At 65.7% G+C, this 50,737-nt stretch carries 37 protein-coding genes and 1 pseudogene; 13 read left to right on the top strand and 25 right to left on the bottom strand.

What is annotated here, in order from left to right:
* A pseudogene (locus QM685_RS34260) lies at positions 1-176 on the top strand (LysR family transcriptional regulator); the annotation flags it as partial.
* A 91-nt stretch (positions 177-267) separates the two neighbouring features.
* Here QM685_RS34260 and QM685_RS34255 read toward each other — a convergent pair.
* A complete protein-coding gene (locus QM685_RS34255; RefSeq protein WP_415123689.1) occupies positions 268-957 on the bottom strand; it encodes a hypothetical protein in 690 nt (229 codons plus the stop codon).
* Positions 958-1,146: 189 nt separating this feature from the next.
* On the opposite strand from QM685_RS34255, the gene QM685_RS34250 reads away from it, so the two are divergent.
* Together QM685_RS34250 and QM685_RS34245 are read left to right on the top strand one after the other, a co-directional pair.
* Positions 1,147-1,509, top strand: a complete 363-nt coding sequence (locus QM685_RS34250; protein ID WP_415123690.1) for an MbcA/ParS/Xre antitoxin family protein — start codon at positions 1,147-1,149, stop codon at positions 1,507-1,509.
* Positions 1,506-2,207, top strand: coding sequence for an RES family NAD+ phosphorylase (locus QM685_RS34245; RefSeq protein WP_415123688.1), 702 nt, complete (start codon positions 1,506-1,508; stop codon positions 2,205-2,207). Before QM685_RS34250 ends, QM685_RS34245 begins: the two co-directional genes overlap by 4 nt.
* Before the next feature lie 93 nt (positions 2,208-2,300).
* Here the strand turns inward: QM685_RS34245 and QM685_RS34240 are convergent, their stop codons facing one another.
* From QM685_RS34240 to QM685_RS34225, 4 genes are all read right to left on the bottom strand, one after another.
* On the bottom strand, positions 2,301-3,038 hold the full coding sequence (locus QM685_RS34240; RefSeq protein WP_415123687.1) for a metallophosphoesterase: 738 nt from the start codon (positions 3,036-3,038) through the stop codon (positions 2,301-2,303).
* Between the two features lie 230 nt (positions 3,039-3,268).
* Complete coding sequence (locus QM685_RS34235) at positions 3,269-4,690, bottom strand: cytochrome c (RefSeq protein WP_415123686.1); 1,422 nt, start codon at positions 4,688-4,690, stop codon at positions 3,269-3,271.
* Positions 4,691-4,710: 20 nt separating this feature from the next.
* Positions 4,711-6,312: a GMC family oxidoreductase gene (locus QM685_RS34230; RefSeq protein WP_415123685.1), complete on the bottom strand. Its 1,602-nt coding sequence runs from the start codon at positions 6,310-6,312 to the stop codon at positions 4,711-4,713.
* Positions 6,313-6,364: 52 nt separating this feature from the next.
* A complete protein-coding gene (locus QM685_RS34225) occupies positions 6,365-6,997 on the bottom strand; it encodes a sugar dehydrogenase complex small subunit (protein WP_415123684.1) in 633 nt (210 codons plus the stop codon).
* A 426-nt stretch (positions 6,998-7,423) separates the two neighbouring features.
* Between QM685_RS34225 and QM685_RS34220 the strand changes: the two genes are divergently transcribed.
* From QM685_RS34220 to treY, 8 genes are all read left to right on the top strand, one after another.
* Complete coding sequence (locus QM685_RS34220; RefSeq protein WP_415123683.1) at positions 7,424-8,086, top strand: DUF1345 domain-containing protein; 663 nt, start codon at positions 7,424-7,426, stop codon at positions 8,084-8,086.
* Between the two features lie 470 nt (positions 8,087-8,556).
* The gene (locus QM685_RS34215) at positions 8,557-12,012 is read left to right on the top strand and encodes a maltotransferase domain-containing protein (protein ID WP_415123682.1); all 3,456 of its coding nucleotides are present in this window, start codon (positions 8,557-8,559) and stop codon (positions 12,010-12,012) included.
* A complete protein-coding gene (gene treS, locus QM685_RS34210) occupies positions 12,009-15,461 on the top strand; it encodes a maltose alpha-D-glucosyltransferase (protein WP_415123681.1) in 3,453 nt (1,150 codons plus the stop codon). The genes QM685_RS34215 and treS overlap by 4 nt, the downstream gene beginning before the upstream one ends.
* Positions 15,454-17,664: a 1,4-alpha-glucan branching protein GlgB gene (glgB, locus tag QM685_RS34205; RefSeq protein ID WP_415123680.1), complete on the top strand. Its 2,211-nt coding sequence runs from the start codon at positions 15,454-15,456 to the stop codon at positions 17,662-17,664. Before treS ends, glgB begins: the two co-directional genes overlap by 8 nt.
* Positions 17,665-17,764: 100 nt before the next feature.
* Positions 17,765-19,975 (top strand): glycogen debranching protein GlgX, encoded by a 2,211-nt coding sequence (glgX, locus tag QM685_RS34200; protein WP_415123679.1) that lies wholly within the window; start codon positions 17,765-17,767, stop codon positions 19,973-19,975.
* A 73-nt stretch (positions 19,976-20,048) separates the two neighbouring features.
* Positions 20,049-21,953: a malto-oligosyltrehalose trehalohydrolase gene (gene treZ / locus QM685_RS34195; RefSeq protein ID WP_415123678.1), complete on the top strand. Its 1,905-nt coding sequence runs from the start codon at positions 20,049-20,051 to the stop codon at positions 21,951-21,953.
* Entirely contained in the window at positions 21,950-24,166 is a 2,217-nt protein-coding gene (gene malQ / locus QM685_RS34190) for a 4-alpha-glucanotransferase (RefSeq protein WP_415123677.1), read from the top strand. Before treZ ends, malQ begins: the two co-directional genes overlap by 4 nt.
* On the top strand, positions 24,163-27,045 hold the full coding sequence (gene treY, locus QM685_RS34185) for a malto-oligosyltrehalose synthase (RefSeq protein WP_415123676.1): 2,883 nt from the start codon (positions 24,163-24,165) through the stop codon (positions 27,043-27,045). The genes malQ and treY overlap by 4 nt, the downstream gene beginning before the upstream one ends.
* Positions 27,046-27,093: 48 nt before the next feature.
* On the opposite strand, the gene QM685_RS34180 is transcribed toward treY, so the two are convergent.
* On the bottom strand, positions 27,094-28,437 hold the full coding sequence (locus QM685_RS34180) for a hemolysin family protein (RefSeq protein ID WP_415123675.1): 1,344 nt from the start codon (positions 28,435-28,437) through the stop codon (positions 27,094-27,096).
* 89 nt (positions 28,438-28,526) lie between these two features.
* Positions 28,527-29,360, bottom strand: a complete 834-nt coding sequence (locus tag QM685_RS34175) for a sensor histidine kinase (RefSeq protein WP_415123674.1) — start codon at positions 29,358-29,360, stop codon at positions 28,527-28,529.
* A 206-nt stretch (positions 29,361-29,566) separates the two neighbouring features.
* Here QM685_RS34175 and QM685_RS34170 point away from each other — a divergent pair, with 206 nt between their 5' ends.
* Complete coding sequence (locus tag QM685_RS34170) at positions 29,567-29,908, top strand: FKBP-type peptidyl-prolyl cis-trans isomerase (protein ID WP_415123673.1); 342 nt, start codon at positions 29,567-29,569, stop codon at positions 29,906-29,908.
* A gap of 21 nt (positions 29,909-29,929) precedes the next feature.
* A complete protein-coding gene (locus QM685_RS34165) occupies positions 29,930-30,709 on the top strand; it encodes a helix-turn-helix domain-containing protein (RefSeq protein ID WP_415123672.1) in 780 nt (259 codons plus the stop codon).
* Between the two features lie 40 nt (positions 30,710-30,749).
* On the opposite strand, the gene QM685_RS34160 is transcribed toward QM685_RS34165, so the two are convergent.
* From QM685_RS34160 to QM685_RS34075, 18 genes are all read right to left on the bottom strand, one after another.
* A complete protein-coding gene (locus tag QM685_RS34160) occupies positions 30,750-31,946 on the bottom strand; it encodes an O-succinylhomoserine sulfhydrylase (protein ID WP_415123671.1) in 1,197 nt (398 codons plus the stop codon).
* Positions 31,947-32,203: 257 nt separating this feature from the next.
* Positions 32,204-33,754 (bottom strand): amidophosphoribosyltransferase, encoded by a 1,551-nt coding sequence (gene purF / locus QM685_RS34155; RefSeq protein ID WP_415123670.1) that lies wholly within the window; start codon positions 33,752-33,754, stop codon positions 32,204-32,206.
* Positions 33,755-33,841: 87 nt separating this feature from the next.
* Positions 33,842-34,393, bottom strand: coding sequence for a CvpA family protein (locus tag QM685_RS34150; protein ID WP_415123669.1), 552 nt, complete (start codon positions 34,391-34,393; stop codon positions 33,842-33,844).
* 7 nt (positions 34,394-34,400) lie between these two features.
* Positions 34,401-35,309, bottom strand: coding sequence for an SPOR domain-containing protein (locus QM685_RS34145; RefSeq protein WP_415123668.1), 909 nt, complete (start codon positions 35,307-35,309; stop codon positions 34,401-34,403).
* 29 nt (positions 35,310-35,338) lie between these two features.
* Complete coding sequence (gene folC / locus QM685_RS34140) at positions 35,339-36,649, bottom strand: bifunctional tetrahydrofolate synthase/dihydrofolate synthase (protein WP_415123667.1); 1,311 nt, start codon at positions 36,647-36,649, stop codon at positions 35,339-35,341.
* Positions 36,650-37,018: 369 nt separating this feature from the next.
* A complete protein-coding gene (accD, locus tag QM685_RS34135) occupies positions 37,019-37,891 on the bottom strand; it encodes an acetyl-CoA carboxylase, carboxyltransferase subunit beta (protein ID WP_415123666.1) in 873 nt (290 codons plus the stop codon).
* 78 nt (positions 37,892-37,969) lie between these two features.
* Positions 37,970-38,782, bottom strand: a complete 813-nt coding sequence (gene trpA, locus QM685_RS34130; protein ID WP_415123665.1) for a tryptophan synthase subunit alpha — start codon at positions 38,780-38,782, stop codon at positions 37,970-37,972.
* Positions 38,783-38,861: 79 nt separating this feature from the next.
* Positions 38,862-39,776 (bottom strand): DNA-methyltransferase, encoded by a 915-nt coding sequence (locus QM685_RS34125; protein ID WP_415123664.1) that lies wholly within the window; start codon positions 39,774-39,776, stop codon positions 38,862-38,864.
* 9 nt (positions 39,777-39,785) lie between these two features.
* Entirely contained in the window at positions 39,786-40,979 is a 1,194-nt protein-coding gene (trpB, locus tag QM685_RS34120; protein WP_415123663.1) for a tryptophan synthase subunit beta, read from the bottom strand.
* A 60-nt stretch (positions 40,980-41,039) separates the two neighbouring features.
* A complete protein-coding gene (locus QM685_RS34115) occupies positions 41,040-41,750 on the bottom strand; it encodes a phosphoribosylanthranilate isomerase (RefSeq protein ID WP_415123662.1) in 711 nt (236 codons plus the stop codon).
* On the bottom strand, positions 41,747-42,559 hold the full coding sequence (gene truA, locus QM685_RS34110) for a tRNA pseudouridine(38-40) synthase TruA (RefSeq protein ID WP_415123661.1): 813 nt from the start codon (positions 42,557-42,559) through the stop codon (positions 41,747-41,749). Before truA ends, QM685_RS34115 begins: the two co-directional genes overlap by 4 nt.
* Positions 42,556-44,820 carry a FimV/HubP family polar landmark protein gene (locus QM685_RS34105; protein WP_415123660.1) on the bottom strand — a complete coding sequence of 755 codons (2,265 nt, stop codon included), beginning with the start codon at positions 44,818-44,820 and terminating at the stop codon, positions 42,556-42,558. The genes truA and QM685_RS34105 overlap by 4 nt, the downstream gene beginning before the upstream one ends.
* A gap of 138 nt (positions 44,821-44,958) precedes the next feature.
* Positions 44,959-46,080, bottom strand: coding sequence for an aspartate-semialdehyde dehydrogenase (gene asd / locus QM685_RS34100; protein ID WP_415123659.1), 1,122 nt, complete (start codon positions 46,078-46,080; stop codon positions 44,959-44,961).
* Positions 46,081-46,469: 389 nt separating this feature from the next.
* The gene (leuB, locus tag QM685_RS34095) at positions 46,470-47,537 is read right to left on the bottom strand and encodes a 3-isopropylmalate dehydrogenase (protein WP_415123658.1); all 1,068 of its coding nucleotides are present in this window, start codon (positions 47,535-47,537) and stop codon (positions 46,470-46,472) included.
* An 82-nt stretch (positions 47,538-47,619) separates the two neighbouring features.
* Positions 47,620-48,273, bottom strand: coding sequence for a 3-isopropylmalate dehydratase small subunit (gene leuD / locus QM685_RS34090; protein ID WP_415123657.1), 654 nt, complete (start codon positions 48,271-48,273; stop codon positions 47,620-47,622).
* A gap of 84 nt (positions 48,274-48,357) precedes the next feature.
* Positions 48,358-48,516 (bottom strand): entericidin A/B family lipoprotein, encoded by a 159-nt coding sequence (locus tag QM685_RS34085; RefSeq protein ID WP_085489392.1) that lies wholly within the window; start codon positions 48,514-48,516, stop codon positions 48,358-48,360.
* A 5-nt stretch (positions 48,517-48,521) separates the two neighbouring features.
* Positions 48,522-49,931, bottom strand: a complete 1,410-nt coding sequence (gene leuC / locus QM685_RS34080) for a 3-isopropylmalate dehydratase large subunit (RefSeq protein ID WP_415123656.1) — start codon at positions 49,929-49,931, stop codon at positions 48,522-48,524.
* Between the two features lie 327 nt (positions 49,932-50,258).
* Positions 50,259-50,737, bottom strand: a 479-nt coding sequence (locus QM685_RS34075) for a citrate/2-methylcitrate synthase (protein WP_415123655.1), incomplete at its 5' end; no start/stop codon positions are given.

Here is a 50,737-nt window from a genome sequence, read left to right as displayed (position 1 = left end):
CTCTCGCCGTCTCGCCGCTCGCGCGCCGGGTCGCGCCGCGCGGTCTGGTCGACGTCGGCGAGCGCCTCGGGTTGCCGCCGCTGCCGGAATCGCGCGTGACGCTGCATTCGCGCGTGCGCGAGCCGCGCTCGGCGGAGACGTTGCGGCTGCTGGCAAACGGATTGGCCGCCGCGTGACGCAACCTCGCGTCGCGTGCATCACGCTCGATGAACGGCACGCGGCAGCGAGCGACTGGGGCCACCAGAGGCCGTGGCCCGTGCGTGGCACTCAGTGGATGATCGGCGGCAGCGAACCGCTGCGGGCTGTGGCCGGATTCGCGGGAGCGCCCATCGGAACAATGTTGCTAACGGTTGCGGATTCGGCCGGCGAGGTGGGCGCAGCCGGCGTCACAGGCGCGCTCGATACGGTCGGACGGGAGACCGCCGGTTTCGCCACGGCCTTGAGCACGTGCGGTCGCGCGGTATGGCCCGGCGCGAAGTTGGCGCGCATCACCTTGCCCTGAGCAGGTTTCGCGTGGGCGAGTTGCGTATGCGCCTGCATGTGCGGCTTCGCGGCCTGCGCGGTCACGGCGCCGTGCGTATGGGTCTTGCCCGCGACCGCGGTCCGCATGCTTCCCTTCAGGCCACTTTTCACGCTTCCGTGGCTCGCGACCTGCTTCGCTCCGCCGCCATGCGCCGCCAGCCTGCTGCGATGGGCCGCGCCGCCCGGCGCGGCGTGCGACGCCTCATGCCGGACACTCGCGATCGGCTTCGCATGCGCGCCGGATCCCGCCTTGACCGCGCCCCTGGTTGCCGCTCCCGTCTTCACCTTCACCGCGGCCGGCTTTTTCCGCGCCGGCTTCGCGACATGCCCGCTCGCCTCCGGCGGATTCCACACTTCCGCATAACCCGCCGCCCAAGCCGCTTCCGACACACACCACACGGCCAGCGCCGCTGCTACTACCGTTCGAACCCGCATCTCCTGCTTCTCCTGATCGACTGCTACCCAAAACGAGCCAGGATTATATTCTCTTGCAAAAATCCACTTTTGGACTAATATCATCAACAAGTACACATAGGGACTTATCCGCTCATGGCTCACGCTGCCCGACTCACCCCGCCCGAAGCGCCGCTGCGACGGCCTGTTTCGGAACCCACGCTCACCGAGATGTCCGCGGCGGGTCTGCGCGCGTTCTTCAACATCGCGCGCGACTGGGACCTGAACGCCGACGAGCAGATCGTGCTGCTCGGCTCGCCGGGCCGCTCCACGTTCTTCAAATGGAAGGCCTCGCCGCAAACGGCGCGTCTCGGGCGCGACACGCTGGAGCGCCTGTCGCTGCTGCTCGGCATCTACAAGGCGCTGCAGATCCTGCTGCCGCAGCCGAGCGCCGCCGACACCTGGATCAAACGCCCCAACAGCGCGCCGCCGTTCGGCGGGCGCCGCGCGCTGGACCGCATGCTGGCGGGCAACATCAGTGACCTCGTGGCCGTGCGCCAGTATCTCGACGCGATGCGAGGCGGCTGGGCGTGACACAACCGCAATGGCAGGACCGCTGGACCAGCGCCACGCTCGACTGGTCGCCCGCGTATCGCGTAATTCCAACGCGCTTTCCGGCCGTCAATCTGTTCGACCGGGTCGCATCCCCGGAAGATTTCGACGCGTTGTACGCGCTCGAAGCGATGACCAACGACCGTCTGCGCACCGAGATCGGCGAACTCGATCTGGTGCCGCGCGAGGAGCGCCGTTTCGGACCCGGCTACGGACCGATCATGGCCGCGCTCACGCATCTGAATCCGCTCGGCAGCCGCTTTTCGGACGGCACCTACGGCGTGTTCTATTGCGCCCGCTCGCGCGCGACCGCGATCGCCGAAACGCGCTATCACACCGGCAAGTTTCTCGAAGCGACCGCCGAGCCGCCGATGCGTCAACAGATGCGTCTCTACACGGTGGCCGCGCAAGGCAGCGTGGTCGATCTGCGCGACGACCCCGCGCTCGATCCCGCGGTGCTGTCGCCGCACGACTACGTGGCCGGCCAGGCGCTCGGGCGCGCGGTGCGCGAAGCGGGCGCGCCGGGCATCGTCTACCCGTCGGTGCGCGATAGCGCCGGTGAATGCCTCGCCGCGTTTCGCACGACGCTGCTACGCGATTGCCATCACGCGGCGTATCTGGAATACAACTGGAACGGCTCGAGCGTCGATATGGTGTTCGAGCTCAATCAGGTGGGCTGAGAACGCATCAGAAGCGCGGCGCGAAGTGCGCCCGGACAAAGCGCGGATCTCGCGCCGAAGGTGCTCGGAAAGAACCCCCACCATGCAACGCCCTCAGGGCAATGCGAGCGCCGCGGCCCCTTCCGCGCGTGCTTCCTCGACCGAGATCGACCAGCGGCGCAGCGCCTGCGGCTGCACGATCGTCAGCGTGCCGCCGGGGCCGAACGCGCCGGTATCGATAAACACCTGCGAGCCGATCTGCGTGATGTCGCGCACCGGCGTATGGCCGCAGTAGGTCAGCGAGAGCCCGCGTTGTCGCTGCGGATCGCCGTTGCCCACCGCGAGCTCGCGGCCCCACAGCAATTGCTGGCGCGTTTCGGCGGAAAAATTCCCCGCGTCGAGTTCGGCGTCCGAGCCGAAGAATTCGGCGTGAAGCACGTTGAAGCGCTCCTTGCCGCTGCCGATCACGCGCACGAGCGGCAACGCGCGCAAATGCTCCGCGTAGTATTGCAGGCGCTCGTCGGGCACATTGGCCGCCCACGCGCCGCCGATGCCATACCACCACTGGCGCCGCAAGCGGCCTTCGGCGACCGCGCACAGCGTGTCTTCGTGATTGCCGAGCACCGCGAAGAACCACGGCTTCATCAGCAGCGCGAGCGCCTCCTCCGAATGCTCGCCGCGATCGACGAGATCGCCGACCGAAAACAGCCGGTCACGCACCGGATCGAATGCGATCTGGCATAGCAGATAGCGCAGTGCATCGACGCAGCCGTGCAGATCGCCGACCACGAAATCGCGGCCGATCTCGTTGGCTGCATGGTGCTGAACAGAATTGACGGGTACGGAATCCATTCGTCGATGATAATCCGGCGAACGTGTATATGTATGCGCGGTGCCTATCGTTTCCTCGCGTGCAGCCTCGCAAAATTGACACAAACGACGCGTAAACCGCCCCTGAACGGTGCATTTATGGCACGACTTACCTGAAACGCGTAGTTTTGACGGCCCCTCCCGGTGCGTCGCCGGGCAGGGGATACGCGACGCGCGGGATCGCCCGCGGTGTGATCGCGTCAAGGGCCGTGCTATTGCAGCGTGCGCAGCTTCGCGACCTGCCCCGCCGTGATCGTCGCCTGCGGATTGCCGAACTGCTTCGTCACGTAATTCGTAATGGCCGCGACCTGCTCGTCGTCGAGATGGCCGCCGAACGCGGGCATCAGTACGTCCGCGTGCGCGGTGGTGCGGCTCACGCCGCGCAGGATCACCATCGCGAGATTGTTGGCGTCGCTCGCGCCGACCGTCGAATTATGGATCAGCGACGGATACGCGCCCGGCGCGCTCGCGCCGATACCCTCGCCGGTCCAGTTATGGCAGGTCGCGCAATTGGCGACGAACAACTGCGCGCCGTTCACGCCGGTAATCGTGGTGCCGCGCAACGCGGTGACGTCGGCGGCGGGATTGCCCCATTGATGACGCGGACGTGTCTCGCCGCCGCTCACGGGCGGCACCGAGCGCAGATACACGACGATCGAGCGCAGATCCACGGGCGTCAGATACTGCGTGCTGTTCGCGACCACTTCGCCCATCGGCCCGGCCGCATTCGCGCGGCCCGGCGCCGCGCCCGTCGCCAGATACGACACGAGTTCGTCGTCGCGCCAGTCGCCGACGCCGCTCGTCTTGTCCGGCGTGATGTTGAACGCATGCCAGCCGGCCTGCACCGCGCCGGAGAATCGCGCGCTCGACTTCAGCCCCTGCATGAAATTGCGCGGCGTATGGCACTCCTCGCAATGCGCGAGCCCTTCGACCAGATACGCGCCGCGATTCCATTCGGCGCTCCGCTTCGGATCGGGCACGAACCGGCCCTCGGTGAAATTGAACATGTTCCAGAACACCATCAGCCAGCGCTGGTTGAACGGGAACTTGAGGCTGTTCGCGGGCGGCGTGTAGTGAATCGGCGCAAGCGTGTTCAGGTACGCGCGAATCGCGAGCACGTCCTGATCGGTCACGCGCGTGTACGCGGTGTACGGAAACGCCGGATACAGCCGCTCGCCGCCCTTGCCGATGCCTTCGTGCATCGCGCGCATGAAATCGGCGTCGGTCCATTGGCCGATGCCGGTGTCGGGATCAGGCGTGATGTTCGGCGTGACGATCGTGCCGAACGGCGTGCTGATCGGCAGGCCGCCCGCGAACGGACGCGACTTGTCCGCGGTGTGGCAGGCCGCGCAGTCGGCGGCGCGGGTCAGGTATTCGCCGCGCTTGACCAGATCGCCGTTCGCGACGGGGCCGGCAACCGCGGTGTCGGGCGGTTGCGCGGCGTCGTCGGCGCGCGCCTGCGTGATCGGCAGCTCGTCGCTCGATTGCTCGTTCGGCCCATGCGACTCGTGCCATGCAACCGACAGCGCGAACAGCGAAAACGCCGCCGCGAGCGCCGCGCCTCCAAAGCGGCGGCGCCGTCTGGCATGCATCGACGCAGGGGCCGGCTGCGCGCGAGAGATGTGCTTCGACATGATGGCTCTCCGGTCAGGGCTCATAGTTCGCGCTTGAGCTTGTCGGCCAGCTTCAGCGACAAGGCCGCGATGGTCAGCGTGCAGTTCACCGAGGCCGCGGTCGGCATCACGCCGCTGCTCGCGATGAACAGGTTCGAATGATCGTGCGTGCGGCAGTCCGTATCGACGACCGAGTTCCCGGCATCGCTGCCCATGATCGTGGTGCCCATGATGTGATTGTTCGGCGCGAAGGTATCGTCGAACGAGACCTCGGTGCCGCCGAACAGCGTCGCGATCTGCGCATACAGTTCGTGCGTATTCGCGGCGCTCTTCTTCACGTAATCGTTGATCGAGTAGTAAATCTCGGGCTGCGGAATGCCGAGCGCGTCCTTGTGATCGGCCGACGGCACGATGCGGTTCTGCGGCTCGGCCAGATGCTCGTGAAAGCTGTTGATGCTCAGCGTGCGCGCCGCGCGGTCGCGAATCTGCCGGTCGAGTTCCGCGCCGGTCAGGCCTTTTTTCAGCAGGTCGGCGGTCACGCTCATGGTCGGCACGCCGTTCGACAGATGCAGCTTTTTCGCCGCGTAATCGGAGCGGAACGAGCCGTCGCGGAAGTTGACGATCGAGGTCATTTCCATCGGCCCGCGGCCCGGCCATAGCGGTTCGTTGGCAAGAAACGTGACGCCGGTGCCCGGATGATCCATCAGGTTGCGGCCCACCTGGTCGGAGCTGTTGCCGATGCCGTGCGGGAATTTGTCGGAAGTCGACATCAGCATCAGCTTCGGCGTTTCGATGCCGTTCGCGGCGAGCACGAACAGCTTGCCGCTCACGCGCGTGCTGTTGCCGTTCGGGTCCTTGTAGTGGACCGCGGTAATGAGCCCCTTGTTGTCCGCTTCGATGCGGTACACGACCGCTTCGGGAATCAGTCTCGCGCCGGCCTGCTCGGCCTTCTCCGCGTGAATCACGCCGTTGTACATCGCGGCGATCGGACAGATCGGCATGCAGTTGTTGTTGCCGCAACAGGTCGGCCGCGCATCGTACGGCCGGCTGTTGCGCGCGACCGGTTCGGGCACGACCTTGAAGCCCTGCGCGTTGAGCACGTCGCTGAAACGCTGGTCCATGTACGACAGCGGCAACTGCTGCATCGGGTACGGCTTCGAGCGCGGCGAACCGAGATCGATCGACTTATCGGGACCGGACACGCCGAGTTGCTCTTCGGCGGCCTGATACCACGGCTCGAGCGTTTCGTACGGATACGGCCAGTCGCGTCCGACGCCGTACAGCTTGTGCAACTGGAAGTCCGACGGCAGCAGCCGCCACGCGGCCGCCGCCCAGTGCCACGTCGTGCCGCCGACGAGCCGGACGTATTGCGAGTTGTACGGATAGTCGCCCTTCTGGATCAGGTAGTCGTTCGCGGGCGAATACTCGGGATGCGGCGCATAGGGGGTCGACGGATACGGTGTCGCGAAATCGGACTTGGCCGGCGAATTGCGAAAGTTCTCGACGATCTGCCAGCGCGGAATGCGCGGCCCGGCTTCGAGCAGAATCACCGACGCGCCCGCCAGCGCCAGTTGATGCGCGACGAGACTGCCGGCGACGCCCGAGCCGACTATGACGATATCGGCGGAATTTGTGTTTGCCATCGTTGCCCTCTTCTGTACCCGCTTTGGTATCCCGGTGTGTTCTGTTCGCCGCTCAGGCGGCCAGCGGCTTCTGCGTCCAGTAGAACGGCACGTCGCGGCAATAGGATGGAATCGTCAGCACGTCCTTCACGGGTTCGAACATCAGCGCCTTTTCATACGCGACCACCTCGACGTGCGGCATGTCGCCAACGAGGCCGAGATACCACGCGCGCATGATCGCGCCGACCACTTTCGCGAGCGCGAGCTGCTCGCCTTGCAGCACTTGCGTCACGGTGTCGGACGGCACGCCGTCGTGACCTTGCAGCCACCGGTTGAGCGCGGCGACGTCCTGCGTGAACTGGCTGTCGGAACGGGAGAGTGCGTCGTAGACACGTTGGCCGAGCACGGCGTCGAAACCGTTGTGGCCGGTAAGACGCTGCGACAGCGCGAGAAAGGCGTCGAGTCCGCCCCCCGCGGGCGGCGCATCGGCGAAGGCGGGGGCGACCCACGACAACGGACGGCTCGCGCCGGCAAACGCAAGCGCCGCGGCCGCCGCGCACGAACCGAGCACCCAGGCCCTGCGCGAAGCCGAAAATGAAAACGATTGCGGCAAGCCGGCCGCATGTGCGACATCGCGACAGGACGTCGCTCGATGACGAGGCGTCACGTCGCCGCGCGCATCGTTACTCTCAGGCACATCTGTCATGGGGGCTCCAGATGATGAGTTCGTTCTCGACGAGCGGCGCGGCGACGGCATGAAGCCGTTCGCGTGCTGCTTCGCCTGTTCTTCCCCAAACCTGGTCTTGCGCCGCTTATTGAGCGGTCTCTATCCGCGCGATGTACACGCGCCACATGCGCGGTGTTGCATGCATGATCGCGATGACAGTCGTATGACGGCGTTCGTTGCGCCGCGAGCGTAATGGCAGACCATGGGCAGACCGCCTCGCGGTTCCTGCAAACAGGGTTTGTTTCTGCCAATCGCCTTTCAACTGAAAGCGGCGTGCAAGGCCGCTGCGAAAGACTATAGCCTGTGACCCACCGATTCGACAATCGGTCCCGCAAGCGCGAGTAGAATCCGCGACACCGGGCGCCGCTCATTCGGCCGCCGCTCATTGCCGCTCATCCCTGACCCATGCTCATCAAATACTATCCGCAGGTTCTTCGCAATCGGCCGCGCACGGTGATCGGCCTCGTCATCGGCATCGCCGTCGCGATCGTCGCCCCGGTGCATACGGGTCCGATGGCGCGCGCGCTGATCGGCTGGGACGCGGCCATCTGGAGCTATCTGCTGATGATCTGGGTACACATGGCCCTCGCCGACGAACATCGCGTGCGCGAATACGCGATACGTGACGATGAAAACGCCGGTGTCGTGCTGTTCGTGATCTGTGTCGCGACGGTCGCGAGCATCGCCGCGATCGTGCTCGAACTCGCGTCCGCGAAAGGCACGGCGGGCGCGTCGAGCGCATGGCACTACCTGCTGACCGGGCTGACGTTGATCGGCGCATGGTTTCTGATTCCGACGATTTTCACGCTGCACTACGCGCGTCTTTACTACGACACCGACGCGCGCGAAACCGCGCTGCTGTTCCCCGATCACAAGCTGCAGCCGAACTACTGGGACTTCCTGTACTACTCGTTCACGATCGCGGTCGCCTCGCAGACATCCGATGTCGTGCTGCGCTCGCGCGAGATTCGCCGCGCGACACTCGCGCAATCGATTCTGTCGTTCTACTTCAACGTCGCCGTGCTCGGCCTGTGCGTGAATATCGCGGCGGGTCTGATGGGTTCCTGACGCGCAACCTGAACGCCGTATGATCACATCCCGCTTCGCTTTTTGCGGCACGCGCCGCCCGCCGCCAATGCGCGCCGTGTAAAACCCGGAGCGCGCCGGCCCGTTTTACATACTGGCGCGCCCGCGGCGTGCGTACGGCAGGCCTCCTTCATCGCGCAGCGTGCGCTCGCGTACATTCCTTTCATGTGCGCCGTCCGGCCCGTCCCGCGTCCCGCGGCAACGGCGCGTCGGCCCCGAGTGGCACAACGTTTGCTGCTTCCGGCGACGAGTGCCGGCGAGCCCCGTGTGCCCGCCATCTGGCGTCAAAGCACCCCCGGCTGGCCAGCAGCGTGACGATCTATGGACTACATTTGACCAGTACGCGCCCTCGTTGACGCATCGCGCGGTATTCGGCTCGGGAAGCCCAATGAGCGCTGTGATCGCATGCCAACTGCATCCACACCGCAGCAGGACAACTCTGGAAAAGACCGATGGAACCTCCAAACGGGTATGCGCCGCGGATTTACTTTTTTCACTCTCTTCTCGTCGGGCCGCTCGATGCCTGGCCCGCGCAGTTCGCTCACGCGGCCGCGCTCGGCTTCGATCATGCACTGATCGGCGGCCTGTTCGAGCCCGGCCGGGCCGGCCACGGCCAGGTGGTCGGCAATCACGCGCGGCTCAATCCGGTATTCGAGGCGAAGCAGCCCGCTCACGACGCATTGCGCCTGCTCGCCGATGCCGCGCGCCGCAACGGCCTGACCTTGCTGGTCGATCTGGTGATCGACCGCATGGCCGCCGACGGCGTGCTCTACGCCGAGCACAGGGACTGGTTCCATGCGCCCGAATCCGACATGGCGCGGCTCGATCCGCGTCACGTGCATCGTGAAGACAACGTTGCGTACGCGAATTTCGACGACCCGGCAACCAGCGCCGCGCTGACGGTCTGGTGGACGCAGCAGTTGCTCGCGCTCGCCGAGGCCGGCGTCGGCGGCTTCCGTTTCGATTCGCCGCATCGCGTGCCGGCCGCCGTGTGGCGGCATCTCGGCGACGAAGTGCGCGCGAAACATGCGCACACGCGCTTTCTCGCCGCGACGCCGGGTCTCGCGCGCGACGAGCTGCCGGGGCTCGAACCCGCCGGCTTCGACAGCGTGTTTTCGTCGGTACGCTGGTGGGACTTCCGTTCGAGCTGGATGGCCGAGGAACACGCGGCGCTCGCGCACGTCGGCGCGCCGATTGCGTTCCCCGAAGCGCCGTACGGCACACGCCTCGCCGCCGAGCTGAGCGACGTGCACGACGCCGCGATCGTCGAACGCGCGTACCGGCGCGCCCTCTTCACGTCGGTGGCGCTCGGCAGCGGCTGGATGATGCCGATGGGCTTCGAGTACGGCATCGCCGAACCGATGTCGCAAACGCGCGGCGACCCCGCGCAGTTCGCGCTCGCCGCGCAGGCGCGCCGTTTCGATCTGACTGCCGCTGTCACCCAGGCCAACGACCTCGCGCGCAACACGCCGACGCTGCACGCGAACGGTGAATTGCGCCCGCTCTCCGGGCCCGGCGCACCGGCGGCGGTCCTGCTGCGCGCCGACCAGGCCGACCTGCGCGACGCCGAAGAAGCGGTGCTGATCGTCGTCAATCCCGAACTCGGCGCGCCGGTGCGCGTCGATCCCGCCCGCTTCCTCGCGGGCGTGCCGGGCGGTTTCACCCGCTTCGCGCCGCTCGACGCGCGCGGCCACACGCAGGCCGCCACGCTCGAGCCGTTCGCGCTCGCGCCCGGCGCGGTGCGGTTGCTGCGCGCATCGGCGCAAACGCCGATCCGTCTCGCGCCGCCGATCGACAAGGCCAACAGCAAGCGCAGCGGCCGCAAGAGCGTGCTCGAAGCGATCGAGGCGCCGCGCGTCGCGATCGAAAGCGTGTCGCCGTCGGTCGAGAACGGCCGCTTCGCGGCCAAGCGCAGCGTCGGCGAACGCGCCGAAGTCCGCGCGGCGATTTTCGCGGAAGGTCACGACAAGATCGCGGCCGCGGTACTGTGGCGCGCCGCCGACGAAACCGCATGGCACGAAGTGCTGATGTCGCCCGCGCCGCCCGCCGGCCTCGACCTGTGGAGCGCGCGCATTCCGCTCGAACGGATCGGCCGCTACGAATTCACCGTGATCGCGTGGCGCGACGATTTTGCGTCGCTCGTCGAGCACATCGAGAAGAAGCTGAAGGCGAACCAGACCGTCGAAATCGAACTCGACGAAGCCGCGCATCTGTTCGCGCTCGTGCTCGCCGAAGTCGAAACGACCGAGGGCGCCGGGAAAGAGCCGCTCGAACGGATCGTCAGGGACTTCCAGAAGGCCGACGCCCAGCAGAAACTCGCGCTGATCCTCGCGCCGGCCACCGCGCGCGCGATGACCGCCGCGCGCCACCGGCCGTTCCTGAGCCGCGACCCGGTGGTCTACAAGATCGATGCGGAACGCACGGCCGCGTACTTCGCGAGCTGGTACGAGATCTTCCCGCGCTCGATGAGCGACGACGAATCCCGCCACGGCACCTTCGCGGACGTCACCGCGAAACTGCCGCGCATCCGCGACATGGGTTTCGACGTGCTGTACTTCCCGCCGATCCATCCGATCGGCCTCACGAACCGCAAGGGCCGCAACAACACGCTGACCGCGCAGCCGGGCGACGTGGGCAGCCCGTATGCGATCGGCGCGGCCGAAGGCGGCCACACCGCCGTGCATCCGCAGCTCGGCACGCTCGACGACTTCAAGGCGATGCTCGCCGCCGCGCATGCGCACGGCCTCGAAATCGCGCTCGACTTCGCGATCCAGTGCTCGCCCGATCACCCGTGGCTGAAGGAACATCCGACGTGGTTCGCGTGGCGCCCCGACGGCACGTTGCGCTACGCGGAGAACCCGCCGAAGAAGTATCAGGACATCGTCAATCCCGACTTCTATGCGCACGACGCGAAGCCCGACCTGTGGCTCGCGTTGCGCGACGTGATCCTGTTCTGGATCGACGCGGGCGTGCGCATTTTCCGCGTCGACAATCCGCACACGAAGCCGCTGCCGTTCTGGGAGTGGATGATCGCCGACGTGCGCGCGCGCCATCCCGACGTGATCTTCCTGGCCGAAGCATTCACGCGGCCACGCATGATGAACCGGCTCGGCAAGATCGGCTTCTCGCAGTCGTACACGTACTTCACGTGGCGCGAGTCGAAGCGCGACTTCATCGAGTACATGAGCGAGCTCACGCAAACCGGCGCGCGCGATTTCTACCGGCCGAACTTCTTCGTCAACACGCCGGATATCAACCCGCGGCATCTGCAATCGCAGGGACGCACGGGCTTTCTGATTCGCGCGGCGCTCGCGGCAACGCTGGCCGGTTTGTGGGGTGTGTATAGCGGCTTCGAATTGTGCGAGGCGACCGCGCTGCCGAACAGCGAAGAGTATCTGGATTCCGAGAAGTATCAACTGCGCGCGTGGGACTGGCACCGGCCCGGCAATATCGTCGGTGAGATCACCGCGTTGAACCGCATCCGCCGCGCGAATCCGGCGCTGCAAACGCATCTCGGCCTGACGTTCCTGACCGCGCACAACGACCACATCCTGCTGTTCGAGAAAGCGACCGAGGCGCGCGACAATGCCGTCGTCGTCGCGATCAATCTCGATCCGTTCAACGAACAGGGCGCGGATATCGAGTTGTCGTGGGAGACTTTCCAGCGCTGGCATCTGCACGATCACGGCGCGCTCGAAGTGATCGACCAGATGACCGGCGCGCGCTTCGAATGGCACGGACGCTGGCAGCACGTGCAGCTCGGCTCGGGCCAGCCGTTCTCGATCTGGCGCATCGCGCCGCTGGGCGGCCTGCCCGCCGAACGCCCGGACGAGACCGGGCAGGATCCGGACAGCGCTTATCACGCCGACGCTGGCAACCCAACCTCTATGGAAGGTGCGACACCATGAAGCGTGACGATTCAGCCCAGAACGCGCAACAGGCGCAAACGGCAACCGCCACCGGCAGCGCGACCAACGCACGCGCGCGTCGGCGCGGCAAACCCGCCATGTTGAGCGACGATCCGCTCTGGTACAAGGACGCGATCATCTACCAGGTGCACATCAAATCGTTTTTCGATGCGAACAACGACGGCGTCGGGGACTTCCCCGGCCTGATCGCCAAGCTCGACTACATCGCCGAACTCGGCGTGAACGCGATCTGGCTGCTGCCGTTCTATCCGTCGCCGCGGCGCGACGACGGCTACGACATCGCCGATTACCGCAACGTGCATCCCGACTACGGCCAGCTCGGGGACGTCAGGCGCTTCATCCAGGAAGCGCATGCGCGCGGCCTGCGCGTGATCACCGAGCTCGTCATCAATCACACGTCGGATCAGCACCCGTGGTTTCAGCGCGCGCGCCGCGCGAAGCCCGGTTCGAACTATCGCAACTACTACGTGTGGTCGGATACGGACCAGAAGTATCTGGAAACCCGCATCATCTTCATCGACTCGGAGCCGTCGAACTGGACGCATGATCCGGTCGCGGGCGCGTACTACTGGCACCGCTTCTATTCGCACCAGCCCGACCTCAATTTCGACAACCCGGCGGTGATGAAAGAGGTGCTGCAGGTGATGCGCTTCTGGCTCGACATGGGGATCGACGGGCTACGGCTCGACGCGGTGCCGTACCTCGTCGAGCGTGAAGGCACGAACAACGAGAACCTGCCGGAAACGCACGCGGTCCTGAAGAAGATTCGCGCGACCATCGACGCCGAATACCCGAACCGGATGCTCCTCGCCGAAGCGAACCAGTGGCCCGAAGACGTGAAGGAATACTTCGGCGACGAAGACGAATGCCATATGGCATTCCACTTTCCGCTGATGCCGCGCATCTACATGTCGATCGCGAGCGAGGACCGCTTTCCGATCACCGACATCATGAAGCAGACGCCGGACCTCCCCGAGTCGAACCAGTGGGCGATCTTCCTGCGCAATCACGACGAGCTGACGCTCGAGATGGTCACGGACTCCGAGCGCGACTATCTGTGGAACACCTATGCGAGCGACCGCCGCGCGCGCCTGAATCTCGGCATTCGCCGCCGCCTCGCGCCGCTGATGGAGCGCGACCGCCGCCGCATCGAGCTGATCAATTCGCTGCTGCTGTCGATGCCGGGCACGCCGGTGATCTACTACGGCGACGAACTCGGCATGGGCGACAACATTCACCTCGGCGACCGCGACGGCGTGCGCACGCCGATGCAGTGGTCGTCGGATCGCAACGGCGGTTTCTCGCGCGCCGATCCCGAGCAACTGGTGTTGCCGCCGGTGATGGGTTCGCTGTACGGCTTCGATGCGGTCAACGTCGAAGCGCAAAGCCGCGATCCGCATTCGCTGCTGAACTGGACGCGCCGCATGCTCGCGACGCGGCGCGCGAAGCAGACCTTCGGGCGCGGCACGATCCGCTTCCTGAAGCCGGAGAATCGCAAGATTCTCGCGTATCTGCGCGAGATGCCGGGCGAGCCGCCGATTTTGTGCGTCGCCAACCTGTCGCGCGCGCCGCAGGCGGTCGAGCTCGACCTGTCCGAATTCAACGGCGCGGTACCGATCGAAATGACCGCCGATTCGGTGTTCCCCGCAATCGGCCAGTTGACTTATCTGCTGACGTTCCCGCCGTACGGCTTCCTGTGGTTCCTGCTCTGCCAGGGCGGCCAGCGTCCGACATGGGCGCAGGCGCACTCGGTGCCGCTGCCGGAATTCGTGACGATCGTGATCCGCGAAGGCCAGACCGGCCCGACGCCGGAAAACGTGCGGCTGCTCGAATCGGAAGTGCTGCCTTCGTGGCTGAGCCGGCGCCGCTGGTTCGCGTCGAAGGACCAGAAGATGCATGCGGTGCGGCTCGCCGCGCTGACGACGATTCCGAACGGCGGCTTCGCGTTCACCGAGATCGAAGTGGACGTCGGCGATCACACCGAGCGCTACGTCGTGCCGATTGCGATCACGTGGGGCGGCGAAACCACCACGCCGCTCTTCATGCAACTCGCGCTCGCGCGTGTGCGGCGCGGCCGCAACGTCGGCCATCTGACCGACGCGTTCGCGCTGCCGATCTTCGCCCACAACGTGCTGCGCAAGCTGCGCGAGCGCGCGGTCGTGCCGACTGTGCAGAAGAGCGAGATCAAATTCGTGCCGACCGAGCGCTTCGCCGAACTCGACGAGCTCGGCGAGCGGCCCGAAATTCGCTGGCTCGCGGCCGAGCAGAGCAACAGTTCGCTGATCATCGCCGATGCCGCGGTGCTGAAGCTCGTGCGGCGGCTCGTCAGCGGCGTTCATCCGGAAGCGGAAATCAGCCGCTACCTGACGCAGCTCGGCTACGCGAACACCGCGCCACTGTATGGCGAAGTGGTGCGCGTCGATCCCGAAGGCGTGCCGCATACGCTCGCGATTCTGCAGGGCTATATCGACAATCAGGGCGATGCATGGAACTGGTCGCTCGACTATTTGCGCCGCTCGGTCGACGAACTCGCGATCGCGATCGACACCGAAGCGCAGACCGCGCCGGACCGCGCGAACGAAACGATCCTGCTGGACGGCTACGGCGAACTCGCCGGCATCATCGGCAGACGGCTCGGCGAGCTGCACGTCGCCCTTGCGACGCCGAGCGACGACCCCGCCTTCGCGCCCGAGCAGGCCAGCGCGGAGCAGGTGAAGGCGTGGGTCGACGGCACGCAGGCGATGCTCGCGAGCGCGCTCGACCTGCTCGCGCCGCGCATCGACCAGATGCTCGATGCCGAAACGAAGGCGCTCGCGCAAAGCCTGCTCGATCGGCGCGACGCATTGGTCGCGGCGGTCGACCAACTCGTTTCCGCCGACGCGGGCGCGTTGCGCATCCGCATTCACGGCGACTTCCATCTCGGCCAGGTGCTGGTCGCGCAGGGCGACGCGTATCTGATCGACTTCGAGGGTGAACCCGCGCGTTCGCTCGAAGAGCGCCGGCAGAAGTCGAGCCCGTTACGCGACGTCGCGGGTCTGCTGCGTTCGCTGTCGTATGCCAGCGCGGCGGCGCAATCGACCACCGAAAGCGCCCCGCAGCAGACCGCCGATCGCAAGCGCGCGCTGTTCGAGCGGTTCCGCGCCCAGGCCACCACCGCCTTCCTCGCCGAATACCGCGCGGCCGCCGCGCAAGCGCCAACGCCGCTCATCGCGCCCGAATCCGAACAGGCGCTGCTCGATCTGTTCCTGATCGAGAAGGCCGCCTACGAGATCCGCTACGAAGCGGCCAACCGGCCGACGTGGCTCAGCCTGCCGGTGCGCGGCCTCGCGGCGCTCGCGAGCCGGCTGCTCGGCGATACCGGCGATCCTTCAACCCAGGCGCCCGGCGCCGACACACCGCCTCATCCGGCCGAGGGCGACTATGAGTGAGCATGATCCGGCCGCAGGCCTTCAACCCGTCGATATCGACACGCTCGTCGAAGCGCGTCACCCCGATCCGTTTTCGCTGCTCGGACTGCATCGCACGGACGCGGGACCGGTCGTGCGCGCGCTGCTGCCGAACGCCGCGCACGTCAGCGTGATTTCGCGCGCCGACGGCGCGATGCTCGGCGAACTCGAGCAGTTGCGCCCGGGACTGTTCGCGGGCCGCGTCACGTCCGCGATGCCGTACCGTTTGCGGATCGACTGGCACGGCGTCGTGCAGGAAGTGGAAGACACCTATTCGTTCGGCCCGGTGCTCGGCGACGAACCGCTCGAACGTCTTGCGCGCGGCGATCCGTATGCGGTGCTCGAATGCCTCGGCGCGCGGCCGATGGAAATAGACGGCGTGCCCGGCGTGCGCTTCGCGGTATGGGCGCCGAATGCACGGCGCGTCTCGGTGGTCGGCGACTTCAACGCATGGGACGGCCGCCGTCATCCGATGCGGCTGCGTCACCAGGCCGGCGTGTGGGAGCTGTTCGTGCCGCGGGTCGGCGCGGGCACGCGCTACAAGTACGAAATGCTGTCGCGCGACGGTCATCCGTTGCCGCTGAAGGCCGACCCCTGCGCGATGCAAACCGAGAAGCCGCCGGGCACCGCGTCGGTCGTCGCGCATGTCGACGAGGTCGAGCAGTTTCCGTGGACCGATCACGAGTGGATCGAGTCGCGCGCCGCCAGACAGACCGCGCGCGCGCCGATCGCAATCTACGAAGTCCACGCGGAATCGTGGCTGCGTATCGCCGAGCAAGGCCATCGCGGCCTCGACTGGGAAGAGCTCGCCGAGCGCCTGATTCCGTACGCGAAGAGCATGGGCTTCACGCACGTCGAGTTTCTGCCGATCGCCGAGCATCCGTTCGGCGGCTCGTGGGGCTATCAGCCGCTCGGGCAGTTCGCGCCGTCCGCGCGCTTCGGCAAGCCCGAACAGTTCGCGCGCTTCGTCGACCGCGCGCACGCGGAAGGGCTCGGCGTGATTCTCGACTGGGTGCCCGCGCATTTTCCGAACGACGCGCACGGCCTCGTCGATTTCGACGGCACGCCGCTCTACGAGCACGCCGATCCGCGCGAAGGCTATCACCAGGACTGGAACACGATGATCTACAACCTCGGCCGCAACGAGGTCAGCGCGTTCCTGATCGCGTCGGGGCTCGCGTGGCTCAAGCGCTATCACGTCGACGGCCTGCGGGTGGATGCGGTCGCGTCGATGCTGTACCGCGACTATTCGCGCGCGGCCGGCGAGTGGGTGCCGAACATCTATGGCGGCCGCGAAAACCTCGAATCGATCGCGTTCCTGAAACGCCTGAATCACGAAGTCCGCTATGTGCCGGGCGTGCCCGGCGCGATCACGATCGCCGAGGAATCGACCGCATGGCCGGGCGTGACCGCGCGCGTCGAGGACGGCGGCCTCGGTTTCGACTTCAAGTGGAACATGGGCTGGATGCACGACACGCTGCACTACATGCACGAAGACCCGGTGTACCGCCAATACCATCATCACAACATGACGTTCGGCATGGTGTACGCGTATTCGGAGCGCTTCGTGCTGCCGCTGTCGCACGACGAAGTGGTGCACGGCAAGGGCTCGCTGCTCGGCAAGATGCCCGGCGACAGGTGGCAGCGTTTTGCGAACCTGCGCGCGTACTTCGGTTTCATGTGGACGCATCCGGGCAAGAAGCTGCTGTTCATGGGCGGCGAATTCGGCCAGATGGCGGAGTTCGATCATGACGGCTCGCCGCACTGGCATCTGCTGGACGATGCGCATCACCACGGCGTGCAATTGCTGGTGCGCGATCTCAACCATCTGTATCGCGGCGAGCCCGCGCTTCATGTGCTCGACAGCGACGCGGGCGGCTTCGAATGGCTGATCGGCGACGACAGCGCGAACAGCGTGTTCGCCTATCGCCGCACCGATGGCGCCGGCCAGGAGTTCGTCGTAGTCTGCAACATGACGCCGGTGCCGCGGCATGGCTACCGGCTCGGCATGCCGTGCGCGGGACGCTGGTCGGAAGTGCTCAATACCGATGCGAGCGCGTATGGCGGCTCGAACATGGGCAACGGCGGCGTGATTCACGCCGACCATATATCGAGCCACGGCAGGCCGCATTCCGCAGCGCTGACGTTGCCCCCGCTCGCGACGATCGTATTGCGCGCGGATTGATGAAGATGCAATAACACGGGCGCGCGGCTCGCGTGGACACACGCCGCGCGCCCGTTATCAAGAGCCAGGCTGTGCGCTCAACAATCAGAAAAGGGGAATCATGTCGCATGCCATGCCCGACCGGCTGCTGCCCGGCTCGCCGTACCCGCTCGGTGCGAGTTGGGATGGCCTCGGCGTCAACTTCGCCGTGTTCTCGGCGAACGCGCAAAAAATCGAGTTGTGCCTGTTCGATCCCACCGGCCGCAAGGAAATCCGCCGCTTCGCGCTGCCCGAATGCACCGACGAGGTCTGGCACGGCTATCTGCCGAACGCGCATCCCGGCACCGCGTACGGCTTTCGCGCGCACGGGCCGTATCAGCCGCATTTCGGACACCGCTTCAATCCGCACAAGCTGCTGCTCGATCCGTATGCGCGCAAGCTCGTCGGGCACTTTCGCTGGTCCGATGCGCTGTTCGGCTATCGCATGCATTCGAATCGCGCGGATCTGTCGATCGACCGGCGCGATTCGGCGCCCGCGATGCCGAAGTGCGTGGTGATCGACGAGGCGTTCGACTGGTCGCACGACAATCGCCCGAACGTGCCGTGGGGCGAGACCGTCATCTACGAAACGCACGTGCGCGGCGCGTCGATGCTGCGCGCCGATCTGCGCGCGCACGAACGCGGCACGTTCGCCGCGCTCGCGTCGCCGGAGTTCATTGAGCATCTGCTGAAGCTCGGTGTGACCGCGGTCGAACTGCTGCCCGTGCATGCGTTTCTGAACGACCGCTTTCTCGTGGAGCGCGGCCTGCGCAACTACTGGGGCTACAACACCGCCGCGTTTTTCGCGCCGGAGCCGTCGTATCTGAGCACGCACCGGCTCGACGAAATGCGTATCGCCGTGCGGCAACTGCACGCGGCCGGCATCGAGGTGATTCTCGACGTAGTCTACAACCACACCTGCGAAAGCAACGAACTGGGCCCGACGGTCTCGTGGCGCGGTCTCGACAACGCGAGCTACTACCGGCTGATTCCCGGCGACGAGCGCCACCATATCAACGACACCGGCTGCGGCAACACGTTGAATCTGCCACATCCGCGCGTGCTGCAAATGGTGATGGATTCGCTGCGCTACTGGTCGACCGCGTTCAATATCGACGGCTTCCGCTTCGATCTCGGCGTGACGCTCGGGCGCGAAAGCCACGGTTTCGATCCGGGTTCGGGCCTGTTCGACGCGCTGCGCCAGGACCCGATCCTGTCGCAGCGCAAGCTGATTTCCGAGCCGTGGGACATCGGCCCCGGCGGCTATCAGCTCGGCAATCATCCGCCGGGCTTCAGCGAATGGAACGACCGCTTCCGCGACACCGTGCGGCGTTTCTGGCGCGGCGACGCCGGCCTGCGGCCCGATCTCGCGGCGCGTCTCACCGGCTCGGCGGATCTGTTCAACCGGCGTCACCGCAAGCCGTGGGCGTCGATCAACTTCGTCACCTCGCACGACGGCTTTACGTTGGCCGACGTGACCGCTTACGAGCAGAAGCACAACGAGGCGAATCAGGAAGACAACAACGACGGCCACAACGAGAATTGCAGCCGCAACTGGGGCGTGGAGGGTCCGAGCGACGACCCCGCGATTCTCGCGACGCGCCGCCGCGTCGCGCGCTCGCTGATGGCCACGCAACTGATCGCGCTCGGCACGCCGATGCTGCTCGCCGGCGATGAAGCGCTGCGCACGCAGCTCGGCAACAACAACGCGTATTGCCAGGACAACGACATCTCGTGGATCGACTGGGAGCTCGCGAATTCGCCGGAAGGCGCGCGCATGACGGAGTTCGTCGCGCGCCTGGTCGCGTTGCGCAAGTCCCATCCGCTGCTGCGCGAAACGCGCTTTCTGTTCGGCGACCGCGAAGTGCTGCCGGGACTGTTCGACGTCGGCTGGTTCGACGAGCACGGCGATCCGCTGACGATCGAAGCCTGGGAAGATCCGGAAGGCCGCGCGCTCACTTTGCGTCGCGCGGGTCCGGGCCTGAATGGAGAAACCGAAGTATTGTTACTGATGCTCAACGCGCACGAGGAATCGTTGCAGTTCGTTCCTCCCGCACCGCACCTGGAATGGCACGTGCTGCTGGATACGGCAAACCCCGAACGCGCGCCGCAGCCGCTGACGGCAGCCGAGGTCGAGGTCGCCGCGCACGGTCTCGTGATACTGGCCGCGCAGCCGACCGGCGAAGCGGACTGGCAAGCCGGCTGGAAGGCCGGCGCGCAGCACGGGCCGCGGCTTCTGACCGCGCTGCCGCCCGATCCGGGCACGCAGACGGACGGCGACGGAGCGCCGTAGGCAAGGATGTTGCGACGCAATGCAATGACATCGCAATTCGCGGCTCGATAGCAGATTCGAATGGTGAAGAATCATGTCCGAAAGTCCGATCGATCCTCACGCGCATCATCACGCGCATTGCCTGCCGTTCAGCGCGCAGTTGTTCGGCGCGAGCGGCACCAAACCGCGCACGCGGTTCCGTTTCTGGGCGCCGTCGTGCAAAAGCGCGCAGGTGGTCGTCGAAAACGGCCCGGCGCAGGGCGTCCATGACATGACGCCGACCGGCAACGGCTGGTTCGAGGCCACCGTCGAAAGCGGCGCGGGCACGCTGTATCGCTTCCGGCTCGACGGCGGCCAGATGGTGCCCGATCCGGCGTCGCGTTTCCAGCCGCGGGACGTGCATGGCCCGAGCGAGGTGATCGACCCGCGCGCGTACCGTTGGGAGCACACCGACTGGCATGGGCGGCCGTGGGAGGAGACCGTGCTGTACGAGTTGCACGTCGGTGCGATGGGCGGCTATGCGGGTGTGCGCAAGCGTCTGCCGGCGCTCGCCGCGCTCGGCGTCACCGCGATCGAGCTGATGCCGTTGAACGACTTCCCCGGCCGCCATAACTGGGGCTACGACGGCGTGTTGCCGTACGCGCCCGATTCCGCGTACGGCCGCCCCGAAGACCTGAAAGCGCTGATCGACGCCGCGCACGGTCTCGGCCTGATGGTGTTTCTCGACGTGGTTTACAACCACTTCGGCCCGGACGGCAATTATCTGCATAGCTACGCGCAGCCGTTTTTCCGCGCCGGCTCGACGACGCCGTGGGGCCCCGCGATCGACTTCGCGCGCAGCGAAGTCAGCGACTTCTTCACCGACAACGCGGTCTACTGGATCAACGAATACCGCTTCGACGGACTGCGTTTCGATGCGGTGCATGCGATCGACGATCACGACTGGCTGCGCGAATTGTCCGACCATATCCGCGCGCGCGTGCAGCATGGCCGCCATGTGCATCTGGTGCTCGAAAACGAGCACAACAGCGCGAGCCTGCTCGACACGCATTTCGACGCGCAATGGAACGACGACGCGCACAACACGCTGCACGTGCTGCTGACCGGCGAAACGGAAGGCTATTACCACGCGTACGCGGAACGGCCGATCCGCCACCTCGCGCGCGTGCTGGCCGAGGGCTTCGCGTACCAGGGAGATCCGTCGCCGATTCACGACGGCGCGCCGCGCGGCGAAGCGAGCGGGCATCTGCCGCCGGCCTCGTTCGTGATGTTCCTGCAGAACCACGATCAGATCGGCAACCGCGCGCTCGGCGAGCGGCTGCGTGCGCTGACCTCGGACGACGCATTGCGCGCCGCGACCGGACTGCTTCTGCTGTCGCCGCACATTCCGCTGCTGTTCATGGACGAAGAATACGGCTCGACGCAGCCGTTCCTGTTCTTCACCGACTACACCGGCGAACTCGCCGACGCGGTGCGCGAAGGACGGCGCCGCGAATTCGCGCGCTTCTCCGCGTTCAGCGACGAAAAACGGCGCGCGCAAATTCCCGATCCGAACGACGAGCAGACCTTCGCCGCCTCTTCACCGCCCGCGCCCGAAGTAGCGCCGACGCCGGATCGCCTCGACTGGATGCACTTCTACAAATCCGCGCTGGCGGTACGCGCGAAGCTCATTACGCCGCGCCTGCAACATGGCAGGGCGCTCGGCGCAACCGTGTTGAGCGCGGCCAATGGCAGCGACGCGAACGCGCTGATCGCGCGCTGGAAACTCGGCGACGGACAAACGCTGTCGATCGCGCTGAATCTGTCGCGGGAGAGCGTCGCATTCGACCATGTCCCCGACGGCAAGGTCATTTTCGAAACGCCGCCGCGCGTGCGCGAGCAGATCGACGCGCACGTGCTGCCCGCTTGTACGTTCGTCGCGTGGCTCACCGGCGATGTCAGCGAATACGCGAGCGGCCACGATGCGCGCGTCGCGTGCCACGAGGAGCATCGCGCGTGACGACCCGACGCCCCAACGACAGAATCGTCGCGCTCGCCACTCGCGCCGGCTTCGAGGTGGAGTGGCAGGACGCGCACCGCAACACCCAGCACGTGCCCGAGAACACGCTCGCGACGCTGCTCGACCGCATGGGCCTGCCGTGCGGCAACGCCACGCAGATCCGCCACAGCGCCACCGCGCTGGAAGCCGAACTATCGGGCCGCAGGATGCCGCCGCTGATGACCGCAGTGGTCGGGCGCGGCATCGCGCTGCCCGCGGCGGCGGTCAGGTCGGGCAGCCACTACCGGATCGAGCTCGAAAGCGGCGCGATCATCGATGGCCGCTTCACCGCGCCGAAGGGCGAGCAGGCGCTGCTCACACCGATCGACGAAGCCGGCTATCACACGCTCGTCATCAACGAACTGCGCGTGACGCTCGCGGTTGCGCCGCCGCGCTGCTATACCGTCGCCGACGCGTGGCGCACGCTGCATGACGGCAACGGCGACAGCGCGCCGCCCGCGCCGCCGCTATGGGGCATCGCCGCGCAACTGTACGGCCTGCGCCGCGGCGGCGACGGCGGCATCGGCGATTACACGGCGCTCGCGCAGCTCGCGCAACACGGCGCGCGGCGCGGCGCGCACGCGCTCGCGATCAGTCCGACGCACGCGATGTTCAGCGCGCAGCCGCAGCGCTTCAGCCCGTACTCGCCGTCGTCGCGTTTGTGGCTCAACGTCACGCATATCGATCCCGCCGCGGTATTCGGCGCGGATGCGGCGCGCGCCGCGCTCGCCAGCGTGCAGGGCGGCAACGCGTGGACGAAATACGAAGACCTGACGTTGATCGACTGGCCGAACGCAACGCCGCTGAAGCTCGCGGTATTGCGCGCACTTTACGAGCAGTTCAATACCGGCGAACGGCCGCGGCACTCCCCGCGCGCGCTGGAATTTCACGGCTTCTGCGAACGCGCGGGCCGCGCGCTCGAAGACCATGCGCGCTTCGAAGCATTGCAGGCCGCGCAGCTCGCGCAAGGCGGCGACGGCCATTGGCGCAACTGGCCCGACGCGTTGCGCGATCCGCGCAGTCCCGAAGTGGAGGCGTTCGCCGCGGCCCATCGCGATGAAGTCGACTTTCATCTGTTCCTGCAATGGCTTGCCGCGCGCGGCTTGTCGCACGCGCAGCACGTGGCGCGCGAAGCCGGCATGGCGGTCGGCCTGATCGCCGATCTCGCAGTCGGCTGCGACAGCGCCGGCAGTCACGCGTGGTCCTATCCCGACGACATGCTGCAAGGCGTGTCGGTCGGCGCGCCGCCCGATCTGTTCAACCAGGCCGGCCAGTCATGGGGACTCACCACCTTCTCGCCGCGCGCGATGCGCACGCAGGGCTTCGCCGCGTTCATCGACATGCTGCGCGCGGCGTTCGCGCATGCCGGCGGCATCCGCATCGATCATATTCTCGGCTTGCGGCGGCTGTGGCTCGTGCCTGAAGGCGAAAGCGCGCGCAACGGCGCGTATCTGCGCTATCCGCTCGAAGACCTGCTGCGGCTGATCGCGCTCGAATCGTGGCGGCATCGCGCGATCGTGATCGGCGAAGACCTCGGCACGGTGCCGCCCGGTTTTCGCGAACGGCTCGACGAGCACGGCATCGACGGAATCCGCGTGCTGTGGTTCGAGGGCGCGGCCGATGGCAACGGCTTCAAGGCGCCGCGCGACTGGGATCGTCACGCGGTCGGCACGACGACCACGCACGATCTGCCGACGGTGGCCGGCTGGTGGCGCGGCAGCGACATCACGTGGCGCAACCGGATCGGCCAGACGATGGCGCGCGCGGACGGCCGCGATCCGGAGCAGGCCGCGCAGGAAGAACGCGCCGAGGACCGCGCCAAGCTGTGGCGCGCGTTCCAGCAAGCCGGCGTGGCCGCGCGGGACGTCCCGCCGCCGTCCGTCGACAACGCGCCGGTCGACGAAGCGCTCGCGTTCGTCGCCGCGACGCCGTGCCCGCTCGTCACGTTTCCACTCGAAGACCTGCTCGCGCTCGCCGAGCAGCCGAACCTGCCGGGCTCGATCGACGAGCATCCGAACTGGCGCCGCCGCATGATGCTGCCGGTCGAGGCGATGTTCGCCGACGCGACATTCAACGACCGCCTGATGGCCGTCGACCGCGCGCGCCGGGTGGCCGCCTCCGGCGCCGGGCCTTCTCCTTCGTCCGACGATTCTTCGGAGCCTGACACGCCATGACCGTCCCACGCTCCACGCTGCGCCTCCAGTTCCATCGGGGCTTCACGTTCGACGACGCCGCGCGGCGCGTCGACTACTTCGCCGCGCTCGGCATCAGCCATCTGTACGCATCGCCGATCACGACGGCCGAGCCGGGCTCGATGCACGGCTACGACACCGTCGATTACACCCGGGTCAGCGCCGAATGCGGCGGCGAGGAAGGCCTGAAGCGCCTCGTCGACAAGCTGCGCGCGCACGGCATGGGGCTCATCGCCGATATCGTGCCGAACCATATGGGCGTCGGCGGCTCGAGCAACGCGTGGTGGCTCGACATCCTCGAATGGGGCCGCCATAGCGCGTATGCGCGCCATTTCGACGTCGACTGGCATTCGCCCGATCCGGCCTTGCGCGGCAAGGTGCTGTTGCCGACGCTCGGCGCGTCCTACGGCGACGAGCTCGCGGCGGCCCGCCTCGCGCTCAGGTTCGCGGCCGACAGCGGGCGCTTTTATATCGGCTACGGGCCGCACGTGTTTCCGGTGTGCCCGATCGATTACGCGCCGATCCTGCAAAGCGCCGACCGCGCCGATCTGGCCGCGCTCGCCGCGCGCTTTCACGGCCTGACCACGCAGCCCGCCGACCAGCCGCGCGCCGCCGAGGGGCGCGACGCACTGCGCAAGTTCGTCGCGCGCGAGGGCAACTCGGCGATCGAGTTCGTGCTGGAAGCATATGCGCCCGAGGACCCGGTCACGCGCGACCGGCTGCATCGGCTGCTCGAGCGGCAGCATTTCCGGCTCGCGTGGTGGCGCACCGCGTCCGACGAAGTGAACTGGCGGCGCTTCTTCGACATCTCGACGCTCGCCGGCGTGCGCGTCGAGCGGCCCGAGGTGTTCGACGCCGTGCATGCGCTGATCTTCCGCCTGTATTGCGAAGGACTCGTCGACGGCTTGCGGATCGATCACGTCGACGGGCTCGCCGAGCCGCGTGAATACTGTCAGCGCCTGCGGCAGCGGCTCAGCGAGCTGCGCGACACCGCGCCGTACGTCGTGGTCGAAAAGATTCTCGGCCGCGACGAGCCGTTGCGCGACGACTGGCCCGTCGACGGCACGACCGGCTACGACTTCATGAACGACGTCGGCGCGCTGCTGCACGATCCGGCCGGCGCCGAGCCGCTTGCACGCACGTGGGCCGAGCTGACCGGCCGCAGCGCGCATTTCGCCGACGAAGCGCTGGCCGCGCGGCGCCAGATTCTCGCGGAGAACCTGGCGGCGGAACTGGATCGCGCGGCGCGCTCGTTGCATCGCATCGCGCGCGATTCGCTGACGACGCGCGACTTCACGTTCACGACGCTGCGCCGCGTGCTGACCGAGCTGGTCGTGCATTTCCCGGTGTACCGGATCTATCCGCAGAACGGCTTGCGCAGCGCCACCGACAACGTCTACTTCGACGCGGCGCTGGCCGGCGCGCGCGCGACGCTGCCGCGCTCGGACCATGCGGCGCTGGAGCACGTGAACGCATGGCTCGGCGGCAGCGCCGAAGACGCGCCGCCCGCGCGCCCCGGTGCCCAGGTTCAGCAGCAGGTCCAGAGCGGCGGACCGCCGCCGCACGCGGGCTCGTCGCGGCGCAACGCGCAAACGCTGTTTTCGCAATTGACCGCGCCGCTCGCCGCGAAGGCGATCGAGGACACCGCGTGCTATCGCTACGGCCGTCTGCTGTCGCGCAACGAAGTCGGTTCGGACCCGGGCGAATTCGCGCTGCCGGTCGAGCAGTTTCACGCGGGCAATCTGGAGCGCGCGCAGCGCTTCCCGCACGCGTTGCTCGCGACGGCGACCCACGATCACAAACGCGGCGAAGACGTGCGCGCGCGGCTCGCGGTACTGAGCGAAATCGCCGACGCCTGGGGCGCGACGTTGCGCGCATGGTCGACGCTGAACGCGCCGCAGCGGCGCGCGCTCGACGGCAAGCCGATCAGCAGCGTGAGCCAGGACAAGAGCGACGCATGGGCGCCCGGCCCCGCCGCCGAGGCGATGCTGTATCAGACGCTGGTGGGTTGCTGGCCACCGGATCTACGCGCGGACGATGAAGCCGGCGTGAAGGAACTGGCCGAGCGCGTCGCGCAATGGCAGTTGAAGGCGCTGCGCGAGGCGAAGCTGCAAACCAGTTGGCTCGCGCCCGACGAAGCGTACGAAGCCGGCTGCCGCGATTTCCTGTTCGACATTCTCGCGCCGCAGCGGCGCAACGGCTTCCTGCAGGAACTGTCGGCGTTCGTTGCGCGGATTGGCCCAGCCGGCGCGCTCAACAGCTTGCAGCAGACGGTGTTGCGGCTCGCGTCGCCGGGAATTCCGGATCTTTACCAGGGCACCGAGCTGTGGGACTTCAGCCTCGTCGATCCGGACAACCGGCGGCCCGTCGATTTCGCGAAACGCGAAGCGTGGCTTGCGCGGACACCGCCGTCGGAATTCCTGTCCGATTGGCGCGACGGACGTGTGAAGCTCGCGGTGATCCAGCGCGTGCTCGCGTTGCGCGCGCATCTGCCGGAGTTGCTGAGTCAGGGCACCTATCTGCCGCTCGCGGTGCGGGGTGCGCACGCGTCGAATGTGATTGCGTTTGCGCGGCGGCATGGCAACGCGTGGGCCGTGGTGCTCGCGAGCCGGCTGGCGGCGGGATTGCTCGGCGCGGACCGCGACGGCGGCGGCGCCGATGGCGATCTGCCGCTCGTCGATCCGGCGCAATGGGCGGATACGGCGGTCGAGATGCCGTCCGATCTGACGGCGCGCGCGTTGTTCGACTGGCTGAGCCCGGCCGCGCCGAAGGTCGAAGACGACGGCCTGCTGTATCTGCGCGACGCGCTCGCCGCGATGCCGGTGGCGGTGCTGGTGGAGGATGGCGTGCCGCGGAGTTGACGCGTGGGGTGGACTGAGTGGCGTAAAGGCGAGGTTTCGAGCCCCGCCTTAACCCCCCTCATCGTCGAACATCTTCGGATACACGCGCACGAGCACGATGCGCGGCCCCTTCATCTTCTTGACCACCACGTCGAAGTGTTCGAACTCGACACGTTGCCCTTCGCTCGGCAAATCGTTGAGCGCCTGGATCACGAGACCGCCCACCGACTCCGCGTTGCCCTCGTCGATATCGATGCCGAGCGCGCGTTCCAGCGACACCACCGGCAAGCTGCCCTTGCCCATCAGCGTGCCGTCGTCCATGCGCGTCCAGTCGGCGTCGCCCTGACGGAACTCGTCGTGGATCTGGCCGACCAGCGCGCCGAGCAGATTGTCGAGCGTGAGGAAGCCGATCGGCTTCGCGTTCTTGTGGCCGACCAGCGCGAAATGCGGCGCGCCCTTGCGGAAGCGGCGGAACAGTTCGAGCGCCGGCATGTCCGGCTTCACGTACTGCACCGGCCGCACGTAGCGCGACAGGTCGTCGAGCGTGCTGCCGGCCTGGCGCGCGAGCAGCAGATCCTTCAGATGGATCATGCCGGTCACGCGCTCGCCCGACGCATCCTCCAGAAGCGGATAGCGGCTGAAGCGATGCTGCGCGACCACCTGCATGTTGTCGCGCAACGGCAGGTCGCGCCGCAGGCTCGCCATTTCATGCGCCGGCCGCATCAGGTCCGATACGGTCATGCGCGAGAAGTCCAGCGAGTGCGCGATCGTGTTCCATTCGTCCTGGCTGTACGCGCCGTCGGGCGAACCGAGCTCGCTCGCGACCCGCGCGCGGCGGCCGCGCAGAATCACCTTCAGTTCCTCGGTCGAGTAATGCGAGTCGTGACCGTGCCCGGTATCGAGCCCGGCAGCCTTCAGCACCGTGTTCGCGCTCGTGTTGAGCAGCCAGATGGCCGGATACATCGCCCAGTAAAAGCCGTAGAGCGGCGTCGCGGCCCACAGCGAGATCTTCTCCGCCTCGCGGATCGCGAGCGACTTCGGCGCGAGTTCGCCGACCACGATATGCAGGAACGAAATGCAGGAGAACGCGAAGAACAGCGAGATGCCGTGGATCAGCCTTTCCGACTCCACGCCGATGAGGCTGAAAAGCGGCATCAGCAATTGCGCGAACGCGGGCTCGCCGATCCAGCCGAGCCCGAGCGACGCGAGCGTGATGCCGAGCTGACACGCGGACAGATAGGCATCGAGTTGTCCGTGCACCTTCGCGAGCAAACGTCCGCGCATGCCATGCTGGGTGGCGAGGCTTTGCACGCGGGTCTGCCGCAGTTTCACCAGACCGAATTCGGCGGCAACGAAAAAGCCGTTGAGGGCAACCAGAAACAATGCACCGATAAGGGCGACAACCTGAATCAAAGCGGGGGGCTCCGGCAACAAAAGTTGTCAGTATAGAGGGTGAAAGCTCGGTGAAAAGTTTCGCGCGCGAGAACGTTCGTACGCGGCGCTCATTTAGGCGCCGACGCGCTCAGCGGTACGCGCAGTGCGAGCGTGGCGATTCCAGGGCGGTCCGCCTGCCCCTGCGCCCCCGCCTCTGCCTCATCGCATTGCTCGAAGCTGCCGCCGTGCGCCTCGGCGACGCGTTTGCACAGCGCGAACACCCATGCGATGCGCTTCGCCTCGCGCGGCTCGCCGGCCTGCTTGCGGGCAAACGCTTCGAGCATGTGCGGCAACGCGGCATCGTTCAATGCGTCCTCGTTCGGTGTGTACGCGACGCTCGCGTGCCATGTGCCGGTGTCCGCGCGCGCGGCCAGCGTGACCTCGGCGTCCCGCGCGCTCGCTTCGACCGCGAAGGTGAGCATCAGCCACAACGCGGCGGCAAGCCGTTCGCGGTCGCCGTTCAACTGCTCGGTGGCGAGCCGCGAGTCCAGCCTGAGCTCGACGCCGCGCGAGCGGGCGAGACCGGCGCGGACCTCCTCGACGGTTTCGTCGAGCAGCGGATGCAGCGGAAACGGCGCATACGCGAGCGCGAGCGACTTCGTTTCGGCACGCGTCGCATCGACGATCGTCTCCAGCAGTTTCACCTGCTGATCGACACCACTGCGAATGCCGGTGATCGCGCGCTGCGAGTTGGGGTCGTTCGCATCGAGCTTGCGTTCGAGCACGTACGCCCAGCTATGGATCGCATTCAACGGGCCGCGCAGATCGTGCGACACCAGCGACAGCACATGATCGCGCATGAACAATGCGGTTTCGGCGCACAGATGCGCGCTGCGTTCGGAGATGACGAAGCCGGCAGGAGTGGGCTGAACGCCGGCACTCCCGGTTGAAGACGTTGTCACGATCGAGCCCTCTGAGGCAATGCTGGATGACGGAAGGAAGCCTCATTATAGGCATCCCGTCCGGCCCGGCCGGACGGCCAACAGCGTCGCAATCCGCGTGCCACCCGCAAGACGCGGCAAGGCCCGCCGAGACCCGGCAATACCCGCGCGATGCGGGATCAACACGCCTACAATGTCGGTTTTACGTTTTGATTGAGGAGCGACGCATGTCGACTGTGACGACCGAATCCGGCCTGAAATACGAAGACCTCGTGGAAGGCGCGGGCGCCGAGGCAGTAGCGGGCAAGACCGTGACCGTGCACTACACGGGCTGGCTCACCGACGGCCAGAAGTTCGACTCGAGCAAGGACCGCAACGACCCGTTCGCATTCGTGCTGGGCGGCGGCATGGTCATCAAGGGCTGGGACGAAGGCGTGCAAGGCATGAAGGTCGGTGGTACGCGCAAGCTGACCATTCCGCCGCAACTCGGCTACGGCGTGCGCGGCGCGGGCGGTGTGATTCCGCCGAATGCGACGCTCGTGTTCGAAGTCGAACTGCTCGAAGTTTGAGTCACACCCGAGCTGGTTTTTATGAGCCACGCCGCCGTCACCGCCCCTAACGTTTCGCTGCGCTGCTACGGCGCGATCGAAGCGTCGGACCTGCACGATTTTCATCAGGTCGTGCTCGGGCTCGACGGCGCGATGGTAATGGCGGTGGACGGCGTCGAGCATCGGATCGACGCCGGCTCCGCATGGCTGATCCCGGCCGGCGCGCGGCACGATTACGCGGGCGTCGGTTCAAACCGGCAACTGGTGCTCGATTTGCCGGCCGCGTCGCTGGCGGTGCCGGAGCGGCTGTTCGAGCGCGCGCGGGCTGTTACCGTCGATGCGTCGCTCGGGCGGCTCGTGCATCGGATCGCCGCGCATGCCGCGGGCGGCGTATCAGCCGATGCCGTCGACAACCGTCGCTTTCACTGGGATGCCGCGGCCCGTCTTGGCGCCGCACTCGTTGCCGATACCGGTGCGCTCGCCGGCACGCAGGCGGACGGCGCCGGCCTCGATTTCGCGCGCATCGACCGCTGGCTGCGCGCGCATCTGTCGGAACCGCTGCGCATCGCCGACCTCGCCGCGCATTGCGGCTTCGGCATGCGGCGCTTTCATCAGCTTTTTATCGACGCCTTCGGCGAAACACCGCATCGCTATTTGCAGCGGCTGCGGCTCGATACGTCGATCACGCTGCTCGCGGAGCCGCGTCTGTCATTGACGGATATCGCGCTCGAGATCGGCTTCGGCGATCAGAGCGCTTATACGCACGCGTTTACGCGGCGTTTCGGGCTAGCGCCCGGGCAGTGGCGGGCGTTGCGGCATTGAGGTCGCGCGAGCCGCCTGAAAAAGGCGGCCCGCTGCGCGCTTAGCCCTCGAGACCGCGCTGCAGATCCGCGCGGATATCGCCTGCGTTTTCCAACCCCACCGCGAGACGGATCAGACCTTCGCTGATGCCCGCCGCCGCGCGCGCTTCCGGCGTGATGCGGCCGTGCGTGGTCGTGGTCGGATGCGTGATCGTCGTGCGCGTGTCGCCGAGATTGCCGGTGATCGAGCAGATCTTCGTGCCGTCGATCACGCGCCACGCATTCGCGCGCATCTGCTCGGGTGTGTCGCCCTTCAGTTCGAACGACACGATCGCGCCGCCCGACTTCTGCTGACGCATCGCGAGCGCATGCTGCGGATGCGATTCGAGCCCCGGATAGAACACGCGATTCACGGCCGGATGCGCGTCGAGCCAGCGCGCGATTTCGAGCGCGTTCGCCGACTGCTTTTCGACGCGCAGCGACAGCGTTTCCATGCCCTTCAACAGCACCCATGCGTTGAACGCGGACAACGTCGGCCCGGCGCTGCGCACGAACGGAAACACCTTTTCCATGATGAATTTCTTCGAGCCGACCAGCGCGCCGCCGAGCACACGGCCCTGGCCGTCGAGGAACTTGGTGGCCGAGTGCATGACGACGTCCGCGCCGAGCTTCAGCGGCTGCTGCAATGCCGGGCTGCAGAAACAGTTATCGACGACGAACAGCACGTTTGCCGCCTTCGCGATCTTGCCGATCGCCTCGATGTCGGAGACTTCGGTCAGCGGATTCGACGGCGTTTCGAGGAAGAACATCTTCGTTTCAGCACGCACCGCGTTTTTCCACGCGTCGAGATCGGTCGGATCGACGAAGGTGGTCGTGATGCCGAACTTGCTGAAGATCTGCGAGAACATGCCGAGCGTCGAGCCGAACAACGCCTGCGAGCTCACCAGATGGTCGCCCGCCTGCAACGTCGACATCACGACCGACATGATCGCGGCCATGCCCGAAGCGGTCGCGATGCAGGCCTCGCCGCCTTCGAGCGCGGCCAGGCGGTCCTGGAACATCGAGACGGTCGGATTCGTGAAACGCGAGTACGTGAAATAGTCTTCGGAGTTCTTGAAACGCTCGGCGGCATCCGCGGCGCTCGCGAATACGAAGCTCGAGGTCAGGAAAATCGCTTCCGAGTGCTCGTTGAAGTCGCTGCGCGCGGTACCCGAGCGGACGGCCAGCGTGTCGAAATCGAAGTTCAGGGAGTCGTCCATGTTGGTTCTGGTTTCCAATGTTTTCCGTGGCTGTGTACGGCGCGGCGCCGGACGACAGCAACAAAAAAGCCCGCTTTGCGTCGGCATAAGCGGGCTTCAGTGCGGAGAAGCTGGAGCGGAGGCGGATGACTGCGGCGTTCCGCCCGTCGCTTTAGCTGTTTCGGGTTGCCCCGCGTCCGCAAGCTGAGATCAAATCGACGCAAGCCGCCATGTTAACACGCTCGCGGCGCGGTGTGCGGCATGTCGTTCGACGCTCGTCAGCCCACCGACAACTGCAGATGCAGTTGCGAACGTGCCGGGGCGCCACCGTCGATCGCTTCGCTCGCGGCGTCGCGGTCCGATTGCGAAGACGGCGCGAGACGCGCGCTTTCGATGCGGTCGAGGTACTCGGTCGTCACGTCGCCGGTCACGTAGTGGCCGTCGAAGCACGACGCCTCGAACTGCTTCAACGCCGGGTTGATGTCGCGCACCGCCTGCTTCAGCGCATCAACGTCCTGGTACACGAGGTGATCGGCGCCGATCATGCGCGCGACTTCTTCGTCCGAGCGGCCGTGAGCAACGAGTTCGCCGCGCGTCGGCATGTCGATGCCGTAGACGTTCGGGAATTTCACCGGCGGCGCCGCCGACGCGAAAATCACCTTGTTCGCGCCCGCATCACGCGCCATCTGCACGATTTCATGCGAGGTCGTGCCGCGCACGATCGAGTCGTCGACGATCAGCACGTTCTTGCCCTTGAACTCGATGTTCATCGCGTTCAGCTTCTGGCGCACCGACTTCTTGCGCACCGCCTGGCCCGGCATGATGAAGGTGCGGCCCACGTAGCGGTTCTTGAAAAAGCCCTCGCGATACTCGACGCCGAGTTTTTTCGCGACCTGCATCGCGGCCGGGCGCGACGAATCGGGAATCGGCATCACGACGTCGATCGCGACGTCGGGCAGTTCGCGGCGAATCTTTTCGGCGAGGTAGTCGCCCATGCGCAGACGCACGTTGTAGACCGGCACGCCGTCGAGCACCGAGTCCGGACGCGCGAGGTACACGAGTTCGAAAATGCAGGGATTCAGGCTCGGGGAGGTCGCGCACTGCTGCGAATGCAGGTTGCCGTCGGTATCGATGAAAATCGCCTCGCCCGGCTGCACGTCGCGGACGAATTCGAAGCCGATGCCTTCGATCGCCACCGATTCCGACGCCAGCATCCATTCGACGCCATCGGCCGTTTCCTGCTTGCCGAGGCAGAGCGGCCGGATACCGAACGGGTCGCGGAAACCGAGCAGGCCGTAGCCGGCGATCAGCGAGACGATCGCGTACGAGCCGTGCACCCGCCGATGCACGCCCGACACCGCCTTGAACACCGCGGCCGGATCGAGCTGCAGACCCGAACTCGACAACTGCAATTCGTGCGCGAGCACGTTGAGCAGCACTTCGGTATCGGAATTGGTGTTCACGTGGCGCCGATCGATGCGGAACATCTCGTCTTTCAACTGCTGCCAGTTGGTCAGATTGCCGTTATGCGCGAGGATGATGCCGAACGGCGCGTTCACGTAGAACGGCTGGGCTTCTTCTTCGCTCGACGCCGAACCGGCGGTCGGATAACGGACCTGGCCGATGCCGGTCGTGCCCGGCAGGCTGCGCATGTTGCGCGTGCGGAACACGTCGCGCACCATGCCGTTGGCCTTGTGCATGTGGAAATTGCTGCCGTTCGCCGTCGCGATGCCGGCGGCGTCCTGACCGCGGTGCTGCAGCAGCAGCAGGCTGTCATAGATCAGCTGGTTGACCGGAGAGTGGGAAACTACGCCTACGATGCCGCACATGGCATGTCCTTCAAAGGTACGAAATTCGTGATGGCGGCCGGTGCCTGCGACCGCGTCCGCGCTGACGCGACGGTACGCGCTACGACGTCAAGGCAACCGGCGTGCGCCGGAGTCCTGTTGCGCATTGCTCTGGGCGCCTGGATCGTCCACGTGGACATACGCGGCGAGCGCCTCGGGGAGCAGTGGTTTCATTGCGCGCACACCTTCGACCGCATATGGACGAAGCAGCGCGTTGCGCCAGAATTCCTCTTTGGGCAATTCGGTCAAGCCTGCGAGGGCGACCAGAATCAGCACCAGAACGACCCCGCGCACGAGGCCGAACATCAGACCAAGCGAGCGGTCCGCGCCGCCGAGCCCCGTGACCTGCACGAGACGGCTGAGCAGCGCGCTCACCACGCTCGCGACCAGCACGACGCCGATCACCACCAGCGCGAAAGCCAGCAGCCACTGGGTCAACGCGCCGCCCGGCCAGTTGGACGGGATATAAGGGACCACGTAGCCGACAAACTCGCAAGCCAGGAAAAACGCCGCGACCCAGCCGATCAGCCCGAACACTTCCGCCAGGAAGCCGCGCCAGGCGCCACGCAGTGCCGACAAGCCGATCACCGCCATTACAGCGTAGTCGAAGGCAGTGAACATCGCTGACTTACTGTGCGGTTCCGCCGCTCGAGCCCGACATCAGGCCCGCCCCGCGCACCTTCGCGATTGCCGCCGTGGCCGCGGCGCGGTCGGCGAACGGGCCGGCGCGCAGCAGCGTCAGCGTCGAGCCGTCTGCCTGCTTACGATGTTCGGTATATGCGGGTACGCCTGCCGCTTTCAACTTCGCGGCCCAGGTGCGCGCGTTCGCTTCGTTCGCGAACGCGCCGAGCTGAACCGCGAAACGGTTGCCCGGCGGCGACGCCGGCGTGCCGGAATTCGCGTCCGCGCTGGCGGCGGTGTTCGTATCGTCGTCGTTCGAGGTCGCGGCGGCGGGTGCTTTCGCCTGTCTGGCGGGTGCCGCGGGGGCGGTGTTGGCGGCGAGCGCCTGGGTTTGCGGCTTCGCGGCCGGCCTGGCCGCGGCGGTTGTGTTCGTGTCCTGCCTGGATGCGGTCGACTGGGCCGGCTTCGTGGCGGAGGCGGTTGCCGTGGCGGCCGCCGCGTTCGTTGCCGGCGCGAGGCCGGAAGCGGCGACGCCGGTATCGGCGGCAGGCGGATTGTCCGGCGCGACGCCGGCCTGCACGTCTTCGTTGGCGGAGGATTTGGCGAGCTTCGGCGCGGGGCGGCTGGGGATATCGATGGAGATGTCGTCGGTGACGGGCTTCGGATGCGAGTCCAGTACCATCGGCAGGACGATCACCGCCGCCACGACCAGTGCGATCGCACCGACCAGCCGGCGACGCGCGCGCTGCTTTTCCGGCAACGTGGGGTCGAGCAGCATTGCATCGGCATCGACGGCACGCTCGGCGCGGCGGCTGCGCCGCTCGACGCGCTCACCCCGGGCGGCCCGACTGGAACTGGTGTTTGCGCCGCGCCGGCTGGGCGCGTCGTCTTTCTTGCCGAACGAGAAAATTCCCATGAATCGCTTGGTTCGAGCCTGGCGCCCGCTCAATGTTGCTGCGATTTCCGGTAGGCCATCACACCCGCTACCGTATAGAAACTGCCGAAAACCACGATTCTATCATTCTCCGACGCCCGTTTTAGCGCATCCTGGAAAGCTTCTGCCGGGCTCGCGTAGCGCGTCACGCTGCTGTCGGTGCCGTCCTCGACACCGAGTTCGCGCAAGGCCGTTTCGAGCTCCTGCGCCGACGCGGCGCGCGGAGTCGGCAGGTCGGTCACGCACCAGTGATCGACCTCGCCTTTCAGATGGTTGAGCACCCCGACGATGTCCTTGTCGCGCATCGCGCCGAACACCGCGTAGGTATACGGAAAAAAGCCCATGTTGCCGAGATTTTGCCCGAGCACCGCGGCCGCATGCGGATTGTGGCCGACATCGAGCACGATGGACGGCTTGCCGGGCAATACCTGGAAACGCCCCGGCAAGTCCACGTTGGCGATGCCGAGGCGGATGTCCTGCGCCGACACCGGCAAGCGGTCGCGCAGCGCCTCGAGACCGGCCAGCGCCGCCGACGTATTGATCAACTGATTCGCGCCGCGCAGCGACGGATAGGCAAGCGCCGAGCGCCGCATGGTCGGGCCGACATAGCTCCACTGCTGACGTTCGCTGCCCGCCTGCCCTTCGTAGCGGAAATCGCGGCCGAACAGCCACAATTCGGCGCCGATCTTTTCCGCGTGATCGATCAGCGATTGCGGCGGCACCGGGTCCGCGCAGATCGCCGGCTTGCCCGGACGGAAGATGCCGGCTTTTTCGAAGGCGATTTTCTCGCGTGTGTCGCCGAGATAATCGGTGTGATCGAGGTCGATGCTCGTGATGATCGCGCAGTCGGTATCGAGAATATTGACCGCGTCGAGACGGCCGCCGAGACCGACTTCGAAAATCACCGCGTCGAGCCCGCGTGAAGCGAACAGGCTCATGATCGCGAGCGTCGTAAATTCGAAGTACGTCAGCGTGACCGGTTCGGCGAGGCTCAGGCGCGCGGCTTCGACGGCTTCGAAGTGCGGCAGCAGATCCGCGTCGCTCGCCATCGCGTCGTTGATACGCGCCCGCTCGTTGAACGACAGCAGATGCGGCGACGTATGACAGCCGACTGCGTAGCCCGCGCGCAACAGGATCGCTTCGAGAATCGCGCAGGTCGAGCCCTTGCCGTTCGTGCCGCCGACCGTGATGATCGGGCATGCGAACGACAACTGCATCGCGTCGCGTACCTTGGAAATGCGGTCCAAACCCATGTCGATGCCGACCGGATGCGCGGATTCAAGGTGCGTGAGCCACGCGTCGAGGGTGGGGAATGTCGTCATCGGGTGAATCTTGAGTGAATCGCGGGTGTTCGCGGTGGTTCGGTTCTGCGATGTGCTGCGAATGGTTGCTGGTTGAACGGCTGTGCCGCGTTGCCAGTCGTGACGCGCCACGGCTCATCGGCGGACGCCATCGCATGGTCATGGTTTATGCGCACAAATCCGTACGCAAGGCCACGTTCACTTTGATTTCAAGCGCCGCCGCCTCGCAAGCGCCCGTAATTATCCCGGAAATGACAGCGCGCCGCTTGATTGCTCACGCGGCGCGCTATGTTTTTGATGGCTTCTTCGGCCGTTGCCACACGTGTGTGTTTTACGCGGCGGCGAAATGGCGGCAAATGCCATACCGCCGTTGTGCTGCGCGACTCTCCGCTACGCGACAGCGTCCGCCGGCTGATGGCTCAACAGCGCCAGCAATTGCGCGATCTCCTCGCGCAGTTTGCGGCGGTCGACGATCATGTCGATCGCGCCCTTCTGCAGCAGGAATTCGGCACGCTGGAAACCTTCCGGCAGTTTCTCGCGCACGGTCTGTTCGATCACGCGCGGGCCGGCGAAGCCGATCAGCGCCTTCGGCTCGGCGATCACGACGTCGCCAAGAAACGCGAAACTCGCGGATACCCCGCCCATCGTCGGGTCGGTCAGCACGGAGATGAACGGCAGCCTGGCTTCGGCCAGCTTCGTCAGCATCGCGGTGGTTTTCGCCATCTGCATCAGCGACAGCAGGCTTTCCTGCATCCGCGCGCCGCCCGAAGCGGTAATGCAGATGAACGGCACCTTCTGCTCGAGCGCGTTCTGTGCGCCACGCGCAAACCGCTCGCCGACCACCGAACCCATCGAGCCGCCCATGAACGAAAACTCGAAGCACGCGACCACGACCGGCAGCGTATGAATCGCGCCGCCTATCACGACCATTGCATCGGTTTCGTCGGTTTCGTCCATCGCCTCCTTGATGCGTTCCGGATACTTGCGGCTGTCCTTGAACTTCAGCGCATCGACCGGAACGATTTCCTGGCCGATTTCGTAGCGGCCTTCCGGATCGAGCAGGCCGTCGAGCCGCTCGCGCGCGCCGATGCGCATGTGATGGTCGCATTTCGGGCAAACATGCAGATTGGCCTCGACGTCATTGCGATACAGCACGGCTTCGCACGACGGGCACTTGATCCACAGGCCTTCCGGAATCCCCTTGCGGTTCTTCGGGTCGGTTTGTTTGATTTTCGGCGGCAGCAGCTTGTCGATCCAGCTCATAGGGAATCCTTCTGGGTCAGCAGTCGCGCAAACGGCGGGCCAAGCCCGCCGCTCACGTTACTGCGACAAAAATAACTGTTATCGGGCAGTCGCGACGCTATCGAGCGCCTCGCGCACTTCGGCAATGAAGCGCGTCAGCGTCTCAGCAGCGGCGTCCGGTGCTGCCAGCTCGAGCAATTGAACGATACGGCTGCCGATCACGACGGCGTCGGCCACGCCGGCCACCGCGCGCGCCGTTTGCGCGTCGCGAATGCCGAAACCGACGCCCACCGGCAGGGGGACGCGCGACTTGATGGCCGGGATTTTACTCGCGATGCTGGAAACGTCCAGATTTGCCGCGCCGGTCACCCCTTTCAACGACACATAGTAGACGTAGCCGCTGGCGATGCGGCCAACTTCGGCGATACGCCCGTCGGTCGACGTAGGCGCGAGCAGAAAGATGGGATCGATGCCGGCGGAACGCATCTGTTCGGCGAAGCTGGCGCTCTCTTCGGGCGGATAGTCGACCACCAGCACGCCGTCGACGCCAGCTTCCTGCGCGGCCTTCGCGAACGCTTCGGCGCCCATCCGTTCGATCGGATTCGCGTAACCCATCAGCACGACCGGGGTCTTGTCGTCGGTTACGCGGAAGCGCTTGACGTCGGCGAGCACGTGGCGCAGCGATACGCCGCGCGCCAACGCACGCTCGGACGACTGCTGAATCACCGGGCCGTCGGCCATCGGGTCGGAAAACGGCACGCCGAGTTCGATCACATCCGCGCCGCCGGCGGCGAGCGCATGCATGAATTCAACCGTGCGCGCCGGGTCCGGGTCGCCGGCCGTCATGAACGGAATCAAGCCTTTCTTACCTTGGGCGGACAGCGCGGCAAACGTGTTCTTGATACGGGACATGGAAATATTCTCGAATTTGGGCTATTACGCGCTCATTGCGATGCTTTTCAAGCGCATTTCGCGACATCGTTCACGCTTTTCACTGCACTTCGGTCGGCGGCTGCACCTTCGGCCTGGCCCGGGTCCGACGTGTGACAGGAGGAGAAGCCGCGGCGCTGACGCGCTCGCGCGCTATCGCGCAATAGCTTTCGTTGATCTCATAGCCGACGAATTCGCGCTGATGACGGACGCAAGCAACCGCGGTGGTGCCGCTGCCCATGAACGGGTCGAGCACACGGCCGCCTTTCGGGCAGCTCGACAGCACCATCCGCTCGACGATTTCCAGAGGTTTCTGGGTCGGGTGCGCGACGCGTTCGGCGTGTTGCCGATGCAGCCGCGAGACCGACCAGACATCCTTCGGGTTATAGCCAAGCTCCAACCACTTGCTTCCTTCGAACAACTTACGCGAACGCGCCTTCTTCGTGACTGCATCGTACGGGATGCGGACGGGATCGAGATCGAAGAAATAGTCCTTCGACACCGCGAAAAAACCGATGTTGTCGTGCACCGACGTAAAGCGGCGCGTCGTGCCGCCCATGCTCGGCACGCGCCGGTCCCAGATGATTTCGTTGATCATCGTGAGTTTTGTCTTCAGGAAGCTGAAGATTTCAGGCGCGTACTGCCAGGTGCAGAAGATATATAGCGAACCCGACGGCTTGAGCTTCGGAATCGCAAGCTCGAGCCAACCACGCGTCCAGACGAGAAATTGCTCGCCGGTGCGCATGTCGGAATCGTTGCCGTAATCCTTGCCGAGCCCGTAGGGCGGATCGCAAACGATCAGGTCGATCGACCCGTCGGGAAGGTTCGCTACATCGGTCAGAAAATCGCGGTTCAACAGCTGTATGCCGGCCGGCACCTGCGCCAGTAACGGCGCGGGTGCCACGGCCGCCGCTACCTCGGCGGCCGGATTCGCGGTTTCAATCGCCGGCTGCGGCTCGTCGAACTCGTCGCGCATCGTCGCGGCTCAGAACTGGATGCCCGATCGCTCGGCGACCGTGTGCATGTCCTTGTCGCCGCGGCCCGACAGGTTGACCAGCAGGATCTTCTCCTTCGGCAAGGTCGGCGCGAGCTTCGTCGCGTAAGCGAGCGCGTGGCTCGACTCGAGCGCGGGAATGATGCCCTCGATGCGGCAGCAGTCGTGGAACGCCTTGAGCGCTTCTTCGTCGTTGATGCCGACGTATTGCGCGCGATTGCTCTCTTTTAGCCACGCATGCTCAGGACCGACGCCCGGATAGTCAAGGCCGGCCGACACCGAATGCGTCTCGATGATCTGGCCGTTTTCGTCCTGCAGCAGGTAGGTGCGGTTGCCGTGCAGCACGCCGGGGCTGCCGCCAATCAGCGAGGCCGCATGGCGGCCGGTTTCGATGCCGTCCCCGGCGGCTTCAACGCCGATCAGCTGCACCGAAGCGTCGTCGATATACGGGTAAAAGATACCCATTGCGTTCGATCCGCCGCCAACGCACGCGATCACCGTATCGGGTTGACGGCCGGCCAGCTCGGGCATCTGCACGCGGCATTCGTCGCCGATCACACGCTGGAAATCGCGCACCATCATCGGATACGGATGCGGACCAGCCACCGTGCCGATGATGTAGAACGTGTTCTCGACGTTCGTGACCCAGTCGCGCATCGCTTCATTCAGTGCGTCCTTCAGCGTGCGCGAGCCCGATTCGACCGGTACGACGGTCGCGCCGAGCAACTTCATGCGGTACACGTTGGCGGCCTGGCGGCGCACGTCTTCGGAGCCCATGTAGACCACGCACTCCATACCGAAGCGCGCCGCGATCGTCGCAGTGGCTACGCCGTGCTGGCCGGCGCCGGTTTCCGCGATCACACGCGGCTTGCCCATGCGCTTCGCGAGCAGCGCCTGGCCGATCACGTTATTGATCTTGTGCGCGCCAGTGTGATTGAGGTCTTCGCGTTTGAGGTAGATCTGCGCGCCGCCGAGCAATTCGCTCCAACGCTGGGCGTGATAGATGGGGGAAGGACGACCCACGAAGTACTTCAGTTCGCGCTCGTATTCGGCGACGAATTCCGGGTCTTTCTGAAATTTCTCGTACGCTTCGCGCAACTCGTCGAGCGCGGAAAACAGCGTTTCGGCAACGAACACGCCACCAAATTGGCCGAAATGGCCTCTTTCGTCAGGCAAGTTGTACATGGTGATCACTCTTCTCAGTGTGGCCGGCGGCTCTCATTGCGAAAGCGCCGCGAGCCTGAATCATTCGGCGTCCGCCGCGCGCACCGCGCGTACGAACGCCGCCATCCGGGCGTGATCTTTCACGCCCCTGGCGCCCGCTACTTCGATGCCGCTCGAGACATCGACCGCGTACGGGCGCACGCGATGGATCGCATCACTGACGTTTTGCGCGTTCAACCCACCACTCAAAACGGCCCGACGCGCGAGCTCTGCTGGAATAAGTGACCAATCGAAAACCTTCCCACCGCCGCCATAGCCTTCGACATGCGTGTCGAACAGGAGACCACTGGCTGCTGAATAATTGAAAGCGGATTTTACCAAATCGGCCGGTTCAGTATCCGCCGCAATCCGCAGCGCGCGCAACCAAGGCAAACCCGCAATGCTGGCGAGCGCTTCGCACTGCTCGGGCGTTTCGTCGCCGTGAAACTGCAGCAGCGTGAGATTGACGTTGCTCGCGACTTCGCGGATCCAGTCGGACGTCGCATTGACGAACAGGCCGACGATCGACACGAACGGCGGCAGGTCGTGCACGAGTTCGACCGCTTGCGCGACGCTCACCGAGCGCGGGCTCGGCGGATAGAACACGAGGCCGATCGCGTCGGCGCCGAGACCGATCGCGTGGGAGATATCTTCGGGTTTGGACAGCCCGCACAGCTTGATGCGGGTGCGACGCGGCACGCTCTGCTGGACGGCCGCATCGGCGTGGCTTGCGGGATTGTCGGCTGCTTTCATGTTTCCGGTTGCTCGGTCCATACGCTACTCCACGGCACGCTGCCTGTTACCGGCGCGGGCACGGCGAATTGTTCAGGATAGCCCACCTCCGCGAGGTACAGGCCGTCCGGCATGAAGGTCGGCGCGGCGCAGTCGCGGCTGCGGCTCGCGAGCACGTCGGCCATCCACGCGGCCGGACGGCGGCCGCTGCCGATTTCGATCAGACAGCCCATCACGTTACGCACCATGTGGTGCAGGAACGCATTCGCGCGAAAGCGGAAATGCACGAAGTTGCCGTGCCGTTTCACGTCGATCTGATACAGATGCTTGAACGGGGTCTTCGACTGGCATTGCGACGAGCGGAACGCCGAAAAGTCGTGCTCGCCGATCAGATGCCCGGCGGCCGCGCGCATCGCGTCGACCTCGAGCGGCGTATGCACCCAGCCGGCGCGCGTCGTGAGCATCGGCGAGCGCACGGGACTCACGTACAGCACGTAGTAATAGGTCCGCTCGAATGCCGAAAAGCGCGCGTGAAAGTCCTCGGGCATCGGCTTGGCCCACTGCACGCCGATCGTCTTCGGCAGAAACGCATTGGGGCCGCGCACCCACGAAATGTCGACGCGGTCGAGTTCGGTATCGAAATGGACGACCTGCCCGAGCCCATGCACGCCACGGTCCGTACGGCCGGCCACGACCGTATGGACGGGCGTCTGCGTGAATTCGCGCAGCGCCCGTTCGAGTTCGTCCTGCACGGTGTTGCCGTGCGGTTGCGACTGCCAGCCGGCGAATGCCGAGCCGTCGTACTGAACACCTAATGCGATGCGCTTCACGACAGCGGTGCGAGAGTCGAAAGCAACGCGCGAGCTTCGTTGCGTGTGGCCGGATCGTTTGCTTCGATCACTTCGTTGATCAGCACGCGGGCGCCGGCGAGGTCGCCGAGTTCGATGTATTCGGAAGCTAGTTCGAGCTTGTTGCGCGCGATCCGGCCGAGGTCGGCCGGCGTGAACGCGGGCAGTGGCTGGGCCGGACTGGGCGGTAATTCGAGGTCGAAGTCGAGCTTCAACGCGCCGAAGCCAGCCGCGCCGAGGCCCGCGACGGCGCCGTGGCCTGCCGTGCCGGCGGCAATTTCATCGGCGATATGCGGGGCGTCGCCGTCCGGCTCTTGAGGAGGGAAAGCCTGCTGCGAGGTCATTTCGGGCGAGGCGACCGGCTGCGTCGACAGCGAGGTCGACACGTCCGCGCTGCCAGCCGGCATTTCGATGCGCGGTGGCAGCGGCATGTCGAGGCTGTTGAATGCGTCGATGGCATCGCGCGGGAAGTTGGCCGGTAGGGATGGCGGCGGCTGCGTCGGTGCCGAGGTGTCGACGTGCGGCTGGCCGAATGGCAACGTCGTGCGCGGTTCGGCCGGTTGCGCGAAATCGATCACCGGGGGTGGAACGTTTAATGGGGGCTGCGGTTCGGTCTCTGGTGTTTGCGGTGCGGCCGAAGTGGCTTCTGTCGTTGTGTCTGCGCCGTGTATGGGTTCGTCGTTCCGTTGCAGCCGGTGAGCGGGCTCGTCCTGCGCGTCGCCCGGTTCGAGCGGTCCCCGCGACAACGCCTCGGCGCCAGGGTCCGTGGCGGCGGCGAGGTTTGCTGCCGTGGCCGCGCTGCCCAGGTTTTCGTGATGAGCGGCTGCGAGGGGTTCGGCTGGGAGGTCGCTTCCGGTGGTGGAAGGCGCGAGGTCCGCTGCGACCGGTTGGGTCGGCGCGGTGGGCTCGGGTGCAGGGTGGGGTTCGGGGGCTGCCGGTTCTGCTGCTGGCGTATGTTCTGCCGCGGCTTTTTCGGCAGCCTCGCGTTCTGCTGCTGTACGTTCTGCTGCTGCTCGCTCGGCTGCCGCCTGCCGCGCAGTCTCATCATCATCCCGCGCATCATCCGGCCGTGCCGATCTCGCCATTTCGGCGCTCACAGCCGCGGAAGCGCCCGCATCGACCGCTTTCTCGCGTTTGCGCCGGCCGATCCGCAGAACCGCAAGCAGAGCGACCAGCGCCGCGCCAACCGCGGCAGCGATGCTCAGCTCCCGTTGCGACATGCCGCCATCATTCGACGGCGCCGCCACCGCACTCGCTTGCTCCGGTGTCGCAGCGACGACCGCCGCGGAAGACGCGCCCGCAGCCGGCTGCGCAACGCTCGTCGGCGCGGCGCCCGAAGCCGCCGGCGTACCGCCGATGCCGTGTTTCTGCAACTCCATCAGCACGCGGTTTTTCAGCGCAAGCAATTGCTGCAGGCTCGAGACCTGCGGATGCGAGGCCGGCTGTGCGCTCGCCGTCGCCGCGGCGGTCGCGGCAGGCGCGCTCGCCGCCGGTTGAACCGATCCGGCCCATTCCTGCGCGCCGCTCGCCGGCTGCGCCGCCGAACCCGCTACGGGCGCGGACGAAGCTGCGTTTCCCGCGGCCAATCCAGTCGACATCGCCGCGCTCGCTCCAACCGGCGCACTGGCCGTGCCGGAGACCTCAGGCGCGGCCGGCGTCGTTGCGCGAGCCGCCGCACTTGCCGCGCTCGCGGCTGCGGCGTTGACCTGCGCGACATCGCTCGCAGTGCTGGCTACCGCTGCTTCCGGCGCGGAGGCAGGCGCAGCCGTCGCTGGTGCCGCCACGGCACCAGACGCACCCGCGGCACTCGCCTCGCTAGCCGACGACGCCGCCAACGCGCCCGACGCATCGAGCGCCGGCACGGTCAATATCGCGCCTATGCGCAGCCGGCTCGGATCGTGATTCATGAACGCGGCCGGATTCGTATCGAACAGCGCACGCGTCGCGCGAGCAAGTACAGCCCGGTCATGCGACTGCGTGACGGCGATCGCCACGTCGTTCAGCGATTGCCCGGCCCGCACCGTATACTGGCTGCCCGCCACGAGCGCAACGGCAACAGGGGCTGAACCGGCATCCGGCGCGCTCGCCGCACCGGCCGGTGCCGCCGTCGCGTTGCCCACGCCGCCGCCGGCCAGCGCAAGAGCCAAAGCGGCACCGGCTACCACGGCTACCGGGCGGCGTTTAAATCGACTGTTATCGCGATGGAGAGACATAGCCCGAAGAGCGGAGCGTCGAAGGTTCATCGGAACTCCTGGCGCGTCAGCGCGCGGCCTGTTTTGCAAGTGGAAAGAGACAAGATAATCGGAGCACACAATGAAAAAAGCGCCGCGCAAGCGCGACGCTTCTGAAGTTGTCTACGCGTCGTGAGCGCGTAGTTTACTTTACTTGTCGAGCACAATGCGAAGCATGCGACGCAGCGGTTCGGCCGCGCCCCACAGCAGTTGATCGCCGACCGTGAAAGCCGACAGATACTCACCGCCCATCGCCAGCTTGCGCACACGGCCGACTGGCACCGTCAGCGTGCCCGTTACGACCGCCGGGGACAGATCGCGCATCGACGCTTCACGCTCGTTCGGCACGACCTTCACCCAGTCGTTGCCCGACGCGAGGATGCTGTTCACTTCGTCGAGCGGCACATCCTTGTTCAGCCTGATCGTCAGCGCCTGCGAATGGCAACGCATTGCGCCGATCCGCACGCACAGACCGTCGACCGGAATCGAACCCGGCGTGCCCATGGCCGGCTTGCCGAGAATCTTGTTGGTTTCGGCGCCGCCTTTCCACTCTTCCTTCGACATGCCGTTGCCGAGATCCTTGTCGATCCACGGAATCAGCGAGCCCGCGAGCGGCACGCCGAAGTGACCGGTCGGCATGCTGTCGCTGTTCATCGCGTCGAGCACGCGACGGTCGATGTCGAGAATCGCCGAAGCCGGATCGGCGAGTTCGTTCTTCACGGCGCCGTGCAGCGTGCCCATCTGCGACAGCAGTTCGCGCATGTTCTGCGCACCCGCGCCCGATGCGGCCTGATACGTCATCGCCGTCATCCAGTCGACGAGGTTTTCGCGGAACAGGCCACCGAGCGCCATCAGCATCAGGCTGACCGTGCAGTTGCCGCCGATGAAATTCTTCTGGCCTTTGACCAGCGCGTTCTTGATGACGTCGAGGTTGACCGGGTCGAGAACGATGACCGCGTCGTCCTTCATGCGCAGCGACGATGCCGCGTCGATCCAGTAGCCGTTCCAGCCTGCGGCGCGCAGTTTCGGGAACACTTCGTTCGTGTAGTCGCCGCCCTGGCACGAGATGATCGCGTCGCACTTCTTCAGGTCGTCGATGCTTGTCGCATCCTTGAGCCGGGTCTCGTTTTTGGCGAACGACGGCGCGTTACCGCCCGCGTTGCTGGTGCTGAAAAACACCGGTTCGATCAAGTCGAAATCGCCTTCCTGCTGCATGCGTTGCATCAGGACGCTGCCGACCATGCCGCGCCAACCTACGAGACCTACGTTCATGACTTCATACCCTTCGAATGGAAACTTCCCCGCATCTTTGCCCGCAGTGGCCGCGCGGGGAAGATGGGCGGACACGACGGACGATCAGCGCTTCGTGATCGTTTTCGGGGTAATCGTTTTGGTGGTAATGGCGAACTCGACCGCACGGGCAGTGGTGCCGTGCTGTTTGGAAGTCGAGGAGATTTGGGAGATCTGCGCCATCGCGACAATATACACGAAAACCGGAACCAGACCACGGGCGATTGCCGCGGCCGTTTATATCTTCAGCGAATTTCGCGCGAATCGGCCCGTTTCGGAGCCGATTCGCGTTTTAAAGATTGATAGCTGCTTCAGCCTACGATTGCCTTACCACCTGAACACGCGATACCCACGCGTTTCACATCTGCTTTTTACAGGGCCGCCACGACGGCATCGCCCATCGCGGCGGTACCGACCTGCTTGCAACCCGGCGTGAGGATGTCGCCAGTGCGGTAGCCCTGCTCGAGCACCTTCTTCACCGCGGTTTCGATGCGATCGGCCTGCTCCGCCTTGTTCAGCGAATAGCGCAGCATCATTGCCGCGGAGAGAATCGTGGCGAGCGGATTGGCCATGCCTTTACCGGCGATATCCGGCGCGGAACCGTGCGACGGCTCGTACAAGCCCTTGTTGTTCTTGTCGAGCGACGCCGATGGCAGCATGCCAATCGAGCCGGTCAGCATGGCCGCCTCGTCCGACAGGATGTCGCCGAACATGTTGCCGGTGACGATCACGTCGAACGACTTCGGCGCCTTCACGAGCTGCATCGCCGCGTTGTCGACGTACATGTGCGACAGTTCGACGTCCGGGTATTCCTTCGACACGTCGATCATCACGTCCTTCCAGAACTGCGACGTTTCGAGCACGTTGGCTTTATCGACCGACGTCAGCTTCCTGGCACGCTTTTGCGCCGCCTGGAATGCGACGTGCGCAATGCGGCGCACTTCAGGCTCCGAATAACGCATCGTGTCGAAACCTTCTTTCGCGCCGGCGAAAAGGCCGTCCGGCGACGTGCGCACGCCGCGCGGCGCGCCGAAGTAGATGTCGCCGTTCAGCTCGCGCACGATCAGGATGTCGAGACCCGAGACGATCTCTTCCTTCAGCGACGACGCACCGGTGAGTTGCGGATAGCAGATTGCCGGGCGGAAGTTCGCGAACAGCTCGAGATGCTTGCGCAGACCCAGGATCGCCTGCTCCGGGCGCAGCGCGCGTTCGAGTTTGTCGTATTTCCAGTCGCCGACCGCGCCGAACAGGATCGCATCGGCTTCCTTCGCCAGCGCAAGCGTCGAATCGGGCAGCGGATGGCCCTTCGCTTCGTAGCCCGCGCCGCCCACCGGCGCTTCTTCGAGTTCGAACTTTTCGCCGAGCACGTTCAGGACCTTGACAGCCTCCTTGACGATTTCGGGACCGATGCCGTCGCCCGGCAATACTGCGATCTTCATGCGAATTCCTTGATGATTTTTTCGAGACTTTCTGGTGTGAGCCGACGCGCCCGAGGAGCGCGAGCCTCAAGCCAGCACGCGCTTAACCGACGAGGCGATGATTGAGCCACGGCTGCTTCGCGAGACGCTCCGCTTCGAACTGACGAATTTTGTCCGCGTGACGCAACGTGAGGCCGATATCGTCGAAGCCGTTCAGCAGGCAGTACTTGCGAAACGCCGCGACCTCGAACGGATATTCAGTGCCACCGTCCGCCGTGCGCACCACTTGCGCTTCGAGATCGATGGTCAGCTTGAAGCCGTTGAACGCGTAGGTTTCGTTGAACAGATGATCGACCTGCTGTTCGGTCAGCACGATCGGCAGCACGCCGTTCTTGAAGCAGTTGTTGTAGAAGATGTCGGCAAAACTCGGCGCGATCAGCGCGCGAAAGCCGTACTGCTGCAACGCCCACGGCGCGTGCTCGCGCGAGCTGCCGCAGCCGAAATTCTTGCGCGCGAGCAGCACCGAAGCACCCTGATAGCGCGGCTGGTTCAGCACGAAATCCGGGTTCAGCGGACGCTTCGAGTTGTCCTGACCCGGCTCGCCGTGGTCGAGGTAGCGCCATTCGTCGAACGCATTCGGGCCGAAACCGGTGCGCTTGATCGACTTCAGGAACTGCTTCGGAATGATCGCGTCCGTGTCGACGTTCTCGCGATCGAGCGGCGCCACGACGCCGGTGTGTACGATGAATTTATCCATGACGCTTACGCCTGTTCAGGACCGGGCGATGCGGGTGACGGCTGGAAACCCCGCGCCGCATCGCCGGCAAAAATCAAAAACCGCTTATTTATCAGCGTGATTGCTGATCGAATTGCCGAGGTGCGACATGTCCTCGCCGAATCCGTGCACCGTGTTGCAGCCGGCGAGACCGAGCAGGAGCCCGGCGAGCGTACCGAGTGCGAAGCGGCGCAATAGAGTGATGCGATTCATGTTCTTCATCATGCGATTTATCCAAGCTTGCGAATATCGACGAAATGCCCTTCGATGGCCGCGGCCGCGGCCATTGCGGGGCTCACCAGGTGCGTGCGGCCACCGGCGCCCTGACGACCTTCGAAGTTCCGGTTCGACGTGGACGCGCAACGCTCGCCCGGATCGAGCCGGTCGGCGTTCATCGCGAGACACATCGAGCAGCCAGGCTCGCGCCATTCGAAACCGGCGTCGGTAAAGACCTTGTCGAGGCCTTCACGCTCCGCCTGCGCCTTCACGAGACCCGAACCCGGCACGACCATTGCCAGACGGATGTTCGGCGCGACGCGGCGGCCGAGCTTCTTCACGACGTAAGCCGCGGCACGAATGTCTTCGATGCGCGCGTTGGTGCACGACCCGATGAAGATTTTATCCGGCTTGATCGACTCGATCGGCGCGTTCGGCTCGAGCGCCATGTACTTGAGCGCGCGTTCCATCGCGTCGCGCTTGACCGGGTCCTTCTCGCGCTCCGGATCCGGCACGCGGCCGTCGACCGGCGTGACCATTTCCGGCGACGTGCCCCACGTGACCTGCGGCACGATTTCGGCGGCGTTCAATTCGACCACGCGATCGAAATGCGCGCCTTCGTCCGACTTGAACTGCTTCCAGTACTCGACCGCGTGATCCCACTCGACGCCCTGCGGCGAGAACGGACGGCCCTTCAGGTATTCGACCGTGATGTCGTCGACGGCGACCATGCCGGCGCGCGCGCCGGCTTCGATCGCCATGTTGCAGACCGTCATGCGGCCTTCCATCGACAGCGCGCGGATCGTCGAGCCGCCGAATTCGATCGCGTAACCGGTGCCGCCCGCGGTGCCGATCTTGCCGATGATCGCGAGCACGATGTCCTTCGCGGTGCAGCCGCGCGGCAGTTGGCCCTCGACCTTCACGAGCATGTTCTTGCTCTTCTTCTGCAGCAGCGTTTGCGTGGCCAGCACGTGCTCGACTTCCGACGTGCCGATACCGTGCGCGAGCGCGCCGAACGCGCCGTGCGTGGACGTGTGCGAGTCGCCGCAGACGATCGTCATGCCCGGCAGCGTGGCGCCCTGCTCCGGCCCGATGATGTGGACGATGCCCTGACGCACGTCGTTCATCTTGAACTGCGTGATGCCGTAGGCGTCGCAGTTCGTGTCGAGCGTGTCGACCTGCAGCTTCGACACCGGATCGGCGATGCCGTGGCTGCGGTCCGTGGTCGGCACGTTGTGATCGGACACCGCCAGGTTCGCGCTGATGCGCCACACCGGGCGCTCAGCCAGCTTCAGGCCTTCGAACGCCTGCGGGCTGGTCACTTCATGCAGCAGGTGACGGTCGATGTAGAGAATCGCGGTGCCGTCGTCTTCGGTGTGGACCACGTGCGTGTTCCACAATTTGTCGTAGAGAGTCTGTGCCATGGTATGCGGGGTAGTAATGACTGCGGGGACTGCGGGCTGACTATGTCAATCGATTATGCCACGCAGCGCCGCGCCGTGGGCTGCTCCATTGACGAAAAAACCGATAAAAAACATGGGGTTGGCTGGTAGTGGCAATACCTGTATCGAGGTTACCCGGCAAACATGGGCGGCCGGCGCCGCAATGGGCCGCATGCACCGCGAGCCGCGGCCGCAAAAAACAGAACGCCCCAACGGCGAACCCGTTGGGGCGTTCTGTTTACTTCAACTTCGCGCTTCCGCGCGGCACGCATGCCGCTACGAAGCACGCGTATCGGGATCGATCAGCGATCAGCGTTGCGCGATCGGTTTCGCCTCGCGCAGCGTCTCGCCGATAAAGAGCTGACGCGGACGGCCGATCTTCTGTTCGGGATCGGCGATCATTTCGTTCCACTGCGCGATCCAGCCGACCGTGCGCGCCATCGCGAAGATGCACGTGAACATCGAGGTCGGGATGCCCAGCGCGCGCTGCACGATGCCCGAGTAGAAGTCGACGTTCGGGTACAGCTTGCGCGACACGAAGTATTCGTCTTCGAGCGCGATCTTCTCCAGCGCCATCGCCAGCTTGAACAGCGGGTCGTCGTGCAGGCCCAGTTCCTCGAGCACTTCGTGGCAGGTTTCGCGCATCAGCTTCGCGCGCGGGTCGTAGTTCTTGTAGACGCGATGACCGAAGCCCATCAGCTTCACGCCCGAATTCTTGTCCTTCACCTGTTTAATGAACTCGGGAATGTTGTCGACCGAGCCGATTTCTTCCAGCATATTCAGCGCGG

This window comes from Paraburkholderia sp., assembly GCF_047605525.1.
Classification (GTDB): Bacteria; Pseudomonadota; Gammaproteobacteria; order Burkholderiales; family Burkholderiaceae; genus Paraburkholderia.
The sequence above is the reverse complement of the archived record's forward strand: the minus strand, read 5'-3'. Positions and strand labels throughout refer to the sequence as shown.

Coding starts and splice junctions, on each gene's coding strand:
- QM685_RS34255 (WP_415123689.1), bottom strand. CDS start 957: ATGCGGGTTCGAACGGTAGTAGCAGCGGCGCTGGCCGTGTGGTGTGTG.
- QM685_RS34250 (WP_415123690.1), top strand. CDS start 1,147: ATGTCCGCGGCGGGTCTGCGCGCGTTCTTCAACATCGCGCGCGACTGG.
- QM685_RS34240 (WP_415123687.1), bottom strand. CDS start 3,038: ATGGATTCCGTACCCGTCAATTCTGTTCAGCACCATGCAGCCAACGAG.
- QM685_RS34235 (WP_415123686.1), bottom strand. CDS start 4,690: ATGTCGAAGCACATCTCTCGCGCGCAGCCGGCCCCTGCGTCGATGCAT.
- QM685_RS34230 (WP_415123685.1), bottom strand. CDS start 6,312: ATGGCAAACACAAATTCCGCCGATATCGTCATAGTCGGCTCGGGCGTC.
- QM685_RS34225 (WP_415123684.1), bottom strand. CDS start 6,997: ATGACAGATGTGCCTGAGAGTAACGATGCGCGCGGCGACGTGACGCCT.
- QM685_RS34220 (WP_415123683.1), top strand. CDS start 7,424: ATGCTCATCAAATACTATCCGCAGGTTCTTCGCAATCGGCCGCGCACG.
- QM685_RS34215 (WP_415123682.1), top strand. CDS start 8,557: ATGGAACCTCCAAACGGGTATGCGCCGCGGATTTACTTTTTTCACTCT.
- treS (WP_415123681.1), top strand. CDS start 12,009: ATGAAGCGTGACGATTCAGCCCAGAACGCGCAACAGGCGCAAACGGCA.
- glgB (WP_415123680.1), top strand. CDS start 15,454: ATGAGTGAGCATGATCCGGCCGCAGGCCTTCAACCCGTCGATATCGAC.
- glgX (WP_415123679.1), top strand. CDS start 17,765: ATGTCGCATGCCATGCCCGACCGGCTGCTGCCCGGCTCGCCGTACCCG.
- treZ (WP_415123678.1), top strand. CDS start 20,049: ATGTCCGAAAGTCCGATCGATCCTCACGCGCATCATCACGCGCATTGC.
- treY (WP_415123676.1), top strand. CDS start 24,163: ATGACCGTCCCACGCTCCACGCTGCGCCTCCAGTTCCATCGGGGCTTC.
- QM685_RS34170 (WP_415123673.1), top strand. CDS start 29,567: ATGTCGACTGTGACGACCGAATCCGGCCTGAAATACGAAGACCTCGTG.
- QM685_RS34165 (WP_415123672.1), top strand. CDS start 29,930: ATGAGCCACGCCGCCGTCACCGCCCCTAACGTTTCGCTGCGCTGCTAC.
- QM685_RS34160 (WP_415123671.1), bottom strand. CDS start 31,946: ATGGACGACTCCCTGAACTTCGATTTCGACACGCTGGCCGTCCGCTCG.
- purF (WP_415123670.1), bottom strand. CDS start 33,754: ATGTGCGGCATCGTAGGCGTAGTTTCCCACTCTCCGGTCAACCAGCTG.
- QM685_RS34150 (WP_415123669.1), bottom strand. CDS start 34,393: ATGTTCACTGCCTTCGACTACGCTGTAATGGCGGTGATCGGCTTGTCG.
- QM685_RS34145 (WP_415123668.1), bottom strand. CDS start 35,309: ATGGGAATTTTCTCGTTCGGCAAGAAAGACGACGCGCCCAGCCGGCGC.
- folC (WP_415123667.1), bottom strand. CDS start 36,649: ATGACGACATTCCCCACCCTCGACGCGTGGCTCACGCACCTTGAATCC.
- accD (WP_415123666.1), bottom strand. CDS start 37,891: ATGAGCTGGATCGACAAGCTGCTGCCGCCGAAAATCAAACAAACCGAC.
- trpA (WP_415123665.1), bottom strand. CDS start 38,782: ATGTCCCGTATCAAGAACACGTTTGCCGCGCTGTCCGCCCAAGGTAAG.
- QM685_RS34125 (WP_415123664.1), bottom strand. CDS start 39,776: ATGCGCGACGAGTTCGACGAGCCGCAGCCGGCGATTGAAACCGCGAAT.
- trpB (WP_415123663.1), bottom strand. CDS start 40,979: ATGTACAACTTGCCTGACGAAAGAGGCCATTTCGGCCAATTTGGTGGC.
- QM685_RS34115 (WP_415123662.1), bottom strand. CDS start 41,750: ATGAAAGCAGCCGACAATCCCGCAAGCCACGCCGATGCGGCCGTCCAG.
- QM685_RS34105 (WP_415123660.1), bottom strand. CDS start 44,820: ATGAACCTTCGACGCTCCGCTCTTCGGGCTATGTCTCTCCATCGCGAT.
- asd (WP_415123659.1), bottom strand. CDS start 46,080: ATGAACGTAGGTCTCGTAGGTTGGCGCGGCATGGTCGGCAGCGTCCTG.
- leuB (WP_415123658.1), bottom strand. CDS start 47,537: ATGAAGATCGCAGTATTGCCGGGCGACGGCATCGGTCCCGAAATCGTC.
- leuD (WP_415123657.1), bottom strand. CDS start 48,273: ATGGATAAATTCATCGTACACACCGGCGTCGTGGCGCCGCTCGATCGC.
- QM685_RS34085 (WP_085489392.1), bottom strand. CDS start 48,516: ATGATGAAGAACATGAATCGCATCACTCTATTGCGCCGCTTCGCACTC.
- leuC (WP_415123656.1), bottom strand. CDS start 49,931: ATGGCACAGACTCTCTACGACAAATTGTGGAACACGCACGTGGTCCAC.